The sequence below is a fragment of the Streptomyces sp. NBRC 110611 genome (assembly GCF_001590865.1).
Taxonomy (GTDB): Bacteria; Actinomycetota; Actinomycetes; order Streptomycetales; family Streptomycetaceae; genus Streptomyces.
Genome location: NZ_BBUY01000013.1, coordinates 1 through 57,671, shown reverse-complemented (window position 1 = coordinate 57,671; position 57,671 = coordinate 1). Strand labels below are relative to the sequence as shown.

Annotated in this window: 35 protein-coding genes and 2 pseudogenes; 28 read left to right on the top strand and 9 right to left on the bottom strand. The window is 71.8% G+C overall.

Annotated elements, in window-relative coordinates; all coding sequences use genetic code 11:
* Positions 1–243 precede the first annotated feature (243 nt).
* Both AZE13_RS23745 and AZE13_RS23740 read left to right on the top strand, forming a co-directional pair.
* Positions 244–546: a DUF4193 domain-containing protein gene (locus tag AZE13_RS23745; RefSeq protein WP_066935643.1), complete on the top strand. Its 303-nt coding sequence runs from the start codon at positions 244–246 to the stop codon at positions 544–546.
* A 12-nt stretch (positions 547–558) separates the two neighbouring features.
* On the top strand, positions 559–1,431 hold the full coding sequence (locus AZE13_RS23740; protein ID WP_066935640.1) for a hypothetical protein: 873 nt from the start codon (positions 559–561) through the stop codon (positions 1,429–1,431).
* A 35-nt stretch (positions 1,432–1,466) separates the two neighbouring features.
* Here the strand turns inward: AZE13_RS23740 and AZE13_RS23735 are convergent, their stop codons facing one another.
* Positions 1,467–1,910 carry a DUF3093 domain-containing protein gene (locus AZE13_RS23735; protein WP_066935636.1) on the bottom strand — a complete coding sequence of 148 codons (444 nt, stop codon included), beginning with the start codon at positions 1,908–1,910 and terminating at the stop codon, positions 1,467–1,469.
* Positions 1,911–1,968: 58 nt separating this feature from the next.
* Here AZE13_RS23735 and AZE13_RS23730 point away from each other — a divergent pair, with 58 nt between their 5' ends.
* From AZE13_RS23730 to kdpF, 4 genes are all read left to right on the top strand, one after another.
* On the top strand, positions 1,969–2,562 hold the full coding sequence (locus tag AZE13_RS23730) for a PaaI family thioesterase (protein WP_066935633.1): 594 nt from the start codon (positions 1,969–1,971) through the stop codon (positions 2,560–2,562).
* On the top strand, positions 2,559–3,080 hold the full coding sequence (gene dut, locus AZE13_RS23725; protein ID WP_066935630.1) for a dUTP diphosphatase: 522 nt from the start codon (positions 2,559–2,561) through the stop codon (positions 3,078–3,080). The genes AZE13_RS23730 and dut overlap by 4 nt, the downstream gene beginning before the upstream one ends.
* A gap of 1 nt (position 3,081) precedes the next feature.
* Positions 3,082–3,852 (top strand): DUF3710 domain-containing protein, encoded by a 771-nt coding sequence (locus tag AZE13_RS23720; protein WP_066935911.1) that lies wholly within the window; start codon positions 3,082–3,084, stop codon positions 3,850–3,852.
* A gap of 358 nt (positions 3,853–4,210) precedes the next feature.
* Complete coding sequence (gene kdpF, locus AZE13_RS23715; protein ID WP_066935627.1) at positions 4,211–4,300, top strand: K(+)-transporting ATPase subunit F; 90 nt, start codon at positions 4,211–4,213, stop codon at positions 4,298–4,300.
* Between the two features lie 79 nt (positions 4,301–4,379).
* Here the strand turns inward: kdpF and AZE13_RS23710 are convergent, their stop codons facing one another.
* Entirely contained in the window at positions 4,380–4,958 is a 579-nt protein-coding gene (locus AZE13_RS23710) for a GNAT family N-acetyltransferase (protein WP_066935623.1), read from the bottom strand.
* 830 nt (positions 4,959–5,788) lie between these two features.
* Here AZE13_RS23710 and AZE13_RS23705 point away from each other — a divergent pair.
* The 4 genes from AZE13_RS23705 (at position 5,789) to AZE13_RS23690 (ending at position 10,413) form a co-directional block, all read left to right on the top strand.
* Positions 5,789–8,350 carry a sensor histidine kinase gene (locus AZE13_RS23705; RefSeq protein ID WP_066935620.1) on the top strand — a complete coding sequence of 854 codons (2,562 nt, stop codon included), beginning with the start codon at positions 5,789–5,791 and terminating at the stop codon, positions 8,348–8,350.
* Between the two features lie 100 nt (positions 8,351–8,450).
* Entirely contained in the window at positions 8,451–9,134 is a 684-nt protein-coding gene (locus AZE13_RS23700; protein WP_006602617.1) for a response regulator, read from the top strand.
* Between the two features lie 88 nt (positions 9,135–9,222).
* Positions 9,223–9,621 carry an OB-fold nucleic acid binding domain-containing protein gene (locus tag AZE13_RS23695; protein WP_066935617.1) on the top strand — a complete coding sequence of 133 codons (399 nt, stop codon included), beginning with the start codon at positions 9,223–9,225 and terminating at the stop codon, positions 9,619–9,621.
* A 3-nt stretch (positions 9,622–9,624) separates the two neighbouring features.
* A complete protein-coding gene (locus tag AZE13_RS23690; protein WP_107288417.1) occupies positions 9,625–10,413 on the top strand; it encodes a DUF3159 domain-containing protein in 789 nt (262 codons plus the stop codon).
* Positions 10,414–10,533: 120 nt separating this feature from the next.
* Here AZE13_RS23690 and AZE13_RS23685 read toward each other — a convergent pair whose 3' ends face one another.
* Complete coding sequence (locus AZE13_RS23685; RefSeq protein ID WP_066935614.1) at positions 10,534–11,205, bottom strand: potassium channel family protein; 672 nt, start codon at positions 11,203–11,205, stop codon at positions 10,534–10,536.
* A complete protein-coding gene (locus AZE13_RS23680; protein WP_066935611.1) occupies positions 11,202–11,870 on the bottom strand; it encodes a potassium channel family protein in 669 nt (222 codons plus the stop codon). The genes AZE13_RS23685 and AZE13_RS23680 overlap by 4 nt, the downstream gene beginning before the upstream one ends.
* A gap of 332 nt (positions 11,871–12,202) precedes the next feature.
* On the opposite strand from AZE13_RS23680, the gene AZE13_RS23675 reads away from it, so the two are divergent.
* The 7 genes and pseudogenes from AZE13_RS23675 to AZE13_RS23650 all read left to right on the top strand — a co-directional run bounded on the left by AZE13_RS23675 (position 12,203) and on the right by AZE13_RS23650 (position 29,631).
* Positions 12,203–14,254, top strand: a complete 2,052-nt coding sequence (locus AZE13_RS23675; protein WP_066935608.1) for an APC family permease — start codon at positions 12,203–12,205, stop codon at positions 14,252–14,254.
* 212 nt (positions 14,255–14,466) lie between these two features.
* Positions 14,467–15,801 carry a class I SAM-dependent RNA methyltransferase gene (locus AZE13_RS23670; protein WP_066935605.1) on the top strand — a complete coding sequence of 445 codons (1,335 nt, stop codon included), beginning with the start codon at positions 14,467–14,469 and terminating at the stop codon, positions 15,799–15,801.
* Positions 15,802–16,074: 273 nt separating this feature from the next.
* Positions 16,075–17,145, top strand: a complete 1,071-nt coding sequence (locus AZE13_RS23665) for a helix-turn-helix domain-containing protein (RefSeq protein ID WP_066935602.1) — start codon at positions 16,075–16,077, stop codon at positions 17,143–17,145.
* A 241-nt stretch (positions 17,146–17,386) separates the two neighbouring features.
* Positions 17,387–18,193, top strand: a complete 807-nt coding sequence (locus AZE13_RS23660) for a phytanoyl-CoA dioxygenase family protein (RefSeq protein ID WP_181690426.1) — start codon at positions 17,387–17,389, stop codon at positions 18,191–18,193.
* 87 nt (positions 18,194–18,280) lie between these two features.
* Positions 18,281–22,726 (top strand): annotated as a pseudogene (locus tag AZE13_RS38320) (amino acid adenylation domain-containing protein); the annotation flags it as partial.
* Positions 22,722–27,200 carry an amino acid adenylation domain-containing protein gene (locus AZE13_RS34325; RefSeq protein ID WP_309302212.1) on the top strand — a complete coding sequence of 1,493 codons (4,479 nt, stop codon included), beginning with the start codon at positions 22,722–22,724 and terminating at the stop codon, positions 27,198–27,200. The pseudogene AZE13_RS38320 and the gene AZE13_RS34325, both read left to right, overlap by 5 nt.
* 7 nt (positions 27,201–27,207) lie before the next feature.
* On the top strand, positions 27,208–29,631 hold the full coding sequence (locus AZE13_RS23650) for a PEP/pyruvate-binding domain-containing protein (RefSeq protein WP_220127595.1): 2,424 nt from the start codon (positions 27,208–27,210) through the stop codon (positions 29,629–29,631).
* Positions 29,632–29,689: 58 nt separating this feature from the next.
* Here the strand turns inward: AZE13_RS23650 and AZE13_RS39300 are convergent, their stop codons facing one another.
* Both AZE13_RS39300 and AZE13_RS39295 read right to left on the bottom strand, forming a co-directional pair.
* The gene (locus AZE13_RS39300) at positions 29,690–30,016 is read right to left on the bottom strand and encodes a WYL domain-containing protein (RefSeq protein WP_398780210.1); all 327 of its coding nucleotides are present in this window, start codon (positions 30,014–30,016) and stop codon (positions 29,690–29,692) included.
* Positions 30,017–30,031: 15 nt separating this feature from the next.
* Positions 30,032–30,196 (bottom strand): annotated as a pseudogene (locus tag AZE13_RS39295) (HTH domain-containing protein); the annotation flags it as partial.
* A 131-nt stretch (positions 30,197–30,327) separates the two neighbouring features.
* Here AZE13_RS39295 and AZE13_RS23640 point away from each other — a divergent pair.
* From AZE13_RS23640 to htpG, 6 genes are all read left to right on the top strand, one after another.
* The gene (locus tag AZE13_RS23640; protein WP_066935592.1) at positions 30,328–30,807 is read left to right on the top strand and encodes a VOC family protein; all 480 of its coding nucleotides are present in this window, start codon (positions 30,328–30,330) and stop codon (positions 30,805–30,807) included.
* A gap of 138 nt (positions 30,808–30,945) precedes the next feature.
* Positions 30,946–31,176 (top strand): hypothetical protein, encoded by a 231-nt coding sequence (locus tag AZE13_RS23635; RefSeq protein WP_066935589.1) that lies wholly within the window; start codon positions 30,946–30,948, stop codon positions 31,174–31,176.
* Between the two features lie 374 nt (positions 31,177–31,550).
* The gene (locus AZE13_RS23630; RefSeq protein WP_258527952.1) at positions 31,551–33,740 is read left to right on the top strand and encodes a hypothetical protein; all 2,190 of its coding nucleotides are present in this window, start codon (positions 31,551–31,553) and stop codon (positions 33,738–33,740) included.
* A 141-nt stretch (positions 33,741–33,881) separates the two neighbouring features.
* Positions 33,882–39,908: a hypothetical protein gene (locus tag AZE13_RS23625; RefSeq protein ID WP_066935583.1), complete on the top strand. Its 6,027-nt coding sequence runs from the start codon at positions 33,882–33,884 to the stop codon at positions 39,906–39,908.
* 185 nt (positions 39,909–40,093) lie between these two features.
* Positions 40,094–40,549 (top strand): cold-shock protein, encoded by a 456-nt coding sequence (locus tag AZE13_RS23620; protein ID WP_066935580.1) that lies wholly within the window; start codon positions 40,094–40,096, stop codon positions 40,547–40,549.
* A gap of 157 nt (positions 40,550–40,706) precedes the next feature.
* Positions 40,707–42,548: a molecular chaperone HtpG gene (gene htpG / locus AZE13_RS23615; protein WP_066935577.1), complete on the top strand. Its 1,842-nt coding sequence runs from the start codon at positions 40,707–40,709 to the stop codon at positions 42,546–42,548.
* A gap of 69 nt (positions 42,549–42,617) precedes the next feature.
* Here the strand turns inward: htpG and AZE13_RS23610 are convergent, their stop codons facing one another.
* The 3 genes from AZE13_RS23610 to AZE13_RS23600 form a co-directional block, all read right to left on the bottom strand.
* On the bottom strand, positions 42,618–43,502 hold the full coding sequence (locus AZE13_RS23610) for a LysR family transcriptional regulator (protein WP_066935574.1): 885 nt from the start codon (positions 43,500–43,502) through the stop codon (positions 42,618–42,620).
* A gap of 78 nt (positions 43,503–43,580) precedes the next feature.
* On the bottom strand, positions 43,581–44,393 hold the full coding sequence (locus AZE13_RS23605; RefSeq protein WP_066935571.1) for a hypothetical protein: 813 nt from the start codon (positions 44,391–44,393) through the stop codon (positions 43,581–43,583).
* Positions 44,394–44,474: 81 nt separating this feature from the next.
* Complete coding sequence (locus AZE13_RS23600) at positions 44,475–51,791, bottom strand: non-ribosomal peptide synthetase (protein ID WP_066935568.1); 7,317 nt, start codon at positions 51,789–51,791, stop codon at positions 44,475–44,477.
* Between the two features lie 618 nt (positions 51,792–52,409).
* On the opposite strand from AZE13_RS23600, the gene AZE13_RS23595 reads away from it, so the two are divergent.
* From AZE13_RS23595 to AZE13_RS23575, 5 genes are all read left to right on the top strand, one after another.
* Positions 52,410–53,348, top strand: a complete 939-nt coding sequence (locus AZE13_RS23595; RefSeq protein ID WP_066935565.1) for a beta-ketoacyl-ACP synthase III — start codon at positions 52,410–52,412, stop codon at positions 53,346–53,348.
* A 71-nt stretch (positions 53,349–53,419) separates the two neighbouring features.
* Entirely contained in the window at positions 53,420–54,601 is a 1,182-nt protein-coding gene (locus tag AZE13_RS23590) for an FAD-dependent monooxygenase (RefSeq protein WP_066935563.1), read from the top strand.
* A gap of 23 nt (positions 54,602–54,624) precedes the next feature.
* Positions 54,625–56,133, top strand: coding sequence for a phthiocerol/phthiodiolone dimycocerosyl transferase family protein (locus AZE13_RS23585; RefSeq protein WP_220127594.1), 1,509 nt, complete (start codon positions 54,625–54,627; stop codon positions 56,131–56,133).
* On the top strand, positions 56,133–57,035 hold the full coding sequence (locus AZE13_RS23580; protein ID WP_066935561.1) for an SDR family NAD(P)-dependent oxidoreductase: 903 nt from the start codon (positions 56,133–56,135) through the stop codon (positions 57,033–57,035). The genes AZE13_RS23585 and AZE13_RS23580 overlap by 1 nt, the downstream gene beginning before the upstream one ends.
* A gap of 72 nt (positions 57,036–57,107) precedes the next feature.
* Positions 57,108–57,575 (top strand): nuclear transport factor 2 family protein, encoded by a 468-nt coding sequence (locus AZE13_RS23575; protein WP_066935558.1) that lies wholly within the window; start codon positions 57,108–57,110, stop codon positions 57,573–57,575.
* Positions 57,576–57,671 lie beyond the last annotated feature (96 nt).

The window sequence follows — 57,671 nt, the reverse complement described above, 5'->3', positions numbered from 1 at the left end:
GGTTTTCGGAGGGTCAGATCACGGGAAGTACAGGTGATGGGCTGCGCGAGGTGCGACATTCGGACCGTGTACGGTCCTGATCGCCATCCAAAACGATCACCTCTTCAGGGGTGCGTTTGGGTGTCGATTGAGTAACAGACCTTGATGTGAGGCAAAATCTCCGCCTCAGGTCGGGCACAAGTCCGGCCTCTCACGCGTTACGAGCGCTGAGACACCGCAGACACCCAGAGGGGGAGAGCGAAAATGGCTACGGATTACGACACCCCACGCAAGACCGATGACGACCTCAACGAGGACAGCATCGAGGAGCTGAAGTCGCGGCGGAACGACAAGTCCGCCTCGGCGGTCGACGTCGACGAGTTCGAGCAGGCCGAGGGCCTGGAACTGCCCGGCGCCGACCTGTCCAACGAAGAGCTCGCCGTGCGCGTGCTGCCCAAGCAGCAGGACGAGTTCACGTGCATGAGCTGCTTCCTGGTCCACCACCGCAGCCAGCTCGCCGCGGAGGACAAGCAGGGCAACCCGATCTGCCGCGACTGCGCGGCCTGACCGGTCTACGCCGTGGCAGGCGTGAACCCGTTCCGTAAGGGCCCCAAGGGCGACCAGGGCCCGGCGGCCGGCGCACGATCACACGAGACAGCAGCGCCCGCGCCCGCCGACCCGACCGCCCTTCCCGCGGAGCGGACCACCGGTGCCCCACAGGAGCGGGGCCGCCGGGCCTCGCTCGTGGCCAGGGTCACCGGCGCCGGCCGGGCCGGCGCAGCCGGGGGAAGGCACCGGGTGCGGGCGGCGGTCGCCGCGATCGCCGACCGGATCATCGAGGCCGCCCCGCGGATCCCGGTCCGGGACCTTGCCACGCTGCGTACGCAGTTCCCCGGTCTGACCCCCGAGGAGCTGGCCGACAAGCTGGTCGCGGGCGCCCGTGCGGGCACCGCCACCGTCGGAGCGGGCGTCGGCGCGGCAGCGATGCTGCCCGTACCGCCCGCCATGCCGGCCGAGCTGGCCGCCGAGGTCGTCGGGGTGGCCTCGGTGGAGATCAAACTGATCGCCGAGCTGCACGAGGTGTACGGGCTGCGCCCGCCGGGCACCTTCCGGCAGCGCACGACGGCCTATCTGACGTCCTGGACGCAGGAGCGGGGCGTCGACATCACCGCACCGGCCTCGCTGAACATCGCGCTCGGCGGACAGATGAAGCGCGAACTGCGCCAGCAGATCATGAAGCGCACGCTGCGCAATCTGCCCAACCTCACCCCGTTCCTGATCGGCGCCGCGGTCGGCGCCCTCACGAACCGCCGGAGCACCGGAAGACTCGCGGAGAAGATCCGCCGGGACCTGCGGACGAAGCAGGTCCCCTGGAATGCCCTCCCCGACACCGGCGGCCCCGCCACGGGCGCCCTCCCCGGCCCCGGCGGCCTTCCCACCCCGGGCGGCTGACACAGGCGGGCCCCGGAGGTCCCGCCGGCCGCGGATCAGCCGCGCGCCGCAGCCAGCGCCGCCACCAGCTGCTCCGGCTGCCGTGTCGAGAGGTAGGCGTACGGCGTCGGGTCGTCCGGATCCGTGATCTCCACCCGTACCGCGGTGCGGATATAGCCGCGCAGCAGCATGAACGCACGGGCGTCGGCCCGGTGGGTGCGCCACGCCAGCGCCTCGTCGGCGTCCAGCGGGCGGGCCTCGCCCAGCGCCGCCGCCGGGATCTTCGCGTCACCGGCGATCAGCGCACCGCCCACCACCCGGATCCGCGCCGAGCCGTACGAGCTCACCGCCACCGCGGCGAGCGCCGAGCCGCCGATCAGTCCGCCGAGCATCGGGAGCGTCCCCAGGGGGAGCAGCATCAGGGCGCAGGCGACGCCGGTCAGCGCGGCGATCGCCCACCAGGACCGGGGCGCGGTGAGACGTTCTTCGTACGACTGCATGGCTCCAGCTTGGCACGGCGGCGCGGGGCCACCGCCCGCGCGGGTAGGGTCTGCACTCGTGAGTGGAACTGACGAACCCAGAGTGCGGCTGACGCCACCGGCGGACGCCGTCGCTCCGGTCCGGCACGCCGACGCGCCGGCGCCCGGAGAACTCCTCGGCGCGCACTACGACCGCTGCTTCGGCTGCGGCACGGGACAGCCGCACGGCCTGCACCTGGAGGCGCGGGCCGGTGACGGCGTGAGCGTAGCGGCGGAGTTCACCGTCAAGGAGGCCCACCAGGGCGCGCCCGGCCTGGCGCACGGCGGGGTGCTGGCGACCGCGCTGGACGAGACGCTCGGCGCGCTGAACTGGCTGCTGCGGGTGATCGCGGTGACCGGCCGGCTGGAGACCGACTTCGTACGGCCGGTGCCGCTGGGCACGGTGCTGCACCTGGACGCGCGGGTCACCGCGGTGCACGGGCGCAAGATCTACTCTTCGGCCGTGGGCCGGATAGGCGGCCCGGACGGCCCGGTCGCGGTGCGTGCCGAGGCCGTCTTCATCGAGGTGAAGGTCGACCACTTCATCGAGAACGGAAGGCCCGAGGAGATCCGGGCGGCGATGGCCGACCCGGACCAGGTCAAGCGAGCGCGTGCCTTTGAGGTGAACCCGTGAGTCAGGTACGGAATCCGGTGGATGTGCTGCTGCGGCGGCTGGACCCGGAGGTGCCCGTCCCGTCGTACGGGCATCCCGGTGACGCGGGTGTGGATCTGGTGACCACCGAGGCCGCCGAGTTGGCACCGGGGGAGCGCACGGTGCTGCCGACCGGTGTGTCGATCGCCCTGCCCGATGGGTATGCGGCTTTTGTGCACCCACGGTCCGGGCTCGCGGCCCGGTGCGGACTGGCGCTGGTGAATGCCCCCGGGACGGTGGATGCCGGGTACCGTGGAGAGATCAAGGTGATCGTGGTCAATCTGGACCCGCGTGAGAGCGTGCGGTTCGAGAGGTTCGACCGGATCGCCCAACTGGTCGTCCAGCAGGTCGAGAAGGTGCGCTTCCACGAGGTGGCGGAACTCCCCGGCTCGGCGCGGGCCGAGGGGGGATTCGGTTCCACCGGCGGTCATGCGGCGGTGGGCGGCTCCACGGGCGGGAATGAATACGCAGCGGTCGGTGCCGACCGGGAAGGACAGTGACGTGTTCGGACGTCGCAAGAAGAACGAGGCTCCTGAAGAGTCGGCCGACGACACCACGCTCGCCGACGAGCAAGCGGTGGACGGCGGCGCCGACGAGGACGAGGCGACGGAGCAGCGGCTCAATCTTCCGCCCGCGCCCCGCCCCGACGGCCCCTGGGACGCCTCCGAGGTCACGAACCCAGCCGAGGGACGGGTGGACCTCGGCGGCCTCTTCGTCCCCGGTGTCGAGGGCATGGAGCTGAGGGTGGAGGTCGCCGGCGACGCGATCGTCGCCGCGACGGTGGTGCTGCAGGACAGCGCCGTACAGCTCCAGGCCTTCGCCGCCCCCCGGAACGAGGGGATCTGGGCGGAGGTCCGCGAGGAGATCGCGGCCGGCATCACCCAGCAGGGCGGTGTCGTGGACGTGGTCGAGGGGCCGCTGGGCTGGGAGCTGCGCGCCCAGGTTCCGGTACAGCTGCCGGACGGCACCAACGGTGTGCAGGTCGTGCGCTTCGTCGGGGTCGACGGGCCGCGCTGGTTCCTGCGCGGGGTCATCTCCGGGCAGGGCGCGGTGCAGCCGGAGGCCGCCGGCGTGCTGGAGCACATCTTCCGGGACACCGTCATCGTCCGCGGCGACGGGCCGATGGCGCCGCGCGACCCGATCGTCCTGAAGCTGCCGGACGACGCCCAGATGGTGCCGGACGGCGTGCAGCAGGAGCCGGCCGCACAGTCCCGCTTCGGCGGCGGCGTGGAGCGCCTGGAGCGCGGACCCGAGATCACCGAAATCCGCTGACCTCCTTCACTCCTCACCCTTCACCGGTGGCCCGGACGGACGGATGCGCCCGCCCGGGCCGCCGGATCACGCCGGTCGCAACGGCCCGTATCCCCTCGGACGCTCTCCAGGGGTACGGGCCGTTGGTGTGTGTACACGGCGAGAGCGTGTGGAGCCTGTAAGGGCTCCGTCAACGGGGCGCTCGTGCCCGTCAGGGAGGCGTCAACAGCGTTCCTGTGGCGTCGCGGGGACGCCACGCTGTGGGGGTCCTCGTCTCACCGTCCCACTAGGAGCACACGATGGCCGACGTGGCCTTCGTCGTCGCCACGCTCGCGGTCTTCGCGCTGGTGGCCCTCGTCGCCAAGGGAGTGGCGAAGCTGTGACCATCGAGAACGTAGTCGGCCTGCTCGTCGCCGTCAGCCTGCTCGGATACCTGATCCTCGCCCTCGTCTACCCGGAGCGGTTCTGAGCGGTGGCCCGCTGCCGGCGCAGCGGGCCACCGCGTTCCGCGCGGAGCAGGAGAACCGGCCGCCGGGTCGCCGGCCGGGCTACCAGACGTCGCCGTCGCGCCAGTCGCAGGTCAGATCGGCGTCGAGGTCCAGGGGAGCGGCTGCGGCCGGGAGGACGTAGATGCCGCCGTCCTCGTCGGGGGTGCGCCGGATACCGGCCGGGGTGAGAGTCCAGGAGGGGCCGCGCCAGAGCTGCCAGCCTCGGGCGGCGTAGAAGTCCGCGGCCTCCTCGGAGGCGCTGAGCGCACCGAGGTCGTAGGCGCCTCGGACCGCTCGCTCCAGGGCCGCCATCAGCGCCGCTCCATGGCCGCGCCCGCGCCGGTCCGCACGGACCCCGACGCCCTCCACGTATCCGCAGCGCAGCGCGCGCCCGTTGTGCAGCAGCCGGCGCTGGACCACGGCCGCGTGCCCGATCAGTTCGCCGTTCTCGTGGACCAGGGCGTGCAGACCGCCGAGCGAGTGCTCCCAGTCCTCCGCGGTCATGTCGTCGAAGACGTCGTGGAGCAGGGTCCGGGCCGCCGCGAGGGTGGCGGCGTCCAGATCGGCGGTGTGGGCGACGCGTACGTCGGCCGGGCGGGGCGCTGTCGGTTGAGTCTCGGTCTCGGTCACATGGGGCATGGTCGCAGCCGGCGCACGAGCGGGCGAAGGGATTTCTCTCCGCCCCGCGTCATCCGCCCCGCATCGTCCACGTCGCGTCCCGTCCGGTCACCCGCTCTCCGCTTCCGTCCCCCGACGGTCCACCGTCCATCCGCTGTCAGCGATGCGTCAGGGAAGGGGAGTTGGGCTGGTGTCCGGGGAGTCCGGCCGGTCTCATGGGGTGACCGGGCGAACCGTACTGCCGGACCGGCCGCCCTCCGGCGGTGCGTGGTGTGCGGCGTCCGGAACGGTCGGCCGGGCGACCGGCTGACGGGGTGGGCGTCGCGTACCTCTTCGCGCGGCGCCCACCCGCCCTCAGGAGTCCCCGGGTCCCCGACGACTGTCCCGTGTTCGGCGACCGTGCCGTGCCGGCGACCGTGCCGCACCGATCACCGATGCGATGGTGTTTTCCGATCCCCGGGAATACCCACCACTCCCCGGGAATACCCCACCACCCCCAGCCGGTTGTGGCCCCGCAGGGGGGCCTCGCGTCCCCTAGGGAATCCGTTCGACCACCCCTTACGGGCCCGCTCCCCATACGGGTGGTTTCCCCCGCATCCGCCTCCTACCTGGCCGAACGGCCGGCCGACCCGCCGACTGCCCCGCCGACTGCCCCGCCGTCGGCTGACCGGCCGCCGGACCGATTGGCCGGCCAACCGCCCCGCCGGCTTCCAGCGGTCGCGGCGGATATCAGGGTCGCGTCAAGACCAGGGGTGAAGTCGGTATTCAGGGCGTTTGTCCTCTTGTCGGGCCGATAGGGTCGCAGCAGGCCCAGCCCGGTGGGGGCGGCCTTCACGTAAGACAATGGGGCCATGGCACGCGGCAAGCTACGGATATATCTCGGTGCGGCACCGGGCGTCGGCAAGACGTACGCGATGCTCTCCGAGGCACACCGGCGCGTGGAGCGGGGCACGGACGTCGTCGTGGGGTTCGTCGAGCACCACGGCCGGCCCCGGACCGAGGTCATGCTGCACGGCCTGGAACAGATCCAGTGCCACGAGCTGCGGTACCGCGGCACGGTCTTCACCGAGATGGACGTGGCAGCCGTCCTGGCGCGCAAGCCGGCCGTCGCGGTGGTCGACGAGCTGGCGCACACCAACGTCCCCGGCTCCCGCCACGACAAGCGCTGGCAGGATATCGAGCAGCTGCTGGAAGCCGGGATCGATGTGATCTCGACGGTCAACATCCAGCATCTGGAGTCGCTCGGCGATGTCGTCGAATCGATAACGGGCGTGCGCCAGCGGGAGACCGTCCCGGACGAGATCGTCCGGCGGGCCGACCAGATCGAGCTGGTCGACATGTCGCCGCAGGCGCTCCGCCGGCGGATGGCGCACGGCAACATCTACCAGCCGGACAAGGTCGACGCCGCCCTCTCCAACTACTTCCGGCCGGGCAACCTCACGGCGCTGCGCGAGCTGGCCCTGCTCTGGGTCGCCGACCGGGTGGACGAGTACCTGCAGGAGTACCGCGCGGAGCATTCGATCCGCTCGACCTGGCAGGCGCGTGAGCGCATCGTCGTCGGGCTCACGGGCGGACCGGAGGGCCGTACGCTCATCCGCCGCGCGGCCCGGATGGCGGCCAAGGGATCGGGCAGCGAGGTACTCGCCGTCTACATCGCCCGCAGCGACGGCCTGACCTCGGCCTCGCCCAAGGAGCTCGCCGTCCAGCGCACGCTGGTGGAGGACCTGGGCGGGACGTTTCACCACGTCATCGGGGACGACATACCGTCCGCGCTGCTGGAGTTCGCACGGGGCGTCAACGCCACCCAGATCGTGCTGGGCTCGAGCCGCCGCAAGGCCTGGCAGTACGTCTTCGGGCCGGGGGTCGGTGCCACCGTCGCCCGCGACTCCGGTCCCGACCTCGACGTGCACATCGTCACCCATGACGAGGTCGCCAAGGGCCGGGGCCTGCCGGTGGCGCGCGGCGCCCGCCTGGGACGGAGCCGGATCATCGCCGGCTGGATCGTCGGAGTGGCCGGCCCGGTCCTGCTCACCCTGCTGCTGACCAGCATCCCCAACGGTCCCGGGCTCGCCAATGACGTGCTGCTGTTCCTGTTCCTGACCGTGGTCGCCGCGCTGGTCGGCGGGCGGCTGCCGGCGCTGGCGTCGGCCGCGGCCGGCTCGCTGCTGCTGAACTTCTACTTCACCTCGCCCACCCACACCCTCACGGTCAGCAACCCGAAGAACATCTTCGCGATCGCGATCTTCTTCGCGGTCGCGGTGTCGGTCGCCTCGGTGGTGGACCTCGCCACCCGCCGTACACACCAGGCCGCCAGGCTGCGCGCCGAGTCGGAGATCCTCTCCTTCCTGGCCGGCAGTGTGCTGCGCGGCGAGACGACCCTGGACGCCCTGCTGGAGCGGGTACGGGAGACCTTCGGCATGGAGACCGTGGCGCTGCTGGAGCGCGGCAGCGAGGTCGAGCCGTGGACCTGCGCCGGCCGCGCCGGCGGCTCCGAGGACGGCGCCGACAGACCACTGCAGCGCCCCGAGGACGCGGACGTCGACATGCCGGTCGGCGACCACATGGCGCTGGCGCTGACCGGCCGGGTGCTGCCCGCCGAGGACCGCCGGGTGCTGGCCGCGTTCGCCGCCCAGGCCGCCGTCGTACTGGACCGCCAGCGGCTGGCGGGCGAGGCGGCGCGGGCCGGCGAGCTGGCCGAGGGCAACCGCATCAGGACGGCGCTGCTGGCCGCGGTCAGCCACGACCTGCGCACCCCGCTGGCGAGCATCAAGGCCTCCGTCACGTCCCTGCGCTCCGACGACGTCGCCTGGTCCCCCGAGGACGAGGCGGAGCTGCTGGCCGGCATCGAGGCGGGCGCGGACCGGCTGGACCACCTGGTCGGCAACCTCCTGGACATGTCCCGGCTCCAGACCGGCACGGTCACCCCGCTGATCCGCGAGATCGACCTCGACGAGGTGGTGCCGATGGCGCTGGGCGGCGTACCGGAGGGCAGCGTCTCCCTCGACATCCCCGAGGAGCTGCCGATCGTCGCCGTCGACCCGGGGCTCCTGGAACGCTCGGTCGCCAACCTCGTCGAGAACGCCGTGAAGTACAGCCCGGACGGCGAGCCGGTGCTGGTCGCGGCCAGTGCGCTCGGCGACCGCGTGGAAGTGCGGATCGCCGACCGCGGCCCGGGTGTCCCCGACAGCGCCAAGGGCCGGATCTTCGAACCGTTCCAGCGGTACGGGGACGCCCCGCGCGGTGCCGGAGTGGGCCTGGGGCTGGCGGTGGCACGCGGCTTCGCGGAGGCGATGGGCGGCACACTCGCCGCCGAGGACACCCCCGGGGGCGGTATGACCATGGTGCTCACCCTCCGGGCCGCACCGGGCCGCCCACCGGTCAGACCCGACCTGCCGGCCCAGGCCACGACATGACCCGGGCCGCCGTACGGACCACTCCCACCACACGCTCCACCCTCACCGCACGCTCCGCGGGCCGGACCCGCGGGAAGACGACACCACAAGGAGACAGCCAGTGAACCGGGTGCTTGTGGTCGATGACGAGCCGCAGATCGTCCGCGCCCTCGTGATCAACCTGAAGGCGCGCAAGTACGAGGTCGACGCCGCCCCCGACGGGGCCACCGCCCTCAAGCTCGCCGCCGCCCGCCACCCCGACGTCATCGTCCTGGACCTCGGCCTGCCGGATATGGACGGCGTCGAGGTGATCAAGGGACTGCGGGGGTGGACACGGGTGCCGATCCTGGTGCTCTCCGCGCGCCAGACCTCCGACGAGAAGGTGGAGGCGCTGGACGCGGGCGCGGACGACTACGTCACCAAGCCGTTCGGGATGGACGAGCTGCTGGCCCGGCTGCGGGCGGCGGTGCGCCGCGCCGAGCCGACCGGGCCGGCCGACGACGAGGTGATCGTCGAGACCGAGGGCTTCACCGTCGACCTCGCCGCCAAGAAGGTCAACCGCGGGGGCCGCGACATCCGGCTGACCCCCACCGAGTGGCACCTGCTGGAGGTCCTGGTCCGCAACGCGGGCCGGCTGGTCAGCCAGAAGCAGCTGCTCCAGGAGGTCTGGGGCCCGTCGTACGGCACCGAGACCAACTATCTGCGGGTCTACATGGCCCAGCTCCGCCGCAAGCTGGAGAGCGACCCGTCGCACCCGAAACACTTCATCACCGAGCCGGGCATGGGGTACCGCTTCGAGCAGTGAGTCCGGCGGGCGGCGCGGCCGGGGCCGACCCGCTGCGCCCCGTGGTACGCGCAGGGGTACTGTCCCCGGCCACCGGTACGCTGGGCGCATGAGTGCTGGTACCCGATGCGAGAAGCCGGCCGGTCGCTTCCGCCGGATACTCGACCGGCTGTCGTCCTCCGAGGAGGAGCTGCAGTCCGCCGAGCTTCAGCAGGATGCGCAGGACACGGGCTGCACCCGTATCTGCGACTGCGACGACCGTCAGATAGTGAAGGTCACCGGCACCCTGCGGCATGTCACGCTGCGGCCGCGCGCCGGTGTGCCCGCGCTCGAGGCGGAGCTGTTCGACGGCTCCGCGGCGCTCGACGTGGTGTGGCTCGGCCGCCGTGCCATCGTCGGGATCGAGCCGGGCCGTAAGCTCATCGCCTCGGGCCGGGTCTCGATGAGTCACGGGCGCCGGGTGCTCTTCAACCCGAAGTACGAACTCCGACCGCTCGGACAGGAGTGACCGGTGACGTCTTACGACCGACCGACCACTGACGTGGATGCCGCCGCCGGCACCCAGGCATCCCCCAGTTCCCCGCCCGGTGAGGGCACCCACGACGGCAGACAGGTGACCGAGGCGGCGCTCTTCGAAGCGTTCGGCGGGGTCCGGGGCATGGTGGAGACCGTCGCCCCCGGCCTGCTGTTCGTCGCGATCTACACGGTCAACAAGGACCTGCACGTCTCGGCGATCGCCGCGCTGGCCGTCTCGCTCGTGCTCGCGGCCGCCCGCCTGGTCCGCAGGGACACCCTCAAGCACGCCTTCAGCGGCGTCTTCGGGGTGGCCTTCGGTGTGATCTTCGCGATGATGACCGGCAACGCCAAGGACTTCTACCTGCCGGGCATGCTCTACACACTGGGCCTCGCCGTGGCGTACATGGTCACCACGGTCGCCGGCGTCCCGCTGATCGGGCTGATCCTGGGACCGGTGTTCAAGGAGAACCTCTCCTGGCGCACCCGCAACCCGGGCCGGAAGAAGGCGTACGCCAAGGCCAGCTGGGCCTGGGGCCTGATCCTGCTCGCCAAGTGCGCGATCCTCTTCCCGCTGTACTGGTGGGCGGACACCACCCAGCTCGGCTGGGTGCTGGTCGCACTGAAGATCCCGCCGTTCCTGCTGGCCGTCTACCTCACCTGGGTCTTCCTGTCGAAGGCGCCGGCCCCGATCGACGTCTTCGCCGAGATGGAGGCGAAGGAGAAGGCCGAGGAGGAGGCCAAGGAGAAGCGGGCGGCGGAGCGGGAGGCCGCCGAGCGGCCCTGACCCGGCACCCGGCCCGCCGGCACGCGGGAAACCGTACGTACGAACGCCCGGGGCCCGGGAACCACACGGTTCCCGGGCCCCGGGCGTGACGCACGCAGGCAGTCACGTCCTCCTGCCGCGTCAGGCCTCCTCGCGGCGCACCGACAGCAGGTCCTCCAGCTGCTCCTCCCGCGACTGGGCCGCGACGAACAGCAGCTCGTCGCCCGCCTCCAGCACGTCGTCCTTGCTGGGCGTGAGCACCCGCGTACCGCGGATGATCGTGACCAGTGAGGTGTCCTCGGGCCAGGCCACATCGCCGACCCGGGTACCGGACAGCGCGGCCTCGGGCGGCAGGGTCAGCTCGACGAGGTTGGCGTCGCCGTGGCTGAAGCGCAGCAGCCGCACCAGGTCGCCGACGCTGACCGCCTCCTCGACCAGGGCCGACATCAGACGCGGTGTGGAGACCGCGACATCGACGCCCCAGGCCTCGTTGAACAGCCACTCGTTCTTCGGGTTGTTGACCCGGGCGACCACCCGCGGTACGCCGTACTCCGTCTTCGCGAGCAGCGAGACGACCAGGTTGACCTTGTCGTCGCCGGTCGCCGCGATGACGACGTTGCAGCGCTGCAGCGCCGCCTCGTCCAGCGAGGTGATCTCACAGGCGTCGGCCAGCAGCCACTCCGCCATCGGCACCCGCTCCACCGAGATGGCGGTGGGCGCCTTGTCGATGAGCAGGATCTCGTGACCGTTCTCCAGGAGCTCGCCGGCGATGGAACGGCCCACCGCGCCGGCACCTGCGATGGCGATCCTCATGCGTGCGCCCCCTCAGGACCCGTGGCGAATGCCGCTTCGACCTTCTCGACCTCGTCCGCGCGCATCATGACGTGCACCAGATCGCCCTCCTGCAGCACGGTCTGCGAGGTCGGCAGCATGGCCTCGCCCAGCCGGGTGAGGAAGGCGACGCGGACTCCGGTCTCCTCCTGCAGTGTGCTGATCTTGTGGCCGACCCAGGAGGGGGCCGCGTGCACCTCGGCGAGCTGGACGGCGCCGCTCGGGTCCCGCCACAGCGGCTCGGCACCGGACGGCAGCAGCCGGCGCAGCATCTGGTCCGCCGTCCAGCGGACGGTGGCGACGGTGGGGATGCCCAGGCGCTGGTAGACCTCGGCGCGGCGGGGGTCGTAGATACGGGCCGCGACGTTCTCGACACCGAACATCTCGCGGGCCACCCGGGCGGCGATGATGTTGGAGTTGTCGCCGCTGGAGACGGCCGCGAAGGCACCCGCCTCCTCGATACCGGCCTCCCGCAGGGTGTCCTGGTCGAAGCCGACACCGGTCACCCGCCGGCCGCCGAAGGCCGCGCCCAGGCGCCGGAACGCGGTCGGGTCCTGGTCGACCACCGCGATGGTGTGACCCTGGCGCTCCAGGGTCTGCGCAAGCGCGGCGCCGACGCGCCCGCACCCCATGATGACGATGTGCATGCTGGTTACCCCGTGCCCTGTACTAGCGCGCTGACCTGCCCAAACACCCTGCTCACTACTTCCTTCTCCATGTACCGGCGTCACGAGGCCACAGCTCGCGATAGGGACCGGGTGCCGGCGCCGGCGCCGAGCGACCGTGGTCCGGTACAACCGTAGCCTTTATGCCGCTCACCGTTAGGAGACGCCGTGGACGGCGGTACGAACCGCGCCGTGACAGGCGCCTCACGTCCCGTGACAGCCCCGGGCGGGGTGTGCGTCAGCGCACACGCCCACCACTCCCACGTACCGGCCACGGTTGGGCACGAGCGTTGACGAACCTTTAGCATCCTCGGGTGTCCAAACTGACCGACGTGCCCAAACGGATCTTGATCGGGCGCGCACTGCGCAGCGACAAGCTGGGAGAGACCTTCCTCCCCAAGCGCATCGCACTCCCCGTCTTCGCCTCCGACCCGCTGTCCTCCGTGGCCTACGCGCCGGGCGAGGTGCTGCTCGTCCTCTCCGTCGCGGGAGTGAGCGCGTACAGCTTCAGCCCGTGGATCGCGGTCGCGGTCGTGGTGCTGATGTTCACCGTCGTCGCGTCGTACCGGCAGAATGTGCACGCCTACCCGAGCGGCGGTGGTGACTACGAGGTCGCCACCACCAACCTCGGCCCCAAGGCCGGCCTCACCGTCGCCAGCGCGCTGCTGGTCGACTACGTCCTGACGGTGGCGGTCTCGATCTCCTCCGGAATCGAGAACCTGGGCTCCGCGGTCCCGTTCATCGTCGAACACAAGACGCTCTGCGCGATCGCCGTCATCGTCCTGCTGACCCTGATGAACCTGCGCGGTGTCAAGGAGTCCGGCAAGCTCTTCGCGATCCCGACGTACGTCTTCGTCGCCGGCGTCTTCGTCCTGATCGCCTGGGGCGTGATCCGCGGTGTGTTCCTGGGCGACACGATGAAGGCCCCCACCGCCGACTACACCATCCACGCCGAACAGGGCGGCCTGGCCGGCTTCGCGCTGGTCTTCCTCCTGCTGCGGGCCTTCTCCTCCGGCTGTGCCGCGCTCACCGGCGTCGAGGCCATCTCCAACGGTGTGCCCGCCTTCCGCAAGCCCAAGTCCAAGAACGCCGCCACGACCCTGGCCCTCATGGGCGGCCTGGCCGTCACCATGTTCTGCGGCATCATCGGACTGGCCCTGGCCACCGGCGTCCGGATGGCGGAGAACCCCGCCAAGGACCTGCTCGACCACGGCACGCCGGTCGGCGCCGGCTACACCCAGAACCCGGTCATCTCCCAGGTCGCCGAGGCGGTCTTCGGCAAGGGCAGCCTGCTGTTCGTCGTCCTCGCGGCGGCCACCGCGCTGGTGCTGTTCCTCGCCGCCAACACCGCCTACAACGGCTTCCCGCTGCTCGGCTCGATCCTCGCCCAGGATCGCTACCTGCCCCGCCAGCTGCACACCCGCGGCGACCGGCTGGCGTTCTCCAACGGCATCGTCCTGCTGGCCGGCGCGGCCGCGGTCCTGGTCTACCTCTACGGCGCGGACTCCACCCGCCTGATCCAGCTCTACATCGTCGGCGTCTTCGTGTCCTTCACGCTCAGCCAGATCGGCATGGTCCGCCACTGGAACCGCCACCTGGTCACCGAGCAGGACCCGGCCAAGCGCCGCCGGATGCACCGCTCCCGGGCCATCAACACCTTCGGCGCCTTCTTCACCGGCCTGGTCCTGGTCGTCGTCCTGGTGACCAAGTTCACCCACGGTGCCTGGGTGGCGCTGCTCGGCATGGTCATCTTCTACGTGACGATGTCCGCCATCCGCCGTCACTACGACAACGTCGCCGATGAGATCGCTGTCGACGACACCCCCGCCGACGATGTCGTACGCCCCTCCCGCGTGCACTCCATCGTCCTGGTCTCCAAGGTCCACAAGCCCACCCTGCGCGCCCTGAACTACGCCAAGCTGATGCGCTCCGACACCCTCGAAGCGGTCAGCGTGGACGTCGACCAGGCCGACACCAAGGCCCTGCGGCAGGAGTGGGAGCGCCATGGCATCGACGTACCCCTGAAGGTCCTGGCCTCTCCCTACCGTGAGGTCACCCGGCCCTTCATCGACCACGTCAAGTCGCTGCGCCGGGAGAGCCCGCGCGATGTCGTCTCCGTCTACATCCCCGAGTACGTCGTCGGCCGCTGGTACGAGCACCTGCTGCACAACCAGTCGGCGCTGCGCCTCAAGGGGCGCCTGCTGTTCACCCCCGGCGTGATGGTCACCTCCGTCCCCTGGCAGCTGGACTCCTCCGAGGCGGCCAAGGTCCGCGCCCGCAAGCGCGCGGAGTGGAACGCCCCCGGTGCGGTACGCCGCGGGCCGGTCGCCCAGCCGAAGAAGGAGAAGGCGGCCACCAAGCGGTAGCGGCCACGGGACCGGGGCGAGGCGCGGCGGGGCCCGGCGGGGGACCCGCGGCCCGCCCCGGGGCACGGTACGGCGGGGCCGGAACACCCCGCGCCGGGACGTAGAATGGACGGCTGGCGTCCCGCCGTACCGCACTGGTACGTCCCGCCGCCCCCGCCGTACCGCCTCGGTACCACCGCACCGCATCACCCCACCTCAGGAGTCCTCCCGCCATGCAGGCAGAACCGAAGAAGTCCCTGGTCGGCGCGGAGTACGAGGTCGAGGTCGGACCGGTGGCACACGGCGGCCACTGCATCGCCCGCACCGACGAGGGCCAGGTCCTCTTCGTACGGCACGCCCTCCCCGGCGAGCGCGTCACGGCCCGGGTCACCGAAGGCGAGGAAGGCGCCCGCTTCCTCCGCGCCGACGCCGTCACCATCCACACCGCCTCCAAGGACCGGGTCGAGGCCCCCTGCCCCTTCTCCGGCCCCGGCCGCTGCGGCGGCTGCGACTGGCAGCACGCCGCCCCCGGTGCCCAGCGCCGCCTGAAGTCCTCCGTCATCGCCGAACAGCTCCAGCGGCTGGCCGGTCTCACACCCGAGGACGCGGGCTGGGACGGCACGGTCGAGCCCGCCCCCGGCGACAAGGTCGCCAAGGGCGAGGTGCCGGCCTGGCGCACCCGCGTCCAGTACGCCGTCGATGCCGAGGGCCACGCCGGCCTGCGCAGGCACCGCTCCCATGACATCGAGCCGGTCACCCACTGCCTGATCGCCGCCGAGGGCGTCTCAGAACTCGGCATCGAGAACCGCTCCTGGCCCCAGATGGCCACCGTCGAGGCCATCGCCGCCACCGGCTCCCACGACCGCCAGGTCGTCCTCACCCCGCGCCCCGGCGGCCGCCTCCCCCTGGTCGACCTCGACAAGCCGGTCTCCGTCCTCCGCGTCAGCGAGAAGGACGGCAGTGTCCACCGCGTCCACGGCCGCCCCTTCGTCCGCGAACGCGCCGCCGGCCGCACCTGGCGGGTGGGCAACGGCGGCTTCTGGCAGGTCCACCCGAAGGCCGCCGACCTCCTCGTCGAGGCCGTCATGCAGGGGCTTATGCCGAAAAAGGGCGATATGGCCCTCGATCTCTACTGCGGCGTCGGCCTGTTCGCCGGAGCCCTCGCCGAACGCGTCGGCGACAAGGGCGCCGTCCTCGGCATCGAATCCGCCAAGCGCGCCGTCGAGGACGCCCGCCACAACCTCGCCGACCTGGACCGCGTCCGCGTCGAACACGGCAAGGTCGACCAGATCCTCCCGCGCACCGGCATCACCGACGTCGACCTCGTCGTCCTCGACCCGCCCCGCGCCGGCGCCGGCAAGAAGACCGTCCACCACCTCGCCTCCCTCACCCCCCGCCGCATCGCCTACGTCGCCTGCGACCCGGCCGCCCTCGCCCGCGACCTCACCTACTTCGCCCAGGCCGGCTACACACCACGCCGCATGCGAGCGTTCGACCTGTTCCCGTTCACGCATCACGTGGAGTGCGTCGTGATCCTCGAAAAGGCCGCGAAGGCAGCGGCCGCCTGAGCGGGCGGGATACGGCCTGATTCCTTCTGGACCGGGCACCGGCGACTCTGAAAACCTCGCCGAACTTGATCGTTGAGGTTCGGGGGGAGTCGTGGTCGGTCAGGTGCGTTGCCCTGTCCAGGGCAGAAGGCGGAGAGCAGGCGCTGGATCTTTGCGGCCCGGCGGGGGCGGTCCGGTGGCGCGGGGTGCGTGGCCGGGCCCGCTCGTGGTGCCGCCCGGTGCATGGCCGGCCCTCGGCCTGCCGGCGCTCGTCGACCGAGGGGGCGGGATCCATTGACGTACCGCGCCCGTGGGTCATGGGACGAGACCGCGGTCGAACTCCGATCCAAGAACGTGCCGGTCGCGGAGCAGCGGGAGCGGCTGCGGCGGTGGCGCGAGCTGACGTCCCGGGTCCGGGTGCCGGCCCGCGGCACCGGTACGTGCCCGGCCGACCACCGCGCTTCGATCATGATGATGGACCTGGGACAGGTGCGGGTGACCGCGCCGGAGTTCCCCGGCGCGCGGTTCGTGCGCACGCGGGGAATGATCCAGCGCTCCGATCCGCAGATGCTGGAGCTGGGGCTGGTCGTGAGCGGGTCGGTGGAGGTCCAGCAGGCGCGCGACACGGCGTCGCTGGGGCCCGGTGACCTGGGGCTGTGGGACAGTTCGCGACCGTTCGAGGCCATGGCGCTCGGCGCGAACGGCCCGGTGCGGCTGGTGGTCGCGGGGCTGCCACGGAGCGCGGTCCCGGTACCGGAGCGGGCGCTGCGCGGCCTGGTGGCGCGGGGGTTGCCTTCGCACACCGGTGTGGGGGTGGTGCTGGGCGGGGTCCTGAACGGGCTCGTCGAGCAGGCGGCGACGCTTCCCGGGCCGCAGGCGGGCAGGCTGGGTGCGGCGGTCGTCGACCTCGCCTCGGCGTTTCTGGCGGACCTGGCCGACACCGAGGGTCTGTCGTCCGCCACGACGCGGCAGACGGTGCTGCTCAGTGAGGTCAAGTCCTTCATCCGGCAGCGTCTCGGTGAGCCTCAGCTGTCGCCCACGGTGATCGCCGAGGCCCACCACATCTCCGTGCGTTCCCTGCACCAGCTGTTCCAGCGGGATCATGAGTCCGTCGGCGCGTTCATCCGCGAGCAGCGCCTGCAACGGTGCCGGGCCGATCTGGCCGACCCCCTGCTCGACGAGCTGAGCGCCGGTGAGATCGGAGCGCGCTGGGGCTTCACCGCCCCGGCCGTCTTCAGCCGGGCGTTCAAGGCGCGGTACGGGCTGCCTCCGGGTGAGTACCGACGGCGCCGCCCGTCCCCGCGGCCCCGGCACACCGCCGACCCGCGCGGGGCCTCGCAGGTGCCGCACCGTCATCCCGCCTGACCGGACCCGGGCCGGCGGGCACCGGGCGGGCCGTGTGCACTGATCGTCAAAGGAGTGTGCGCTGGCGGTCAAGGACGTGTCGGCGGTGAGTTGGCAGAGTGTGGACGAGTGATCCTCCGACAGATCCGGTACCGGGTCTGCGGCATTGCTTTCCGGGTTTCACGAGTACGAATCCGTCGTCCGCGTTCCTGCGTATCCGTGCGAAGGAAGCGTGGGAGTCGCCGACTGAAGGGAATTGCCGGTGAACAAGACCCAGGTGCTGGAGCACTTCAAGGTCACCGATGACGTTCTGGACCCGGCGCTGGCGCACCGTCTCGATGAGGACGGTTTCTTCGTTCTCCCCGAATTCTTCGATCAGCAGCGGGTACAGGCGTTCCGGGAACGCTTTGAGGAGCTGGCGAACGAGGATCCCGAGCGGTGCGGTGAACACGAGCCGGGCTCGGTCATCGTTCCCGACCTGGTCAACGCCGGTGAGATGTTCGACGTGCTCTACACCCATCGCTTATTGCTGGCGGCGGTGAGCCATGTCCTGCCGGGGGACATCACCCTGGGAATCCTGAGCGGTCGTGATCCCGGGCCCGGTCACGGACACCAGGTCCTGCACGCGGACTGGCGGGAGGAGGTTCCCGAGCCGGGGAACTGGCAGGGGCTCAACTCGATGTTCCTGCTGGACGACTTCACGGCCGACAACGGTGCCACGCGCGTGGTCCCCGGCTCGCACCGGTGGGGAAAGGCGCCGGCCGAGGGGATGCGCGACCCCGCCGCATCCCACCCTCAGGAGCAGCTGATCGTGGCACCGGCCGGATCGCTGCTCGTCTTCAATGTGCATCTGTGGCACGGCGGCACGGCGAACCGCAGCGGCCGGCCCCGGCGTTCGCTGTTCGCCTTCTACACGACTCCGGCCAATGCGGAGAAGCGGAAGGCCACCCAGGCCGGGATGCTGCACCCCCGGACACGGGCCCGGCTCGGCCCCGAGGCCCTCTACCTCCTCGGCGCCCGGCCGGGCGACGCCGACGGCGGCGGCCGCGTGCATCAGTCATCCGTCTGACGGCCGTCCGCGCCGTACCTCCGCATTCTCCTCACCTCACCTCACCTCACCTCACCGCACCGCCCCGCCACGTGGTCACCGTGCCTCGTGTCACAGAAAGACGCTGCGCCCGTGACAAATACCGACCTGGGAAATCTTTCGGCGGCCGAGAAGCGCGCACTGCTGGCCGAGCGACTGCGAAACCGGAAGAAGAATCGGCGGAAGTTCCCCATGTCGTTCGCACAGCAGAGCCTGTGGTTTCTCGAACGGTTGGCACCGGGGAACGTCGCCTACAACATCCCGGGCGCCTTACGCGTCAAAGGGCCACTGAACGTGGAGAACTGGCGGCGTGCCTGCAACGAGGTGGTGCGCCGCCATGAGTCGTTGCGCACCACTTTCACGGAATCCGGCGGCGAGCCGGTGCAGATCGTCGCGGAATCCGGTGAGGTGGAGTTCGATGTCCTCGAATGCGGACGGCTGCACGGTCCGCAGGGCGAAGCCGAGTTGCGGGAACTCGCCCGGGCCGAGTTCAGCCGCCCGTTCGACCTGGCCGACGGACCGTTGTGGCGGGTGAAGTTCCTGCGGCTGAGCCAGGACGAACACCTGCTCCTGCTGACCCTGCATCATCTCGCCGGTGATCTGTGGTCGGCTTCCGTCGCCTTCGAAGAACTCGTGACCCTGTACGGGGCGTACTGCGCCGGTGTGGAGCCGGAGCTGCCCGAACTGCCCGTCCAGTACGCGGACTACGCCGTATGGCAGCGCCGGCAGCTCGACGGGGACGCCCTGGCGGCGGGCCTGGAGTACTGGAAGCGGGCGTTGGACGGCGCCCCGCCGGCCTTGGAACTGCCCACCGACCGGGTGCGCCCTGCCGTGCAGGGGATGCGGGGGGCGTCGTGCCCCTTCGAGCTGCCCGCCTCGGTGACGGACGGGCTGCGGGCGTTGAGCAAGCGGGAGGGCGCGACCCCGTTCATGACGATGCTCGCCGCCTTCCAGGTGCTGCTGCACCGGTACAGCCGCGCGGAGGACATCGTCGTCGGCGTTCCGGTCGCCAACCGGGGCCGGCCCGAGACCCAGCGGCTGATCGGCATGTTCGCCAACACGCTGGCCCTGCGGACCGACCTGTCCGGCGCCCCGGCGTTCCGGGAGCTGCTGGCCCGGGTGCGTGCGACGTCCCTGAGCGCGTTCGCCCATCAACACGTGCCGTTCGAGCGGCTGGTGGAGGAGCTGCGACCGCAGCGGGACCTGTCACGGTCGCCGGTCTTCCAGGTCTCCTTTCTCTACCAGAACATCGCGCTGCCCGGCTTCGACGGGGTGGGGCTGCACATGGAGCCCTTCGCCGTGGAGAGCATCACCTCCCGCTTCGATCTGTCACTGGAGGTCTTCGAGGGGCCCGACGGGCTGCGCGGCTCGCTGGAGTACAACAGTGACCTGTTCGACAGGGCCACCGTGGAACAGATGGCGCGGCATCTGCGGACCCTGGTGGAGAGCCTGGTCGCCGACCCGGACCGGTCCATCGCCGCGGTGCCGCTGCTCACGCCGCGGGAGGAGCGCCGGCTGCTGGAAGCGTGGAATCCCGCACCCCGGCAGTGGCGCGGGCCCGTCCTCGCCCACCGGCGCTTCGAACGGCAGGCCGCCCGGTCCCCGGAGGCCGAGGCCCTGCGCTGTGCGGACGGTGCCCTCAGCTACCGCCAACTCGACGAGCGGGCGAACCGGTTGGCGCGACGCCTCAAGCGTCTCGGGGTCGGCCGGGAGGTGCTGGTGGGCATCTTTCTGGAGCGCACCACGGAGATGGTGGTGGGGCTGCTGGCCGTGCTGAAGGCCGGCGGTGCCTACCTTCCGCTGGATCCGGGCCTGCCGCGGGAGCGTGTCACACACATGCTGGCGGACTCCGGCCTGTCGGTGCTGCTGACCCGGCGCCCGGTCCTGGACGGTCTGCCGGTGCCCGGCGCGCAGGTGCTCTGCCTGGACGAGATCGGCGCGGAGCTGGACGGCGAGCCGGCCGACGCCCTCGGCGAGCCCGTGGCGGAGGAGGACCTGGCGTACGTCATCTACACGTCGGGCTCGACCGGGCGTCCGAAGGGCGTGCAGATCTCGCACGGTGCCCTGGGAAACTTCCTGCTGTCCATGGAGGAGCGGCCCGGCATCGGTGCCGACGACACCCTGCTCGCCGTGACCACGCTGGCGTTCGACATCGCGGCCCTCGAACTCCTGCTGCCCCTGATGGCCGGGGCGCGCGTCGTGCTCGCCGACCGGGAGACCGCCGCCGACGGCCGGCGGCTGGCCCTCGCCCTGGCGGAGTCCGGTGCCACGGTCATGCAGGCGACGCCCTCCACCTGGCGGATGGTGCTCGACGCCGGCTGGGAGGGGGCGAGGGGCTTCCGCGCCCTCGCCGGCGGAGAGGCGCTGCCGGCGGAGCTGGCGCGGCGGCTGCTGAGCACCGGCGTGCGCCTGTGGAACATGTACGGTCCCACCGAGACCACCGTCTGGTCCTCGGTCAACGAGGTCACCGGGACCGACACCGCAGGCGGTGCCCCTCCCGGTCCGGTCACGCTCGGCGAGCCCGTCGCCAACACCGAGCTGCACGTGCTCGACGCCGAAGGCCGCCTGGCTCCCCTCGGTGTGCCCGGTGAGCTGTGCATCGGCGGTGCCGGTCTGGCCCGCGGCTATCTGGGCAACCGTGCGCTCACCGCGGAACGCTTCATCGCCCACCCGTTCGGATCCGTTCTCGGCGGCCGGCTGTACCGGACGGGTGACCTGGTGCGTCGCCGGGCCGATGGCCGGCTGGAGTTCCTCGGCCGGCTGGACCACCAGGTGAAGCTGCGCGGCCACCGGATCGAGCTCGGTGAGATCGAGTCGGCCCTCGCGCGGCAGCCCGGTGTCAAGGACACCGTGGTGACGGTGCGCGAGCACGCTCCGGGCGACCAGCGGCTGGTCGCCTATGTGGTGGCCGGGCAGGACGGCGTCCACGAGGGCGGCCACGCCCCGTCGGAGGGGCCCGACGAGTGGCGCGATGTCTGGGACGCCGCGTACGCGCAGGCCGCCGGGGACACCGACCCGGCCCTCGACACCCGCGGCTGGCAGAGCAGTTACACCGGAGCGCCCCTGCCCGCGCGGGAGATGCGGGCATGGGCCGACCGGACCGCGGAGCTGGTCCTCGGCCTCCGGCCGCGGTCCGTGCTCGACATCGGTTGCGGAACGGGGATGCTGCTGCACCGCGTCACCCCGCACTGCGAGCGGTACTGGGGCACCGACATCTCGCCGGTCGTCCTGGACGGGCTGCGCCGGCGGACGGCCGGCCCCGGCGGGCTCCCCGGACGGGTCGAGCTCTTCGAATGCGCCGCCGACGGGCTCGAGCAGCTGCCGGACGGGCTGTTCGACGTCGTGGTCCTCAACTCGGTGGTGCAGTACTTCCCGGACGAGCGCCATCTGCTGCGCGTGCTGGAGAGCGCCGTGCGGCGGGTCGCGCCCGGCGGCACGCTGCTGGTGGGCGACGTACGCAGCCTGCCGTTGCTCGAAGCCTTCCACGCCTCGGTGCAGATCCTGCGCGCCGAGGAGGACCTGCCCGCCGACCGGTTGCGCGAGCGCATCCGCCGCGGCGTCGCCGACGAACGGGAACTGGTCGTCGACCCCGCGCTGTTCACCGCGCTCGCCACGCGGTCGGCGGACATCAGCGATGTCGTGGTCCTGCCCAAACGCGGCGGCTTCGCCAACGAGATGACCCGCTTCCGCTATGACGTCCTGCTGACCGTCGGGGGCCCGGCCACGGACCGGAGCGCGTACGCATGGCGGGAGTGGCGTGCGGAGAAGCTGACGGTCGGGTCGCTCCGCGCCCTGCTGGCCGGGAGCGGCCCCGACGTGCTGGCCCTGCGCGATGTGCCGAACAAACGGCTGCGGCCGCTGACCGCACTGCTGCGGCGGCTGCGGGAGAGTGGCCGATCACCGGTGCGGGAGCTGCGGCGGGGGCTCGGTGACACCCCGGTCGCGGACGCCGCGGACCCGGAGGAGCTGTGGCTGCTGGCGCGGGAGTGCGGCTACCGGATCGCCTTCGACTGGTCGCGGCACGGTCCCGACGGCTCCTTCGACGTGATCCTGCGCCGCCACGACGGCGGCACCACGCCCGCGGCCGCGGCCCCGCGCACGGCCCCGCGCACCGCCCCGCCGCGGCCCGATGCCGGGCCCCGGCCCTGGCACACCTATGTGAACGGCGCGCAGCGCCGTCACGAGCGGCGGCTGGCGGCCACGCTGCGCGAGGCACTCGGCCGGACCCTGCCCGGCTACATGGTCCCGTCCACGTACGTCCTTCTCGACGCGCTGCCGCTGACGCCCAGCGGCAAGATCGACCGCAAGGCCCTGCCGGCACCGGACACCGGCCCCACCGAGCGGAGTTCGGCGTACCGCGCCCCGCGCGACGCGGTCGAGGAGACGCTGTGCGGGCTGTTCTCCCAGACCCTCGAGGTGCCCGAGGTGGGGGCCGACGACGACTTCTTCGACCTGGGCGGTCACTCGCTGCTGGCGACCCGGCTGGTCTCCCGGGTGCGGGCCGCGCTCGGTGTCGAGGTGGAGGTCCGCGCCGTGTTCGAGGCCCCCACGCCCGCCGCCCTGGCACACCGGGTGCGGCGGGCCGCGGCGGGCCGCGGCGGGCCGCCCCCCACTGCGTCCGGCCGGTCGCCCCGCGGTGCTGCCGCTGTCCTTCGCCCAGCGCCGCCTGTGGTTCCTGCACCGGGCCGAGGGCCCGTCCGCCACCTACAACATTCCCGTGGCGCTGCGCCTGACCGGCGAACTGGACACCGCCGCTCTGCGGGACGCGCTGGGAGACCTGGTCGCCCGCCACGAGTCCCTGCGGACCCTCTTCCCCGACGCCGAAGGCGTACCGCGCCAGCACATCCTGGCGCCGGAGGACGCCCGCCCGGACCTGACCGTGACCGCCCTGTCCGCGGACGGGCTCCGGCAGGCGACGGCGGACGCCGCCCGGTACGCGTTCGATCTGGCGCGGGAGATCCCCCTGCACGCCCGGTTGTTCACGCTGGGGCCGCGGGACCATGTGCTGATGCTGGTGGTGCACCACATCGCCGCGGACGGCTGGTCACTGGCGCCGCTGGGGAAGGACCTGGCCACCGCCTACACCGCGCGCCGCACGGGCCGGGCTCCCCGGTGGACGCCGCTGCCGGTGCAGTACGCCGACTACACCCTGTGGCAGCGGGGGCTGCTCGGTGAGCGGGACGCCCCGGACAGCCTGCTGTCCGGCCAGTTGGCGTACTGGAGCCGGGCGCTGGAGGGGCTGCCGGAGCGCATCGCCCTGCCCGTCGACCGCCCGTACCCGCCCCAGGCATCCCCCCACGGCGGGAACCTGTCCGTCGCCTGGGACGCCGCGCTGCACCGGAGGCTGGTGCGGCTGGCCCACGCCTGTGGGGTGAGCCCGTTCATGGTGGTGCACGCGGCGCTGGCGACGCTGCTCTCCCGTCTCGGCGCAGGTGACGACATCCCCCTTGGTGCCACCGTCGCCGGCCGCACCGACCAGGCCGCCGAGGACCTGGTCGGATTCTTCGTCAACACATTGGTCCTGCGGGTGGACACCTCGGGGAACCCCACCTTCCGCGAGGTGCTCTCCCGGGTGAAGGAACGGAGCCTGGACGCCTACGCCCACCAGGACGTCCCCTTCGAGTACCTCGTCGAGGCCCTCCGCCCCGCCCGTTCGCTCGCCCACCATCCGCTCTTCCAGGTGCTGCTCGCCTGGCAGCCCCCGCTGTCCGTGCCGGAGCTGCCCGGAGTGGTCGGCGAGGTGCTGCCCGTGGCCACCGGCACCGCACGGCTGGACCTGTCCCTGTCGCTGACCGAGCGGCACGGCCCGGACGGGCTGCCGGCGGGCGTCGACGGCACGGCCGAGTACCGCACCGACCTCTTCGACCCGTGGTCCGTCGAGGCCCTGCTGCGTCGTCTGGAGCAGCTGCTGCGGGCGGTGACGGCCGACCCCGGCCGACCCGTCGGGGGCATCGACCTGCTCACCCCGGCCGAACGCCGTCATCTGCTGACCGGGGTCAACGACACCGGCCGGGAGATCCCGGCCGGCACCCTGCCGCAGCTGTTCGGGGCGCAGGCCGCACGGGTCCCGGACCGCACCGCCGTCAGCTGCGGCGACGAGCGGCTGACCTACGCCGAACTGGACGCGGCGGCCGACCGGCTGGCGTGGCGCCTGCGGGAGCTGGGGGTCGCTCCGGGGGGATCGGTGGCCCTGCTGCTGGAGCGGTCGGTGGACCTCGTGGTGGCGGTCCTGGCCGTGGTCAAGGCGGGCGCGGTGTATGTTCCGCTGGACGCCAGGTCCCCGGTCTCCCGGATGCGTCTGGTCCTCGACCGGACGCGGGCGTCGGTCCTGCTGGTGGACCGGTCGGCGCCGCCGCACCCCCGTGGCGAAGGGCTGCGGGTCATCGGTGTGGAGGCCGCGACCGCCGGAGCGGAGGACCGCGGCGCCCCGCCCCTGGACCTCTCCCCCGACCAGCCGGCCTATGTGATGTACACCTCCGGCTCCACCGGGACACCGAAGGGGGTCGAGGTCACGCACCGCAATGTGGTGAGCCTGGCCTTCGACCGGTGCTGGCGGGAGGGCGACCACTCCAGGGTGCTGCTGCACTCCCCGGCGGCGTTCGACGCCTCCACCTACGAGTTGTGGGTGCCGCTGCTGTCCGGCGGTCAGGTGGTCGTGGTCCCGCCCGGCGATCCGGATCCGGACGTGCTGGAGCGGACCATCACCGAACACGGTGCCACGGCGGCGTGGTTCACCACCGCGCTGTTCAACCTGATCGTCGAGCAGCGCCCCGGCGCCCTGGCCGGGCTGCGGGAGGTGTGGACCGGCGGTGAAGCGGTCTCCCCGGCCGCCTTCGACCGCTTCCTGGCCGCCTGTCCCGGCACGCGGCTGACCAACGGCTACGGTCCGACGGAGAACACGACCTTCGCCACGTACCACCATGTCAGCGGGCCGGTCCGCGGCGCGGTGCCGATCGGCCGGCCGATGGACAACACCCGGGTCTACGTGCTCGACGGTGCGGGTGCGCTCGTGCCGCCCGGTGTTCCCGGCGAACTGCACCTCGCCGGGGCGGGTCTGGCCCGCGGCTACCTGGGGCGGCCGGACCTGACCGAGGAGCGGTTCGTCCCCGACCCCTTCGGGCCCGCGGGCACACGGATGTACCGCACCGGCGACCTGGTGCGCCAACGGCCGGACGGGGCACTGGAGTTCCTCGGCCGCACCGACGGCCAGATCAAGATCCGCGGATTTCGGATCGAGCCCGGTGAGATCGAGACCACGCTGCTGGCCCATCCCCGGATCGCCCAGGCCGCGGTGGTGCTGCGCGAGGACCGCCCCGGCGACCGACGTCTGGTCGGCTATGCCGCCCCGGCCGGTCCGGCCGGAACCGACCCTGGGGAGGCGCGGGCGTTCGCGGCCGAACGGCTGCCCTCGTACATGGTGCCCGCCACGATCGTGGTCCTGCCGGAGCTGCCGCTCACCCCGAACGGCAAGATCGACCGGGCCCGGCTTCCCGCCCCCGAGGTGCCGGACGCCGCTGCCGCGCGCGGACCGCGCGACGAGCGGGACAGGACCGTGTGCGCCGTGTTCGCCGACGTACTCGGTCTGCCCGCGGTCGGCATCGACGACGACTTCTTCGCGCTGGGCGGGCATTCGCTGCTGGCCGTCAGGCTCACCGAGCGGCTCCGCGCCGCACTGGGCGTCGAGCTGTCGGTACGGGAGGTGTTCACGGCCCCGTCGGTCGCCGCGCTGGCCGACGCCGTCGCGGGCCGGGGCGCCGGCCGCGAGGTGGACCTCGTCGCGGAGGCGCGGCTGGACCCCGCGATCCGGGTTTCCGCGCCGTCCCGCGGCCGGCCGGCCGCGGAGCCCGAGTGCGTCCTGCTCACGGGGGCGACCGGTTTCCTGGGGGCGTTCCTCGCCGCGGAGATCGTCCGGGCCTTTCCGCGGGCCCGACTGGTGTGCCCGGTGCGGGCGGCGGACGCGGCCGAGGCCCTCCTACGCGTCGAACGGAACCTGCGTCGCTACCGGATCGGATACGAGCCCCTCCGGGAGCGGATCACCGCGGTCCCCGGGGATCTCCGGCTCCCCGGGCTCGGCCTGGCGGACGGCCCCTTCGCCGACCTCGCCGCACGGGTCGACCTGATCTTCCACAACGGTGCCCGCGTCGACCTCGTCGACCCGTACGCGCGGCTGCGGGCCGCCAATGTGCTCGGCACCCAGGAGGTGCTGCGGCTGGCGGCGGGCCGGGCGGTCCCGGTGCACTTCGTCTCGACCAACAGCGTCCTGCTCGCCTCCCGGGGCAACCCGGAGGTCCTGCGGGAGGACCGGCGGGTGCCGGCGGAGAGCGTGCTGCCCAACGGGTACGTCCAGACCAAGTGGGTGGGCGAGGAACTGGTACGCGAGGCGCGGCGGCGCGGTGTGCCGGCGGCGATCCACCGGCCGGGCCGCATCAGCGGGGACACCCGCAGCGGGGCGGGCGCGGCGGACGATGCGCTGTGGATTCTGCTGCGGGCCTGCGTCGAGCTGGGGGCGGCTCCGGACGGCGCGGGGCCGCTCGGGGCGGAGGACCTGGTCCCGGTCGACTACGTGGCCCGGACGATCGTGCACCTGGCGCGCCACGCGGAACCGGACGGCTCCGCCTACAGCTTGAGCGCCCCGGAACCGACTCCGGTGGCCGCGATCCTGGAGCGCATCCGGGCGGCGGGCCATCCGCTGGAGCCTCTGCCGGCCCGGGAGTGGGCCGAGCGGGTGGCCGACCGGGCGCGTACGGCGGCCGAGGGCAGCGTCCTGCCGTCCGCGGCGGTCCTGCTCGCGCACCGCGCGGACGCGGCCGCTCCGGTCCGCTACGACCGGGCCAACGTGGCGCGCGGCCTGGCCGGTTCGGGAATCGAATGCCCCCCGATGGGGGCGGACGTGCTGGACGGCTATGTGCGGTTCTTCACCGAGACAGGTATGTGGAAAACGACGACGGAAGAGGGCTGCCGTGAAGCTGATCGACCTACAGCGCATTGATTCATCCATGACGAACCTCGTCGGCGGGAAGGCGGCCGCGCTCGGGGAGATGCTCCAGGCCGGGGAGTTGGTGCCCGACGGATTCTGCCTGACCACCGCCGCGTTCGACGGTCTGTCCTCGGCGGCGGACGAACTCCCGGACGGGCTGCGTGCGCAGATCGTCACCGCCTACGAGCGCCTGGGGGCGGGCGCGGTGGCCGTACGGTCGAGCGCCACCGCCGAGGACCTGCCCTTCGCCAGCTTCGCCGGCCAGCAGGACACCTACCTCGACGTCGTCGGAGCGGACGCGGTCGTGAAGGCCGTACAGAACTGCTGGGCCTCGCTGTGGAACGAGCGCGCCGTGCAGTACCGCGAAGCCAACGGCATCGGCCACGACACGGCGAGGATGGCCGTCATCGTGCAGCGGATGGTCGACCCGGAGGTCGCCGGAGTCCTCTTCACCGCCAATCCGGTCACCGGCACCCGCACCGAGACCGTCGTGGACGCCGCCCCCGGCCTGGGCACCGCGGTCGTCGACGGCCACGGCCGCCCCGACCACTACGTCCTGAAGGACCACCGGATGTCCACGACGCGGACCGGATGCCTGGACGGGCCGCAGCTGGACGAGCTCCGGAGCACCGGCCTGCGGCTCCAGAACCTGTTCGACTCGCCCCAGGACGTCGAGTGGGCGATCGACAAGAACGGTCTGCTGTGGCTGCTGCAGAGCCGGCCGGTCACCACGCTCTTCCCGCTGCCGCCCAGGACCGACCGGCCGCAGCCGCGTGTCTACGTCACCAACGGCCCCGTGCAGGGCATGCTCCGCCCCTTCACCAGGATGGGCTTCTCCGGGCAGAAGATCGCCTTCGGGATCATCCTCAGGGAGTTCGGCCTGCGGGCCGATCCGCTCGACGGCCCCGCCGGCATCGTCGATATCGGCGGACGGATGTACTTCGACGCCACCGCGGCCCTGGCCGACAAGGGATTGCGCGGCTATCTGGGCGACGGATGGCTCGGCGGGCCGCAGGGCACAGCGGTCCTGGAGCGGGTGAGGAAGGACCTGTCGATCTCACCGGAGAACGGGCGGGCCGCCCGGCGGCGCTTCAAGACCAGGGTGGCACTGCAGCTGGCCCCCTCCATCGCGGTCGCCGCGGCCCGCGCCCTCCTGCGCCCCGCCGCCGCGCCCGCACGGGCCCAGCGGGTGCTGGAGGAAACCGAACGCAGGGCGACGGCGCCCGCGCACATGACGGCGGCGCAGCGGCTGCGCTTCGTCGAGAACGTCCAGAAGGCGGTCTTCCACAAGAGGACGCTCACGGACCTGTACTGGCCTGTGGCGGTCGGTCTCCTCGCGGCGCGCGTCCCGGTGGCCCTGCTGGGGGACGCCGCCACCGCCGGTGAGGTCGAGACGGTGCTGCGCGGCATGCCGAACAACACCACCACGGAGATGGATCTGGAGCTGTGGCACCTGGCGCGCCGTGCCCGGCAGCACCGCGACGTGCTCCTGGACACGCCGCCGGCCGAGCTCGCCGCCCGGTACTTCGCCGGGGAGCTGCCGGAGTTCGGGCTCGGAGCATTCCTGGCACGGTACGGCCGGCGTGGTGCCGCCGAGATCGACCTCGGTGTGCCGCGCTGGGCGGAGGATCCCGCACCGGTCTTCTCGATGATCGCCAACTATCTCCTGGTCACCGACCCGGAACAGGCGCCCGACCGGCGGTTCGCGAAGGCGGCGGCGGACGCCGAGGCCATGCTCGGGGAGCTGGTGGAGCGCGCCCGCGGCCGGGGGCGGGTACGGGCGGGTGCCGTCGGGTTCTTCCTGCGCCGGGCCCGCGAGCTCGGCGGGCTGCGGGAGCTGCCGAAGTTCGCCTGGCTGTACGCGATCGCCCAGATGCGCGAGCAAATACTGCTGGTCGGTGAGGAACTGGCCGACCGCGGCCTGCTGGAGTGCTGCCACGACGTGATGTTCCTCGACCTGCGTGAGGCCCGGCAGGCCGTGGACGGGGCGGACTTCAGGGACGTGATCGCCGAACGCCGGGAGACCTACGACCGGGAGAAGCGGCGCCGGTACATACCCCGGGTCCTGCTGTCCGACGGGACCGACCCGGAGGCGGCCGCTCCCGCCGCCGCACCGCGCGAGGGGTTGCTGGCCGGGGTGGCCGGAGCACCGGGGACGGTCACCGCGGTCGCCCGGGTCGTCCTCGATCCGGCGGACGCACGCCTGGAGCCCGGGGAGATCCTCGTCGCGCCGACCACCGACCCGGGCTGGACACCGCTGTTCCTGACCGCGGGCGGGCTGGTCGCCGAGACCGGCTCGCCGATGGCGCACGGGCCCACGGTGGCCCGCGAGTACGGCATTCCCGCCGTGGTGAGCGTCACCGGCGCGACACAGCTGATCCGCTCCGGCCAGCGGATCACCGTGGACGGCGCCACCGGAACGGTCGACCTCGCCCCCCGGTGAACCACCACCCCGCCCGGGCCGGAGTCCGCACCGTGCCGGCATGACCAGACACCGCACCTCAGCTGTCAGGGCCCGGGGCCGACTGGATGGCGCCCAGGGCCCGTTCGGCGATCCGGCGCAGGTGCGGGACGATGCCGGACGGGCCGAGGAGGGTGTAGTCCAGGTGCAGGGTGGCGATGCGCAAGGCCAGGTATTCCGGTGAGTCCACGGCCGTGCGCAGTCGGCAGCGGTCCTCGTCGAGTCGCTCCAGGACACCCAGCGAGGCCGGCATGCCCTCCGCGGCGCGCTCGATCGGTGCATGGATGATCAGTTCGGCGCGGCAGGTGCCCGGGCCGGCGGCCGGTGCGTCGGCCACGTATGCGGCGGCATCCTGCCGGTCGGGCAGCTCGCGCGCGGGGACGCGGGCGCCGGTGCGGGGTGTGACCTCCAGCCTTTCGGCCAGCTCGGCGCCCGTCCAGTCGCGCGGTGCCTGCAGCAGCGAGAGCAGTTGCAGCAGACGGGCGGCGGGATCTCTCGTACCCCGGGTCCCGCCCGGGCCTCGGGGCCCTTCCGGTTCGGCTCTCACGCCGTTCACCTTCGCCGACTGTGAGGACGTTCGCCGACCTATTGAGCTTCTACCGTGGAAGACACCGAGTGAAACACCCCGTTTCCTCCCGATTTCAAGCCGTATTTCAGGCCGCGAGAGAGGAGCCCGTCGTGGCCACCAAGGAAATCTTCCAGCGCTTCGTGCCCCTGCTGTATGTGCAGGACAGCCTGGAGGCGATCGCCTTCTACACCGACGCCTTCGGCGTCGAGGAGCTCACCGAGCGCACCATGCTGCTGTCCGAGGTGCCCGGTATGGCCAAGACCCCGGGCGCGGACCGGACGGTTGTCTACTCCAAGCTCCAGTTCACCGACGGCAGTGTGCTGGGTGTCGCCGAGCTGGCCGCCGATACGAAGGCCGAAGGCGAGCACGTCATCGGCAACAACATCCACATCGGCCTGGTCTACGAGGACCTCGCCGAGCAGCGCACGGCCTTCGACAAGCTCGCCAAGGACGGCAAGGTCCTGGAGGAACTGGAGAACCGCTTCTGGGGCGCGGCCTACGGCGCCGTCCGCGACAAGTACGGCGTTATCTGGGAGACCAACTGCTACCTTCCCCAAGGTGTCGGTCAGGGACCCGGTGAGCCCGCCTGACCCACCTCCTCCCCAGGCCCTTTCCGGGACGCGCTCCGGGCCTGCCGTCCGGGATCGGTGAGTAGCCGCCGACGATCCGGCCGTCCCGCCACACGGTCGGGCCGATGTCGCCCATCTGAGAACTGGACCCGTGAGGTCATGCTGACGATGCGGGGTGCGCACTTCGCCCGGAAGCTGCTGGAACACGAGCACGCGGCGGTCTTCGCGGCTCCGCCTCGCTGCGGGCGCTGCAAGGGGGCGGAGATCGAGATCCGCCGCAGACAGAATGGCACCTGGGTATGGCGCTGCTATGCCCCCGCCTGCAAGACCACGCCGAAGGGCGGGACGAATGCCTGGACCCAGAACATCCGCTTGGGACGGGTGCGCTGAGAGGCCTTCCACGACTGCTTGAATGATTCTGCTTCGCCTCCAGGAGCGGGCGTGAGCTACGCAGACGCTTTCTCGGCCTGCCCGGCCCCGTGCAGTGTGATCGCGGTCTCCTCTCGGCGCGGTGCGGGTTCGGCGTGAGCTGCCACCAGCCGTCGCAAAGTGACGAAAGTACCTCCGGAATGCCACGTGCAGACATATCCTGCGGGAATAACCGCAGGCCAGGCTGGGGCGGCCGGTAGTGCGGCGGAGGTGCCATGGGTGGGGACACGTATGTCTCAGGATCGGCCGACGAACGGCCGGAGGCGTCATCGGCGCGTTGCGACGGGACGGAGGTGCCTGACCCGTATGGCGACCGGGCTCTTCTGACTTCTGCCATGACACAGGGCTACGGTGCTGTACCCGAACAGGAACGGGGTCGCCTGCTGCGTTATCTCGAAGCGGTTGTCGCGGCCCGCCCGGCGCCGGTGCACACCGCCGTCGCCTTCAACGCCGTGTACTTCGGTTTTGACCTCGGCGGCGACGGCTACGGCGGCAGCCCGTTGCGCCTCGACGACTTCCCTGTGATCACCTTCGGCGAGTGCGCTCCCGTACTCCCGGTCGGCGCCATGGTGCGTGTCGCTACCGGGTCGGACCCTCTCTACGCCGAGATCGTCTACCGGGAGGGCGCCCATCCGGATCTGGGTGCCTTCGGTGACGTACCGGCCTGGGTGTCAGGGGCGCCTGCGGGCGCCGAGGGGCCGGGCCGGCCAGAGAACGGTGCTGCTCCACGGCGAAGGGAGCTGCTGGTTCCGGACCTCCACGCCTTCGGCCCGGCCCTGAGCCTGTCACCGGCCCAGCTCCACCGCTTACGCACGCGCCGGCGCTGGATCAACGGGGATGCCCATGTCGTCGTCGATGTGCGCTATCCGTCCCCGGAGGCGGCTCGGCGTGACGACCTGACTGCCTATGCGGACCATCTCCTGACGACGGCACGCGAGCAGCTGCTCAGCCCCTTTGTCCCTGTTTCCCTTGCAGAACTGGCGGGCGGGAGACACGACGACGACTTGCGGGTGGGGCTGCTCGGTCTCCTCGACACGGTGCGGGGTGTCCTCAACAGCAGTGACGCGCTGCGCACATGGGGTCACTACGCCATGACCCGGACCTCCCTCGCGGACAGCTGGCGCGACACCGGACCGCTGGGCAGCGATGACCTCAGGTCCCTCGCGGCAGCGGTAGAACATGCGGCCACCCCGGCGAGGCGGCGCTATGGCCTCACCTCTCCGGTCACCGTGTACACAGCGGTCGGACCGCGGCTTCGAGGGTTCCCCGGGGCAACGGAACTCCTCAAGGGAGTGGGATACGCCGCGGGGGTGTGCAGGGCGAATGTGGCGCTCGCCGATGTCGTCCAACGGGACAGCAACCAAGGCTTGTTCGAGAACGGTTCCCGGATCACGCTCGACGACACCTTTGAAGGCGGAGGCGTATGGCGATCCCATCATCCCGGTACGGCGGAAACCTGCGGAGATCCTCTGATCCCGGCGGGACGCGGCTGGACGTCCACCACATGTGCGCCACCGGAGCCGGAAGCGGAGGTGGATCCGGTCGATCTCCCCCTCCCCGACGATGCCTCTCTCGGTCCCCTCGCACTCGTACGGATGGATGCGAAGGAGATCGTCTGGCAGTTACCCCTGCGGCTGGCCCACCTCAGCGACGGCCGACTCCCCCTGCATCCGGATGTCGCGCGGGAACTCCACCGGTCACATGGCCGACAGTGCGCGGCACGCCTCGAACTCACCCACTCCGGCGCGACATTGGACGGAAGTGAGGCAGTTCAGGTCGTCACCGCCGAACTCGGTGACGACCCCGGCCGTCTGACCGGGGTCATCTGGCCCCGCGCCTTCTTTCCCGGCTTGATGCTCGAACTCCGCTGGCCCCGTGGCGGCCTGGTGATCCGTGTGGCCACTACCCGCCTCCAGGAGTCGGCGGAGATCGGCGACCGTATGATCGGGCACTGCTTCGACCCTCGCGTTCTGACCCGGGAGGACGCTCCCGGCAGCGACCGCCACGGTGACACGGCAGCCGGACTCGGTCCCCGGCAGCTGGTGATGCGCACGGTGCGCCGTTGTGGGCTGCTCACCCTGGACGGCCATGCCCTGCTGGACCGTTCGGTTCTGCCGAGTGCGGTCTATGGGCGCCGGCCGGCACGGTCACAGGCCGCCGCGCTGGAATCGGCAGTCGTGGAACTGCTCGCGGAACGGCTCCTGGAGCAGGCCTTCGGCAGCCGCGACGCCTGGGGGCAACCGCACTTCCCGGCACGTACCGGGAAGCCGACCATCCCTCTCATCGCCTACCGGCCCGCTCGACCTCGGGTGATACGCACATGGGGCGGTACCGAACCAGGCAGCGGGGGGCCGAGCGGAATCCAGTTCGTGCCCGGCCATCTGCGTCGCCTGCGGCCAGGGTGTTCGCCGAGCGAAGCTCAGCGAACGGCTTTCCGGGAGCACTGCCACACGCTCGGCAAGGCGGACGGCTGGGAACTGCCCGACGGGTACACGTTCGTCACCGAGCACACGCGTGGCCGCTGATCCGTTCACGGCTCGTGTGCCCACCTCTTCGGCCCTTGTACCGTTCGCCTCTTCTCATCTCTCTTCAAGGCTCCTCCGCACCGAGCCAGCCGATCCCGCGGAACCCACCGCACACCAGCCACGGAAACGGAGTACGCGTACATGCAGGACCGCTACCGCGTCGTCGCGGGGCCGCCGTTGTCCCCGCCGAGTGCCTCGGCCGAGGGGCTCGAAGCCCTGGCCGCCGCACTCAACGCCTTGGAACATCCGGCCACCGCCCTGAACGACCTCACGGTCGGCATGGTGGAACTCGCCTTCAACTCCCTGCCGCCCAAGGCCCGGCAGGAGCTGCTCCGCAGCCTGGGAATCCGCATGGCGGCTCCTCGACGTGCCGGCAGCGCCCTGTGCCGGGACGTTCTCGCCAGGCTACGACGCGAGTCACGGCAGCACACCTGCAGCTGCGGACTCAGGAACATCACGGTCACCGTGATGAATCAGGTGGGCAGGTTCGCTCTCCCGCAGAACGGTGAGACGGTGTCCGATCCCGTGTCGCGGTGGGGAGCCACGCTGGTGCGGGCCACGGTGTTCGCATGGTGCAACGCCTCCGTCGCCGACGCCTACGTCCTTGCCTGGGCGGCGGACCAGGACTGGTTCGCGGCGACGGCCGACGACAAGGAGACGGCGCGACTCGTCGCTGTCGGTGACGCGGCGCGGTCCGTCGTGGCGGCGAACCCGGGCTTCCATCCCGGCGCGTCGGAAGACCATGAGCCGTCGGCCGCGGGCGAGGGGAAGCGCCGGCGCGCGAACGGCACCGACCGGCTCGCGACGAATGCTCCCGCACCCGAGAACGCCGCGCCGAACCTTGCCGCCTCGAACGACGTGCCCGCCTCGGCGGCGGAAGACGCCAGGACCGAGAAGGTGACGGCCCCGGAGGCGGCATGCCAGCAACTGGAGTCGGCCCTCGCACATGCCCGGCAAGCCGCAGAGAACGTGACCGGTACGGTCGCGGACGGCCGCCCTCCGCAGGACGAGGACCTGGCTGCGCTGAGCACACTCGGCGCGGTCTTCGAAAGCGCCGACGCGGTGTTCCGCGCTGCGGGGATCAAGGGGGTATCCAGCCGCCTCGAGGACATGACGCGCGCCGCACACGCGCACCGGGCCGCGCGCGAACGGGACCTCCAGGCACGGGAGACATTGCGGGCACTGCTGGACGTCACGTGTCGCCCGGACAGCCCTGCCGCTGCTGCCGCCGAGAGCGTGCGTGACACGGCTCGCCGCCTGCTGGACACACCGGTATGGGAGCAGACGCAGCAGCAGGAAAGCGCTGCGCTCGCCGCCTTGGCTCGGCTCATCCGGCTGGGGCGGCAGAAGGACGCCGCGACGGAGATCCTCGCTCTGCAGGAGGAGGTCACGCGGGTACTGCCCGCGTGCGCCGTGGCGGCGGTCATGCCTTATGAACTGACGTTGGCGCAGCCGGAGGCCGCCGACCGTGGCGGCATCGACGGCGAGCAGAACGGCATCGACGGCGACGAGGCGAGCACCACAGAGCCTGCCGGCAGCATCACGACCGTGGAACCCGGGACCCCACAGCCGGCCGAGCAGACAGACGGGAGCCCGGCGAGCGAGGCCGCGTCCCACCATGCCCTGGAACCGGAAGTCGCCGTACCTGCCCGGAGGACGGCCCCGGACCCGGTCCACACCGACAACGCACAGGCCGTGATATCTGCCGACAGCGACCCGGCACCGGGTACGTCCGCGGACGAGGGCTCCGACAAGTCGGCAAGCGAGGGTGCCCTGACGCAGCTGATCGTGGAACGGCGCTTCGGACTCGCCCACCATGTGGCGAAGGCCGCCGGCCGCCCCGAGCCGCAGGTGGCGGCGCTCCGCCTGGCCGGTGCCGCCGCGCTGCTCACCTCCGGTGACAGCCAGGGCGCCCGGCTGACTGCGGACCTGCTCCAGCAGGACGGCGGATACTCGGGTCGGGACACGGAGGGCAGTGATCTTCTCCTGCTGCCGGCCCTGCTGCGAACGGCGCTGCTCACCGGCGACCACCTGGCGGGTGCTCAGCTCAAGGCGCTCGTGCCCCGGCTGCCGGACCGGCTCGGGGAGGCGGCGACGGCCGTGGCCGACCGTGCCCTCAGTGGTGCCCTGATGATCGCCTCCCCGCTGGTCGTCATCGCCGACGTGTCCGAGACGGAGGCCCGACTCCGGGAGTTGCGCGAGCAGTGCCGCGCCCTGCTCGCTCCGCCGAGGCTGCGGTTCGCGAGGGCGACGGAGATCGCCAAGCGATGGCTGGTTCCCGAGGACGGAATGCTCGGTTCACTGCTCACGACCGTGGCCGGTGATCACCGCGCCGCGGCGCCGCAGGTGCGGGAGCAGGTCGAACGCCTGTTGAAACTGAACGAGATAAGCAACGAGATCGACCGCATGGACCGCAAGTTTCGCTCGTCCAGCGGCAAGTCCCTGCAGGGCTCCGGGCGGCAGGACCTGGTCCACCTCGTCGAGCGAGCCGTCGGCCTGGCCAAGGAGTGGTGCCTGGCGCTCGACGGCATCCGCCGGAGTGACCGGTCCGACGGCAACCGGGCGGTCAAGGAGATCTCCTCCCTGCGGCAGTCCCTTCTGGACGGCAGGGACTCGGTCCTGGGTGAGCTGGAGCAGTCGGCGCGGCGCTCGGGTGCCCTCGCCGCCTCGACGGCATGGGCGGCACGAGCCTCGATGGAGGAGTTGTTCGCTCTGCTGGCCGGTGATACCACGACCGCGCGCCCCGGCGGTTCGGTCGCCCTCGAACTCCTGCTGGACGTGGAACTCCTGAAGGTGTGCGACACCCGCGATGAGCGGCCGTCGCTCGACCGGCTCCTCGCAGCGGTCGACCGCAGCTGGCAGGACGCCCTCACCGAGCGGCTCAACCGTGGCGCGTTCACCGCCGCCCGTACCATCGTCGAACTGGCAGGACGCGACGCCCTGCCCGCCGTGAGGCCCGGGGAGTTCACCCCGCCCGCACTCGTCGAGATCGAGGAGCGGGAGGCCACCAGGCGCACGGAGCTACGGCGGGACCACGATGAACTCGTCGCCGAGCTGCACCGCGCGCAGGCCGACGGCGCCGTGACGGACGACCAGGACCTCCGCCTCCAGGAGCTGCTGGCCGACGCCCGCAACCGGCTGGACAGCACCGACACCCACGAACTGATGGAAGTAGGGCGGTCGCTCGACACTGTACGCAGCCACCTGCCCGACTTCCGGCAGCAGGCGGCCGACCGGATCCGGGCCCGTCTCGACGCCCTCGACCTCACAGCGGAGGAGCGTGCTCAGGTCCTGCGCCACCTGGACACCGGAGGCCTTGCCACCGCCGCCGATCTCGTCTACTTCCTGGAGATCGGCGAACCCGTCCCGGAGATCGAGACCGGCGAGTCCCACCTGACCGAGTTCTTCCCGGCCGTTCCTGACGGCCTGCCGGGAGGCATCGACCGCAGTCTGGTCGACCTCGTCCGGTCCGGCGGCAAGCACCCGGTGCTCCAGGTTCTGGACTACAGCGCTCTCTCCACCGACGAGGCGGCACTTGCGGCCGACGCGCTCGACGAGTGGCGGGAACTGGCAGCAACCGAGCCGAAGGACCGGCTTGTCGTGTCCGCCAAGCGGCAGCTTCTCCCCGCCCTCAAACTCCTCGGTTGCGACTCCAAGAGTGCCAGGCCGTTGGACGAGCGGTCACCGCACAGGCGCGAGTACCGCTTGTTCGAGGTGACCGAGGTGGAGATCAACGGTAGGGCGAAGGCGCCCGCGTTCGGCTCGCAGATCAGGGAGCAGGGCGGCAGCCTGCGGGTGCTGATGGTCTGGGGCCGACCGCCCGCCAAGGTCGTCATGAGCCTGGCGGAGCGCGACACCAGCGGGGCGAGCCTTCTCGTCGTCTACTACGGCACGCTCAGCTGTGAGTCGCGGATCGAACTCGCCGCCGGCTCCAGCCGGTTACAGCCGCTGCTGGTCGTGGACGACGCGGCTCTCGCCTACCTCGCCGCCCGGGGAAACCGCCAGGTCAGCACGGCCACGCAGACCCTGCTGCCGTTCTCCGGCGTCAACCCCTACATCAGGGAGAAGCGCGGCAGGATCGGCGGCGAGATGTTCTACGGTCGCGACGCCGAACGCAAGAGCATCATCGACCCGCGCGGCACCCAGGTCATCTTCGGTGGACGCGGCCTGGGCAAGTCGGCACTGCTCGCCGACGCCGGGGAGAGGTTCGTCGAGCAGCGCCCCGGCTACCACCAGGCGGTGTACGTCAACCTCGACCAGGAGAACATCGGCAAGGGCAGCGCGCTGGGGCCCGAGGCTCTGTGGAGCGTCCTGGACAGGGAGCTGGCCGCAGCGCAGGTGACAACGGGCCGGCCACAGAGCCGCAGGTCGCGGCAGGACATTTCCGAGCGGGTGCGCAGCGCCGTCCGGGCCTGGCTCGAAGCGGACTCACGCCGGCGTCTGCTGATCCTGCTCGACGAGTGCGACCAGTTCTTCGAGGCGGATGCTCCCCGCTTCGACCAGACCAAGAAGCTCAAGGGCCTCGGCTCCGACACCAAGGACCGCGCCAAGGTTGTCTTCGCCGGACTGCACTCCGTGCAGCGTTTCTCCAAGCTCGCGAGCAACGGGCCGTTCGGCCACCTCGCGCAGACCCCGAAGGTGATCGGCCCGCTCGCTCCCCAGTTCGCCGCCGAACTGCTGGTTGAGCCGATGCGGGCACTCGGATTCGAGTTCCAGGACATGGACCTCGTCAACCGGGTGCTCGGCTACTGCTCCTACCAGCCCTTCCTGCTCCAGATGTTCGGCCACCGGTTGGTCGAGCTGATGCACCGCAAGCGCGCGCGACGCGGAGCCGAGGGACCCCCGTACACGGTGGAGCTCTCCGACATCGAAGTGGTGGAGTCGGATACCGGGCTCAGGGACGGCATCTCGGCGGCGTTCAAGGACACCCTGAGCCTCGACCACCGCTACGACGTGATCGCCAACGTACTGGCGTACCACGCCCGCCACCACGGCCTGGAGGTGCGGCTGAGCGACACAGAACTGCGCGAGGAGTGCGAGACGTTCTGGCGCAAGGGCTTCGAGCAGCTCGACACCGAGGGCTTCCGCGCCTATCTCTCGGAGATGGTGGGCCTCGGAATCCTCGCTCCCAACCACGACGGCCAGGGCTGGCATCTGCGCGGCCCCAACGCCCTGCGCATGATCGGTACTTCCCACGAGGTGGATGCCCGGCTGCTCAGGGCCGAACGGGATTGCGAACTCCAGGAGAGCATCGTGCAGGAGGGCCGTCCCGAGCTGCCCGACGGCCGGCCCGCTCCGCTCACTGTCACCCAGCTGGACGATCTTCTCGGCGAGCGATCCAACCAGACGAGGGTCGTCCTCGGTACATCCGCCACCGGCGTCACCGACGTCGCCGACACCCTGCGCACGATCGCCGGGCGCATCGCGGACTGGACGCTGCCGCCGGTCGGCAAGCCCAGCGTCTACAAGCAGGAACTCGCCGGCGGACGTCCACGCGAACGGCGTGTCGTCATCAGTGACTTTGTGAACTACCGGGACCCGGTACGGCCCGAGACCTGCCGGGAGGCCGTCGACCTCGCCGAGACACTGCTGCCCGTCACCCCGGGGGTGACCCGCGCGGTGGTACTCGTCACCGACCCCACCCAGCTGGCCCTGTGGCGCCCCCTGCTGATGGCCACGGAGGCCACGTCGGCCGCCCCCGTGGTGCTGCGTCGACATGATCACCGAAGCCTGCGCGGCTGGGCCCAACGTGTGGAGATGTTCCACACGGAAGACCGCCTGGATCGTCTCCATGAGCTGACCGGCGGGTGGCCGATCCTGGTCGGCCGGGCACACCGCCTGTACCGCGAACTCGGTGATCCTGACGAGGTGTTGCGGCGCCTGGCCGGCCTGCGTACGGACCGGACCGAGGCCCGAGTCTTCGTCGAGGCGACCGGTGTGTACGCGGACTCGCTGCTCGCCACCGGATACCGGGCCGTTGACGAGGAGTTCGGGGACGGCTCGTTCGACCTCGAAAGTGCGGTGACCGCCGTGGCCGTCCGGATCGAGGACGAGGACGAAGCCCGGTGGGCCGTGAGCTGTCTCGACGCCCTGCAGGTGTTCGAACGCGAGGACACCCAGCTGCGCCTGGAGCCACTGCTCCGCCAGTGCGTGGCGCTCCGCGGGTGACAGCGGGGGGCAGCCGGGGACAGCGCGTGACCTGTGCCCGGCCGCCCACTCGCCCGGGCGGCCGGGCACAGGTCACGGTCGCGGTGTCGGTGGCTCGAAGGGGAGTGACCGGTGTTGTTACGATCCAGGCCAAGGTGTCGGGCACGGTGCCCGAAAAGTGTGCAGTGTGGAGTTTGGGGTTGGGGATGACGGTTGGTCGAGTGATCCGGTTCGACGGTATGCGCGGGTATGGCTTCATCGCGCCGGACCACGGTGGGGACGATGTCTTCCTGCACGTCAACGACTTGCTCATTCCTGAGTCGTCGGTGCGCTCGGGACTGGCGGTGGAGTTCGAGATCGAGGACGGCGACCGCGGTCTGAAGGCCTCCGGGGTCAGGTTCGCCCAGGAGGCGGAGGGCTCGTCGGTGCGGAGCGCCGCGGCCGGGCCGCGGAAGCCCGTGGGATCGGTGGCCCCGTCGGTCGACCCGCAGTTCGTGGACGGCCAGGAGCCGATGTGTGACGTGCTCAGCCCGGCGGAGTACACGCGTGAGGTGACCGAGCTGCTGCTGACCTCCGTACCGGAGCTGACGGGGCAGCAGATCCTGGCGGTGCGCAAGCACTTCGCGCTGCTCGGCAGGCGGCACGGCTGGATCGAGGACTGACCGGCGCGGACGGCATGGGGCCCGCGTACCGCGTACGTGGGGGCCCGCGTACCGCGTACGTGGACCTTCCGTGCCCGCACGTATCACTTGCACGAATCATTGGACTAGGCCCTCCGCGCGGTGACGTCGCACCGGCAGGGAGGGTGGGGAGGATGTCATGAGTACCGAGACGCTGGAGTTCCAGGCGGAAGCGCGGCAGCTTCTGCAGTTGATGGTTCATTCGATCTACTCGAACAAGGACATCTTCCTGCGCGAGCTGATCTCCAACGCCTCCGACGCCCTGGACAAGCGCCGCCTCGCCGGTCTCACCGACGACCGTCTCCGGGCCGACGACCTTCATATCGGCATCGAGGCCGACCAGGAGTCCCGCACGCTGACCGTGCGGGACAACGGCATCGGTATGTCGCGCGACGAGGTCGTGGGCCTCATCGGCACCATCGCCAGGTCCGGTACGGCCGAGATGCTGCGTGAGCTCCGGGAGAGCAAGGGCAAGGAGTCGGCCGAGCTGATCGGCCAGTTCGGCGTCGGTTTCTACTCGACCTTCATGGTGGCCGACAGCGTGACCCTGCTCACGCGCAAGGCCGGCGAGGAGACGGGCACCCGCTGGCAGTCGGACGGCGACGGCACGTACACGCTGGAGACCGCCGAGGACGCGCCCGAGGGCACCTCGGTGACCGTCCACCTGCGTCCCAAGGACGAGGAGGACGCGCTCTACGACTACACGGACGAGCGGAAGATCCGGGAGATCGTCAAGCGGTACTCCGACTTCATCTCGTACCCCGTCAAGCTGGGGGAGGACACCCTCAACTCGATGAAGGCGCTGTGGGCGCGGCCGCGCTCCGAGGTGAAGGACGAGGAGTACGGGGAGTTCTACCGGCACCTCAGCCACGACTGGACGGACCCGCTGGAGACCATCCAGATGCGGGCGGAGGGCACCTTCGAGTACGAGGCTCTGCTCTTCATCCCGGCGCGCGCCCCGCACGACCTCTTCCAGCGGGACGGCCGCCACGGTGTCCAGCTGTACGTCAAGCGCGTGTTCATCATGGAGGACAGCCGCGAGCTGCTGCCCGACCATCTCCGCTTCGTCAAGGGAGTCGTGGACGCCGCCGATCTGTCGCTGAACATCTCCCGGGAGATCCTCCAGCAGGACCGGCACATCCAGCTGATCCGTCGCCGGCTCGCGAAGAAGGTCCTGTCGACCATCAAGGACCTCATGAAGAACGACACGGAGAAGTACCGTGCGTTCTGGCGCGAGTTCGGGCCCGTGGTCAAGGAGGGCCTGCTGGGCGGGGCCGAGGACCACAAGGCGATCCTCGACATCGCGTCGTTCGCTTCCACCGCCACCCCCGCCGACGAGCCCACCGGCCTGGCCGACTACGTCGCCCGGATGAAGGACGGCCAGGACAAGATCTACTTCATGACCGGCGAAAGCCGGGCACAGGTCGAGAACTCGCCGCACATGGAGGCGTTCAAGGCCAAGGAGTACGAGGTCCTGCTGCTCACCGACCCGGTGGACGAGATCTGGGTCGAGGCGGTGCAGGAGTACGACGGCAAGGAGTTCCAGTCCGCCGCGCGGGGCACGGTCGACCTGCCCTCCGACGAGGAGCTGTCCGAGGAGAAGTCCGGAGCGTACGCACCGCTGCTGACGTGGCTGGGCGAGACGCTCGACGAGGTGCAGGACGTACGGCTGACGTCCCGTCTGACCAGCTCGCCGGCGTGTCTCGTCAATGACGCCGACGGCATCACGCCGGCCCTGGAGAAGATGTACAAGGCGATGGGCCACGGCACCCCGCCGGTCAAGCGCATCCTGGAGCTGAACCCCCAGCACCCGCTGGTCAGCGGGCTGCGGGTGGCACATGAACAGCGCGCCGCCGACGCGGATCTGGCCGAGACGGCCGAGCTGCTGTACGGCACCGCCCTCCTCGCGGAAGGGGGCGACCTGTCCGACCCGGCGCGCTTCGCCAAGCTGCTCGCCGACCGCCTCGCCAGGACGGTGTGATCGACGGCCCGGCAGGAGGAAGCCAGGCCGAGGGCCCCGCACCCGCCGCGACCGGCGGTGCGGGGCCCGTCAGCCGGGCACCGTGGCGGCGAACTGTTCGGCCAGGGGCGACAGCGCCGACCACTGCCGTGCGGCCCATTCCACGCGCAGCGGCGACATTCCCGTGACGGGCACCAGCCGCAGCTCGTTCCCCGGTCGCCCGCTCAGCCCGGGCATCGCCGGGACCAGGGCGTGGCCGAGCCCCAGCTCGGCCAGGAGCAGGGCGGTATCCCAGTCGGTGGCACTGGTCGGGGCCTGCCGAGCCATCCGGTCGGGGCCGAGGTGCAGGTCGACCTGCCGCCCCGAACTGGTACTGGACGGCGGCCGGATGAGCTGGATGCCGGAGAGGCGGGACAGGGCGTCCGCCGACAGCTCGGTCTCCGCGGCGAGCGGGTCGTCATGGCGCATGGCGAGCACCCACTCCAAGTCGATGACCGCCCGCTGCTCCACCCCCTGGACGGACGGGGTGATGGTGACCCAGGCCAGGTCCACCTGGCCGCCGCGCAGGGCGTTCAGACAGCGCTCGCTGGAGCGCTCGGTGTGGAACTCCAGCCGCACATCGGGGAATCGGCGACGGAACTCCTTGACGGCGGCACCCATGAAGTGCCGGATCGTGGTGGCTCCGGTGGCGATGGCGAGGGTTCCGCTCCGGCCGGTGCGCAGCTCGTCGAGCAGCCGCAGTCCATCGCCCAGTGCCGTGAGGCCGTCGGATATGGCCCGGTGGAGAATCTCGCCGGCCGCGGTGGGTTCGACGCCGCGTGGCCGGCGCTCCACCAAGGGGAGGCCGATCTCCTTCTCCAGGCGCCGCACATGCTGGCTCACCGCGGACTGGGTGCGGTTCGTCTCCCGCGCCACCACGCTGAGGTTCCGCGCCCGGCACACCTCGGCAAAAATCTTCAGGTCGTCAAGGGTCACCGCCTCAAGGTATAGGCCCGGGCACGACCGTGGAGTGCAAGCCCGGCCTTGGGGCTCATGGGCCGCCGGCCTTGGGCCTCATGGGGCTCCTGGGGCTCGCGGGGGCGGCGTCCGGCCGCTGCCGTCCGCGATCCGGCGCCGGTGTGCCTCGACGCCGTCGGCGAAGTCCTGCCAGGCGGTGGCGCACTCCCGGGAGACCAGCCAGAGCAGATCGAGGTGGTAGGGAGGCAGGCTCTCCACCAGCTTCCGCCGTTGCGCGGGGGAGACGGGCTGGGCGGCGAGCAGTCGCAGCAGCTTCCGCCCCGCCTCCGTGGAGCGCAGCGACGGATCCTGGCTCAGCGCGTGCCATGCCCGCTGGACGTTGCCGGGTGCCGGCCTCCTGGCGCCGCGTTCCGCGGCGGACCGGCCGTCGTGCGAGGAGTGCGGCCGGGGTGCCGGGACCGGGGGTTCCCCGCGGCGTAACCGGTCCCGTACGTCCCGCACCGTCCCCGGCGAGATCCCGGACGCCCGGGCGGCCGCCCGCAGCGACGCTTCCGGGTTGGCGGTGAGGTACTCCGCGGCGAGCAGCCGGCCCTGCTCGCTGTTCACCGGCCGGACCCGGCCGTCGCGCCCGACCCGGGCGGCGGGCTGCGGTGCGTCCTTGGCGGCGCGGCGGCGTAACTCGGCCACGGTACGCGCGGACAGCCCGACGGCGGAGGCTATGGCCCGGTCCGAGCGGTGGGGCTGGGCCGCGAGGAGCCGCGCCGCGGCCTGCCCCCGTTCGCTCGTGGTCGGGGGAGCCGGACGGTCGCCCGCCGTGCCCGGCGCCGCCGGCCGGCGTGTTCCGCGTGGTGGATGGTGCGCCGCACCGCGCGTACCGGGCCGGCGGCCAGGAGCACTGTTCGCTGTCATGTCGGGTTTTCTCCGTGCGCCCACCCCGTGATCTTCCGCCTTGATCGTCTCACAGCCGCCCGGCCGGTATCCGAGCGGAGGTCAGCCCCGCAGAGCGGCCTGCGACAGTTCCGTGAGCGTCCGGGCGACGGTGGCCACGTGCGGCTCCTTCATGAGGGACACATGATCGCCCGGTACGTCGACGACCTCCAGGTGTCCCCGCGTCCGGTCACTCCAGCCGTTGCCCGGATCCCGGTACAGCGTCCTCGCCGACTCGTGCATCTCGGTGAGCGCCGCGGGCAGCGGCTCCTGGGCACGGAGCAGGGTGATGTCGAGGTCGGGTGTCCCGGGGCGGTAGTCGAGTGCCGCCTGCCAGTTGCCGGCGTAGACGCGGAACAGCCTGCGGACGATCTCCCCGGAGCTGCCCGCCGGGAGCACGCCGAGCTCGACGGCCCGGCGCGCGATCCGCGCGAAGCGCTCGTCCAGGCTGCCGGCTTCGTCCTGTGGTCCGGTCAGGGGCGAGTCGTCGTCCCGCTTGGCCCACAGGAGTTCCCAGAAGAACCAGCCGAGCAGTGCGTCGTCGGTCGACCGGGTCCGCCGGCCCTCGGGCAGAGCGACGGTGTCCAGCAGGAACGTCTTCGCCACCTCCGCGCCCTGGGCCGTGAGCTGACGGGCCATCTCGAAGGCCACGAATCCGCCGAAGGACCAGCCGCCCAGCACGTACGGGCCCTCGGGCCGTACCCGGCGGATCGCCGCGAGGTAGTGCGCGGCGAGCTCGCCGACGCTGGACAGGGGCTCGGTGCCGGCGTCGCTCCCGGGTGCCTGCAGGGCGTAGAAGGGCTGGTCCTCGGGGAGGCGCTCGACGAGCGGCGCGTAGCACAGCACATTGCCGCCCATGGGGTGGACGAAGAACATCGGCGGACGCGTGCCGCCGGTGCGGAACGGCACCAGCGGGTCGAAGGCGGCGGTGCGTGCGCCGCCGTCCCGGAGGAAGCACGCCAGTTCCGCGGCCGTCGGGGACATGATGAAGCGGGACATCGGCACGTTCACCCCGGTGCGCTGCTCGATCAGCACGATGAGCCGCATCGCGGTGAGCGAAGTGCCCCCCAGGTCGAAGAAGTTGTCGTGCACGCCGACCTCGGGGGTCCGCAGCAGCTCGGCGAGGAGCGTGACCAGCAGCCGCTCGTGCGCGTCGCGCGGCGGGGTCCGGTGGGCCCGTTCGCCGTCGGCCAGGGGTAGGGCGCGGAGCGCGGCGTCGTCGCGCTTGCCGCTCGGGGTCTTCGGCAGCCGCGGCAGCCACGCGAAGTGGGACGGCACCATGTGGTCGGGGAGCGATCGCCGGAGCAGCTTGCGCAGTTCGGCGGTGTCCGCCGTGGCCGGCGCGGCCGCCGGGTCCGCCGCGCTGCCCGTGACGGCCCCGTCCACGGTGCCCGCCGCCGGCCCGTCGCCGACGAGGAACGCCGCGAGGAAGGAGTCGATGCCTTCGCGCCGCCGCGCCACGACGGCGGCCTCGCGGATGCCGGGGAAGCGGTCGGCCAGGGCGGTCACGGCCAGTTCGACCTCGGCCGGTTCGACGCGGTAGCCGCGGACCTTGATCTGGGAATCGGCGCGGCCCAGACACACCACGTCGCCGCCGGGCAGCCGCAGGCCGAGGTCCCCGCTCCGGTAGAGCACGCGGTCCGGTGAGCCGGCCGGTGTGCCGTCCGGGTGCGGGACGAAGCGTTCCCGGGTCAGGTCCGGGCGGCCGAGGTAGCCGTCCGCGAGGCAGCTGCCGCCCAGGTGGATCTCGCCCTGGACGCCGTCCGGCACCGGGCGCATCCGGTCGTCGAGGACCAGCACCTCGGCGCCGTCGATCGCCTTGCCGATGGGCGGCAGCGCGGGGAAGGCTGCGCTGTCACCGGTCATCGTGAAGCTGGTGACGACATGGCTCTCGGTCGGCCCGTACTGGTTCTCCAGCAGCACACCGGGCAGCGCGTCGCACAGCCGCCGGATCTCCGGCGTGACCCGCAGCTGCTCCCCCGAGGAGATCAGCACCCGCAGCCGCCCGGGCACCAGGCCGAGGGCCTGGGAGGTCTCGGCGAGCTGCTGGAGGGCGACGTACGGGAGGAAGACCCGCTCGACGCCCTCCTCGTCGAGGAGTCGCAGGAGGGCCGCCATGTCCCGGCGCCGGTCCTCGGTGACGATCCGCAGGCTGCCGCCGGAGCACAGCGTGGCGTAGATCTCCTGGAAGGACACATCGAAGCTGAGCGGCGCGAACTGGAGGGTCCTGCCCCCCGCGGATCCGCTGGGGCGGCCGTTCTGCCAGGTGACCAGGTTCGCCAGGGAACGGTGCGGCATCGCCACGCCCTTGGGCGCTCCGGTGGAGCCGGAGGTGAACAGGATGTACGCGATGTGCTCGGGCGCCGGCCGCGGGCCGCCGTCGGCGCCGTCGATGGCGTCGGCACCCTGCCCGGCCGCCGGCGGGTCGTCGGCGAGGACGTCCTCCGCGAGCAGCGTGCGGGCTCCCTCCGGGGCCAGGCCGGCGTGCGCGCGGTGGGCGACGATCCGCACCGGTGCGGACTGCTCCACCATCGTCCGGAGCCGGTCCTCGGGGTAGCCGGTGTCCAGCGGTACGCACGCGGCGCCCGCCTTGGCGACGCCGAGCACCACGGCCACGGTCTCCGGAGCCCGGTCCATCGCGACGGCGATCCGGTCGCCCGGCCCGGTGCCGCAGCCGCGGAGGTGTCCGGCCACCCGGTTCGCGGCCGCGTCGAGCTCCCGGTACGTCCAGGAGCCGCCGTCGAAGGCGAGCGCCTGGGCGCCGGGGGTGCGGCGCACCTGTTCCTCGAAGAGGTCCACCACGGTGCGCCGCGCGGCGGGGAGGGAGGCCGGGGACGGTGCGGCGGTGCCGGCCGTGGCGTCCGCGAGGAACCCGAAGTCGACCTGTTCCTCGGGTTGTTCGGTCATCCGGCGGAGGATGCCGGTGAAGGCGGCGCCGAAGAGGTCGGCCTGTTCGGGCGAGAAGGTCCGCCCGTCGTAGTCCACGCGCAGCCGGACGCGGCCGTCCGCCGGGTCGGCGATGGCGTTCACCAGGATGGCGAAGTTGGTCTCCTCCCAGGTCCGGAAGGACCGCAGGCGGATGCCCGGGAGCTGGAGGGCGGGGGCCAGGACGTGGAAGTGGACGTAGTTGAACGCGGCGTCGACGGCCGGCCTGCCCAGCGCCTCCTGCACCGAGCTGAGCGGATAGCGGCGGTGCGGGTGGCTCTCCTGCTCCTGGGCGAACGCCTGCCGCGCCACCTCCAGCCAGCTCCGGCCGGAGTGGACGAGCCGGACCGGCATGGTGTTGAGGAACAGACCGGCGATGCGGTCACCGCCGGGTACCTCGGGACGGCCGTGGGTCACCAGACCGCAGGCGAAGTCATCGGCGCCGAACTGGCAGCCGAGCGTGAGCCGATAGGCCGCGAACAGCAGCGACTTCAGCGGGATCCCGTGTTCCGCCGCGAGACGGCGGGCCGCGGCCTCCACCTCCGCGGGTACGTCCACGTGCCGGACGATCTGCCCGGTCTCCCGCGGCGCCAGGTGGGAGCGGAACCCCTCGAAGCGGGGCACGGTGGCGGACTCCAGCAGCCGCGTCCAGTACGCCCGCGACGCCTCGGACTCCCGGGCGGCGCGCTCCGCCCGCGCGTAGTGGGCGAGCGAGGGCAGCGCGGTCTCCGGCACCGGGCCGGGGCGCGGGCCGAGGTGGTGCGCGTAGTCCTGGAGCAGTTCGCCCAGGAGAGCGGCGACGCTGCCGCCGTCGAGCAGGGAGTGGTGGAAGCTCAGCACCAGCTCGACCGAGGAGGAGCACACATAGAGCTGGAAGCGGCACAGGGGCGCGGCGGTGAAGTCGTAGCGGTGGAAGCGCCGTTCCTCGATGTGCGCGGCGATCTCCTTGGCGGCGCTGTCGGCGTCCCGGTCGCGCAGGTCCGTGACCTCGCACAGGCCGGAGACACCGGAGTGCACGATCTGGAGCGGTTCGGAGAATCCGGACAGGTCGAAGGAGCTGCGCAGCGCCGGATGGCGCCGGGCGAGTCTCCCGGCCGCGGCCCGGAACGCCTGCTCGTCCCAGGCCATCTCGAAGCTGTACCGGAACACGTCGTGGTAGACGGCCGAACTCTCCGATTCCAGGCTGTGGTAGATCAGTCCGAGCTGGAGCCGGCTGAGCGGGAAGGCGTCCGTACCACGCGCCGCGGCCCGCGCCCGGTCCTCCTCCGCGAGCAGCGCGAAGGGCTCGATCCCGGCGGGGCCGGCCGGGACGGCGTCCTGCGGCCCGGTGCCGGTGCGGGCGGCGAGCCCGGCGACGGTGGGCGCCTGCATCAGGTCGCTCAGGGAGAAGTGGAGGCCCTGCTCCTCCGCCAGGGCGCGCACCCTGAGCATGGTGATCGAATCCCCGCCCAGGGCGAAGTAGTTGTCGTGCACGCCGACCGGGTGGACACCGAGCACCTCCGACCAGACGGCGGCCAGTGCCGCCTCGGTCCCGTCGGCCGGGGTGCCGTCGCCGCCGCGGGCCGCGGCGGGCTCGGGCAGCGCCCGGCGGTCGGCCTTGCCGTTCGGGGTCAGCGGGATGCCGTCGATCCGTACGAAGTACGAGGGCACCATGAACTCCGGCAGCGCCTCGGTCAGATGGGCGCGGAGCGCGGCGTCGTCGAGCTCTCCGTCGGCGACGCAGTAGCCCACCAGGTGGGTGCCGCGTGCGGGGGAGTGGCGGTCGACGACCAGCGCGTCCCGCACACCGGGCGCGGTGGCGAGACGGCTCTGTACCTCGCCGAGCTCGATCCGGTTGCCGCGGACCTTGACCTGCCCGTCGATCCGGCCGAGGTACTCCAGAGTGCCGTCGGCGAGCCAGCGCGCCAGGTCTCCGGTGCGGTACAGCCGCTCCCCGGGGACGAAGGGGTCGTCGGTGTACTTCTCCGCCGTGAGCTCCGGGCGGCCCAGGTAGCCGCGGGCGACCTGGACGCCGCCGATGCACAGCTCGCCCGCGGCGCCCGCCGGCTGCAGCCGGTCCTGCGGACCGAGCACGTACAGCCGGGTGTTGTCGACGGGCCGCCCGATGGGCACCCGGGTGACCGGTGCTCCCGGGATGGCGGGCAGGTCGTGGTACGACACGTCGACGGTCGCCTCGGTCGGTCCGTACAGGTTCACCAGGAGCGGGCCGTCGGCCCCGAAGACGCGGTGGAACTGCTCGACGCGGGAGGCCGGCAGCGCCTCGCCGCTGCAGAAGACCTGCCGCAGAACGGCCGCCGTGGCCGCGCGCCGGGCGGGGGAACTCTCCAGCAGGTCCAGGAACGGGCCCAGCATGGAGGGGACGAAGTGCAGAGTGGTCACACCGCACTCCTCGATCGCCCGCACGATGTGCCGCGGGTCCTTCTCCCCGCCGACGGGCAGCAGCGCCACGGCAGCGCCCGTGACGCCCCACCAGAACAGCTCCCAGACCGAGACGTCGAAGGAGACCTGGGTCTTCTGGAGGATGACGTCGCGCTCTCCGAGGGGGTAGCGGCGCTGCATCCACGCGAGCCGGTTGATCACCGACCGGTGTTCGACCATGACGCCCTTGGGCGTACCGGTGGAACCCGAGGTGTAGATCGCATAGGCCAGGTCGCGGGAGGAGGCAGCGGGTTCGAGGGCGGTGTCCGGTCCGGTCAGCAGCGTGCCGACGGGCAGTACGGGGAGGTCCTCGCCGACGCCGGCGGGTATCCCGTCCGGCTCTTCTCGCCCGTCGCCCACCAGGACCGCCTTGGCGCCGCAGTCCCGCAGCAGGAACGCGATCCGCGCGCCCGGGTAGCCGGGGTCCACGGGGACATAGGCGGCACCGGACTTGAGCACGCCGAGCAGCGCCGTGAGCAGGTGGGGGCCGCGCCGCAGCAGCACGGCGACCCGGTCGCCGGGTACGACGCCGAGCGACCGGAGCCGCCGGGCCACCTGGTTGGCGCGCCGGTCCAGCTGTGCGTAGCTGAGCGCCGGCACCGCACCGCAGGCCGCCACGGCCGTGCGGTCCGGGGTCCGGTGCGCCTGCTCCTCGAACCGGCCGTGCACCGTCGCGTCCTGGTCGAACGCGGTGGTGCGGCCGGTGCCCCAGGCCAGCAGTTCGCGCTGCTGGGCGTCGGTGAGGACCGGCAGCCGCCCGGAGGGCAGGTCCGGTGTGTCCAGGCCCGCGCGCAGCAGGGAGAGCACCTGGTCGGCCAGACCGGTGATGGGCAGGTGCTCGTCGAAGACGTCCCGCGCATAGCCGAGGTCGACGTGGATGTCGCTGGTGTCCTCGAAGGCCCGGACGACCACGGAGAGCGCCTCGCCCTCGTGCAGGGTGCTGATCAGCGTGGTCTCCCGTCGCACACCGGGCAGCGCCGCGGGGCGGGGGAAGCGGAGGTAGGAGACCGTGACGTCGAACAGCCGGCGGGAGTCGGCGAGGCCGGCGGGGAGTTCGCGCAGCACGTCGCCCAGGGCGAGCCGCTCGTGCGCCCGCAGATCGCGGGTCCTGCGGCGGACCTCGGCCGCCATCTCGGGCAGGGTCAGCCCGTCCCGCGTGGTGAGGCGCAGCGGCAGGGTGTTGGCGTACTGGCCGACGGTACGCAGCTCGGCTGCGGAGCGCCGGTTGAGCATCGGCACGCCGAGCACGACCTCGTCGGTGCGGTGCAGCCGGGCGAGGCAGGCGCCGAAGGCGGCGGTCAGGTACGCGTACGGGGAGTGGCCGGCGGCGAGTATCCGGTCCACCAGCGCACCCTCGACGACGAAGGTGTGCCGGCCGCGCGGACGCTGCTCCGGCCTGGCCGCCGCGCGGGGGAACAGCGCGGGGCGTACGCCGTCCAGGGCGCTCCGGAAGAAGGCCCGGTCCTGGTCGAACCGGTCCGAGGACCGGTACCGCGCGTCCTCCGGCACCGAGTCGCGGTAGTCCGGCGCGGGCGTCTCGTCGAGGGGGGCGCCGGCGGTCAGCGCCGCGTAGTCGCGGCTGACCTGGAGGCTGAACTCGTTGAGGGCGTACCCGTCGAGGACGATGTGGTGGGTCCGCAGGAAGAGGTGGGTGACGGTGTCCGTCTCGCGCAGCAGCGCGGCCTGGCAGAGCCTGCCCCGGCGGGCGGTGAAGGCGTCGTCGAGCGCGGACCGCATCCACGCGGCGCAGGCGGCTTCCGGGTCGGCGGCGTCGCGGAGGTCCACCACCTCGACCTGCGGGGCCTGGTGCTCCCACCACTGGCAGGGCCGGCCGTCCCGCTCGTCGAACCGCAGGTGGAAGGCGTCGTTGCGCTCCAGGGCCCGTTCCACGCAGGCGCGCAGGACGTCCAGGTCCAGGCGGCCGGCGAAGCGGTCGTGCAGTCCGCAGTTGAACTGCGGCGAGTCAGGCCGGAGCGAGTCCGCGGCCCATACGTCCCGCTGATACGCATTCAACGGAAGCTGCGGCTGAGTGGTCAATGGACTGCCTTTCCGGAGGGGCAGGAGCGGAAGCAGATCAGGCCCGCACCGAGAGCCCCCCGGCTGAAAGGGCGGACCGCTCTGGATTCGCGTGAGTGGCGCTCTTGAGGGCCTGCGGTATTTCGTTCTAGTAGTCAAAGGAATTTTTGTCCAGCCGTGCCATGAGCGGGATTCTCTGTTTGTGATGCGCAACACTCTTCCGGTGCTCTTCCGGTGGTCTTCGGAATGCGGCGGGGAGGGGTGTGCAACTGCCGGAAATAGTCAGTTGCACACCCTTCGGCAGGGGCCCTCAGGTGGTCAAAATCCCTGGAATCTCCGGCCCCGGCCTGCTGTGCGGCGTTGTCCTTCAGTATTGAAGCGACGGGCTTTTGGTGTTATCCGGGCTCCACCCGAAGGCCCTCCGGGTAGGATCGCTAATCGAGCCGCGCCACTCCGTGCGTGGTTTTTATATTTCCCTGTACGTGTCCCCTCGCCGGGTGTCGGCGAAAGCGGAAAGTCCGGCCGGAACGTCCGATCGGAAAGTTCGGAAAATCCGGGTAAATTCCTCGGCAGGAACTCGGCGGCGGGGGACTCTGAAACAGGAACCCAGTAACGGGAACTCGTCGACAGGAACTAGGGATGACCGGATCACGTGTGGTGGCGCTCGGCCACTACCAGCCGTCGAAGGTGCTGACGAACGAGGACCTGTCGGCCATGGTCGACACCAGCGACGAGTGGATCCGTACCAGGGTCGGCATCCGGACCCGCCGGATCGCCGCCGATGACGAGACGGTCGATCACATGGCCGCCCGGGCCGCCGAGAAGGCCCTGGCCAACGCGGGGATGGACGCCGCCGAGATCGACCTGGTCATCATCGCCACCTGCACGGCGTGGGACCGGTCGCCGAACATGGCGGCCCGGGTCGCCCGGCGGCTGGGGATGCCCGGACCCGTCGCCCTCGACCTCAGCGTCGCCTGCTCGGGGTTCACCCACGCCCTGACCACCGCCGACAGCCTCATCCGTGCCGGCACCGCCACCAAGGCGCTGGTGGTGGGCGCCGAGAAGCTCAGCGCCTTCACCGACTGGACCGACCGCACCACCTGCGTCCTCGTCGGGGACGGAGCGGGTGCCGTGGTCCTGACCGCCTCGGAGGAGCCGGGCGTCGCACCGCCGGTCTGGGGCTCCGTACCGGAGATGTCCGAGGTGGTGCGGATCGAGGGCGATCCGGCCCGGTTCGCCCAGGACGGCCAGCGGGTCTTCCGGTGGGCCACCACCGTCCTCCCCGACATCGCCCGCTCGGCCTGTGACAAGGCCGGAGTGACGCCGGAGGACCTGGCCGCCGTCGTCCTGCACCAGGCGAACCTCCGCATCATCGAGCCCGTCGCCCGGAAGATCGGTGCCGTCGACGCGATCGTCGCCCGGGACGTCGTGGAATCCGGCAACACCTCGGCGGCGAGCATCCCCATCGCGCTGTCGAAGCTCCTGGAGCGTGCGGAGATCACCCCGGGCGCCCCCATCCTGCTCTTCGGCTTCGGCGGCGGTATGGCCTACGCGGGTCAGGTCATCCGCTGCCCCTGAGGGCGGCAGGTCTTCCGCTGCCTCTCACGGGCCGGACCCGGACACCCCCTGGACGACGACGGAACGGACTCATGACGATCACACGCCGGCGCAAGGTCATCATCATCGGGGCGGGCATCGGCGGCCTGACGGCCGCCGCCACGCTGCGCCGTATGGGGCTGAGCGTCGAGATCCACGAACGGGCCACGGAACTGCGGCCGGCCGGCACCGGGCTGTCCATCATGTGCAATGCGCTGACGGCACTGCGCGCGGTCGGCGTCGACCTGCACGCCGCACTGCACGAGCGAAGCCGGAGCTTCGACGCGATCCACGTCCTGCGCAGCGACGGCCGCCCGATACGCACACTGCGCACGGGCGAGGTCGCGAACCGCCTTGAGTCGGCCAACTTCGCGGTGCACCGCGCCGACCTGCAACAGGTGCTCCTGGACGCCCTCGGCGACGACTGCCCGGTCGAACTCGGCGCCAGGGCCACCGGCTTCACGGTGGACGAGGACGGCGTGACGGTGGAGTTCGCCGACGGCCGCAGCACCCGGGGCGATGTGCTCATCGGCGCGGACGGCTTCCACTCCGCGATCCGCCGTCAACTCGCCGGCCCGGAACGGCCGGACGAGCACGGCTACCTCTGCTGGCTGGCGACCGTACCGTTCGCGCACCCGAAGATGCCCAAGGGGTACGTCGGCCACTACTGGGCGCCCGGCAAGCGGTTCGGGCTCATCGACATCGGCCACGGCCGTGCGTACTGGTGGGGCACCCGGAACGTGCCGGCCGCCGTCGCCCGGTCCTGGGACGGCCCGAAGGAGGAGATCCTCCGCACCTATGCGGGCTGGGCGGAGGAGGTCGGCGCGGCCATCCGGCAGACGCCCCGGGAGCACATCGTCACCGTGCCCGCCAGGGACCGCCCCTTCCTGGAGCGCTGGGGCTACGGCCCCGTCACCCTGCTCGGTGACGCCGCGCACCCGATGCTCACCAGCCTGGGCCAGGGCGCCGCCATGGCCATGGAGGACGCGGCCGTCCTGGCCGAGTGCCTGGCCGGCGCGCAGGACCTGCCGCGTGCGCTGCGCGACTACGAGAACCGGCGCCGGGCCCGTACCCGGCAGATGGTCCAGAGCTCCCGTACGCTCAGCCGCATCGAGCAGTGGGAGAAGCCCCTGTCCGTCCGCGCCCGCGAGCTGTACTTCCGGTACGCACCGGAGTCGGTGTTCGCCAAGCAGAACGACGCTGTACTCCACTACCGTCCGGTCGCGGCGTCATGACCGGCGGCCGTGAGGTGAGGGCGATGGCCGGTCGTGACGTGATGGCCCCCAGGCACGCACCGGACGGTTCGTGGCGGCCGCTGGGCCCCGTGGAGCGCTGGTACTGGATCACCGACCAGGTCTCCCCGCTCAACGGGGTCTGCGTCGCCAGGGTGCACGCACGGCTGCCGGAACGGCTCTGGCGCGCGGCCCTGGACGTCCTGAGCGCACGTCATCCGCTGCTCAACGTCGTCATCGCGACGGACGAGGACGGGGCGAACCCGCGCTTCGTCCCGGCGGACGGCCTCACCGTCCCGCTCCGGTACGAACTGCCGGCGGAGCCGGCGGAGGCGGACCGAGGAGCGGGGGAGCCGTACTGGGTGGCGGAGGTGAACGGGCACGCCCTCGTCGAGCGGGTGGACCAGCGTTCCGGACCACTGGCCCGGGCCGTCGTCCTGGACCGGGGCGCGGCCGGGGGCCGGCACCCCGAGCAGTGCCTGGTCCTCACCCTGCCCCACTACGTCGCGGACGGCACGACCGGGCTGTCGCTGATGCGCGAGTGGATCGAGGCCGCCGCCGAGCTGGAAGGACACCTTCCCCCGTCGTCCGGTACCCCCGCCACCTCCGGTACCCCTGGTACGCCCGGCACCCCTGGTGCTTCCGGCATCTCCCGCGTCCCCTACCGGGCACTGCCGTCGGTGGAGGAGCTGCTCCCCGCCGCGCACCGCGGCGACGAGGGCGCGCGACGCAGCCGGGAGCAGCAGACCGCCGACGCGCGGACCATGGCGGAACTGCGCCCCCTCAGGGTGGTGCCGACCCGCACCGTGCCGTTCACGGAACGCCGGACGCGGCTGCTGCACCGCGAACTGACGCCGCACCAGCTGGACGTGCTCGTGGCCGCCTGCCGGGCGCAGGGCACCACTGTGCACGGTGCGCTCGCGGCGGCCATGGTGACCGCGGTGGCCCGCGCGAGCGGCGCGCGGGCACAGGAGCATGTGTCCATCGGCTCACCCGTCGACTTCCGGGGCGAGCTCGAACCGCCCGTCCTGTCGCAGGAGATGGGCGCGTACGTGGCCACCGTCCCCACCGTCGCCCGGTACCGGCCGGACCGCCCGCTGTGGGAGACGGCCCGCCACATCAGCGCGGATGTGGCCGCCCGTAAGCAACGGGGCGAACCCCTCAGCGCCATCACCACCTACGGCTCGATGTGCCCGGAGACGCCGGCCGGGGCTGCGCCGCTCCTGCGGTTCATGGACGAGGAAGGCCCGATCAACCTCTGTCTGTCCAACCTGGGCCGGGTCGACTTCCCCGACAAGGTCGGACCCTGGGAGGTCTCCGACGCCCAGCTCATCGCCGGGCTGTCGGTGAACGGCCAGTTCGTGGGGGTGGTCAACACCAGCCACGGCCACCTGTTCTGGAACTTCACCTACATCGACGGCGCACTGGCGGACGGCGCCGCGGAAGCGCTCGCCGACGACTGCCTCACGACCCTCCTCTCCGCCCTGCCGGATGCCCCGCCGGCGCCCGGCTCACCGGCGAAGGAAGGGCCGTGATGCACTCCACCCCCTCACCCGGCCGCCGTGACCGCGCCGTCGTCGTGACCGGAGCATCCACCGGTCTGGGACGCGAAACGGCCCTCCTCCTGGAGCGCAGGGGCTTCCTCGTCCACGCCGGGGTCCGCGACGAACGCGACGGCGAGGCCGTGGCCGCCGCGGCCGCCCACGGCCGGGTGCGCCCGCTGCTGCTGGACATCGCCTCCCCGGAGTCCATCCGGGAAGCCGCCGCACAAGTACAAGCGGAGACAGCGGAGAGCGCGGATTCCGGGGCGTCCGGACGACCCGTCCTGTGGGGCCTGGTGAACAACGCGGGCATCTGCGTCTCCGCCCCCCTGGAGTGCGTCCCGGCGGACGAGCTCCGCCGACAGCTGGACGTGAACGTCATCGGCAGTGTGGAGGTGACCCAGGCGATGCTGCCCCGGCTGCGGGCCGCCCGTGGCCGGGTCGTCAACATCACCTCCGGTGTCGGCTCGCTCGCCTTCCCCTACCTCGGCGCGTATGCCTGCGCCCAGTTCGCGAAGGAGGCGTTCAGCGACGCACTGCGACGGGAGCTGCTGCCGCACGGTGTACGGGTCTCGGTGGTGCAGCCCGGGGCCATCGCCACCCCCATCTGGGACAAGGTCGACGACGGCGCCGCCCGTATCCTCCAGCACACCCCGGCCTCCGTGGCGGACGTCTACCGCGCGGCGTTCACCCGCTTCGCCAGGGCGAACGCCGCCACCGCCCACAGCAGCCGGACCACCCCACGCCAGGTGGCAGCGGCCGTCGCGCACGCCCTGAGCTCCGACCGGCCGCGTATCCGCTACCGCGTCGGCCGGGACGCACGCACCGCGGCCGCACTGGCCCGGGCCCTGCCGGCGTCGGCACTGGACCGCGTGATCGCGAAGCTCACCGCCTGACCACCCGGCACGCCCCGCACACCCGCACACCCTGAGAAGCATGAGCAACAGCACGACGTGAGAGGAAGCCCGATGGCCGACACCGACACCGACACCGCCACCATCACCGCCGTACGGACCCAGGCCCGGGAGCTGTTCGGCCGCTTACTGGAGCTGCTGGAGACCGGTGACATCGAGGCATGGGTCGACCTGTTCCACGAGGACGGGGTACTGGAGTTCCCGTTCCCGCCGCCCGGCTGGGGCACGACGATCAAGGGGCACGAGGCCCTCCTCGGCCATATGAAGAACTTCCCCGAGCAGCTCGATGTGCGGTTCTCGGACGTGGTCTTCCACGAGACCACCGATCCCGAGCTGCTCGTCGCCGAGTTCACGGGTACGGGAACGGCCCGGGCCACCGGCCGCCCGTTCCACCAGTCGTACGTCTCCCTGATCTGGATCAAGGACGGGAAGGTCAGCCGCTTCAAGGACTTCTGGAACCCGCTGGTGACCGTCGAGGCCCTCGGCGGCCTGGAGGCCATCGCCCGCATCGTCGACAACTGAGTGCGCCGTCCGGACCGGTGGCTCGCACCCAGGCCGGCCCGCTGCCGGAGCAGCGGGCGGTGGGGGGCACCTACGCCGCGCTCGCGGGCTCCGTCG

Bases quoted from the DNA above. Each gene is read 5' to 3' on its own strand.
- AZE13_RS23580 (WP_066935561.1), top strand. From the start codon at position 56,133: ATGCACTCCACCCCCTCACCCGGCCGCCGTGACCGCGCCGTCGTCGTG.
- AZE13_RS23705 (WP_066935620.1), top strand. From the start codon at position 5,789: ATGGCACGCGGCAAGCTACGGATATATCTCGGTGCGGCACCGGGCGTC.
- AZE13_RS23625 (WP_066935583.1), top strand. From the start codon at position 33,882: ATGCAGGACCGCTACCGCGTCGTCGCGGGGCCGCCGTTGTCCCCGCCG.
- AZE13_RS23650 (WP_220127595.1), top strand. From the start codon at position 27,208: ATGACGAACCTCGTCGGCGGGAAGGCGGCCGCGCTCGGGGAGATGCTC.
- AZE13_RS23710 (WP_066935623.1), bottom strand. From the start codon at position 4,958: ATGCCCCATGTGACCGAGACCGAGACTCAACCGACAGCGCCCCGCCCG.
- AZE13_RS23745 (WP_066935643.1), top strand. From the start codon at position 244: ATGGCTACGGATTACGACACCCCACGCAAGACCGATGACGACCTCAAC.
- AZE13_RS23585 (WP_220127594.1), top strand. From the start codon at position 54,625: ATGGCCGGTCGTGACGTGATGGCCCCCAGGCACGCACCGGACGGTTCG.
- AZE13_RS23620 (WP_066935580.1), top strand. From the start codon at position 40,094: ATGACGGTTGGTCGAGTGATCCGGTTCGACGGTATGCGCGGGTATGGC.
- AZE13_RS23685 (WP_066935614.1), bottom strand. From the start codon at position 11,205: ATGAGGATCGCCATCGCAGGTGCCGGCGCGGTGGGCCGTTCCATCGCC.
- htpG (WP_066935577.1), top strand. From the start codon at position 40,707: ATGAGTACCGAGACGCTGGAGTTCCAGGCGGAAGCGCGGCAGCTTCTG.
- AZE13_RS23680 (WP_066935611.1), bottom strand. From the start codon at position 11,870: ATGCACATCGTCATCATGGGGTGCGGGCGCGTCGGCGCCGCGCTTGCG.
- AZE13_RS23605 (WP_066935571.1), bottom strand. From the start codon at position 44,393: ATGACAGCGAACAGTGCTCCTGGCCGCCGGCCCGGTACGCGCGGTGCG.
- AZE13_RS23595 (WP_066935565.1), top strand. From the start codon at position 52,410: ATGACCGGATCACGTGTGGTGGCGCTCGGCCACTACCAGCCGTCGAAG.
- AZE13_RS23695 (WP_066935617.1), top strand. From the start codon at position 9,223: ATGAGTGCTGGTACCCGATGCGAGAAGCCGGCCGGTCGCTTCCGCCGG.
- AZE13_RS23575 (WP_066935558.1), top strand. From the start codon at position 57,108: ATGGCCGACACCGACACCGACACCGCCACCATCACCGCCGTACGGACC.
- AZE13_RS23735 (WP_066935636.1), bottom strand. From the start codon at position 1,910: ATGCAGTCGTACGAAGAACGTCTCACCGCGCCCCGGTCCTGGTGGGCG.
- AZE13_RS23590 (WP_066935563.1), top strand. From the start codon at position 53,420: ATGACGATCACACGCCGGCGCAAGGTCATCATCATCGGGGCGGGCATC.
- AZE13_RS23670 (WP_066935605.1), top strand. From the start codon at position 14,467: ATGCAGGCAGAACCGAAGAAGTCCCTGGTCGGCGCGGAGTACGAGGTC.
- AZE13_RS23635 (WP_066935589.1), top strand. From the start codon at position 30,946: ATGCTGACGATGCGGGGTGCGCACTTCGCCCGGAAGCTGCTGGAACAC.
- AZE13_RS23630 (WP_258527952.1), top strand. From the start codon at position 31,551: ATGACACAGGGCTACGGTGCTGTACCCGAACAGGAACGGGGTCGCCTG.